The sequence below is a fragment of the Agromyces aerolatus genome (assembly GCF_031432255.1).
Lineage (GTDB): Bacteria > Actinomycetota > Actinomycetes > Actinomycetales > Microbacteriaceae > Agromyces.
The window spans coordinates 1-57671 of record NZ_JAVKGQ010000017.1; the positions used below are offsets into that span (position 1 = coordinate 1).

Here is a 57671-nt window from a genome sequence, read left to right on the forward strand (position 1 = left end):
CGGCTTCCGGGGGGGGGGGGGGGGCGCCGGGGGCGGGCCGGCGCGGCTGGCGCAACCGGCACCGCCGGCACGGCCGAGCGGCCCGGCCACCGGTCGGCTCGAGGCGCACGTCACGGGCCGACGCGGCGGCCTCGACTTCGACCTCGCGGTGTCGCTCGAGCCGGGCGACGTGCTCGCCGTGCTCGGCCCGAACGGCGCCGGCAAGTCGACGCTGCTCGAATGCCTCGCGGGTCTGCTCCTGCCCGCCGGCGGACGCATCGAACTCGACGGCCGCGAGCTCTTCAGCGCCAGCGCGCGTCGCAGCACGCCGCCGGCACGCCGGGGGATCGGGCTGCTCGGGCAGGAGCCGCACCTCTTCCCGCACCTCAGCGCACGCGACAATGTCGCGTTCGGTCCGGCGTTCGGTCGCCACGGTGAACGGATGTCCCGGGCGCGCGCCCGTACCGAAGCCGACGCCTGGCTCGACCGAGTCGGCCTCGAAGGGCTCGGCGATCGGCGTCCCCGGCAGCTCTCGGGAGGCCAGCAGCAGCGCATCGCGATCGCCCGGGCGCTCGCCGCACGCCCCTCGGTGCTGTTGCTCGACGAGCCGCTGGTCTCGCTCGACGTCGAGGTCGCTCCGGAGATCCGCAGGGTGCTGCGCGAGCAGCTGCGCGCGACGGGGACGTCGGCCGTGCTCGTGAGTCACGAGGTGCTCGACGCTGTGGCGCTCGCCGACCGCATCGCCGTCGTCGACCACGGCCACATCGTCGAGACCGGCCCGACCGCGGCCGCACTGCACTCGCCGCGCACGCCCTTTCTCGCGGCGCTCGCCGGCGTGAACCTCGTGGTCGGCGTCGCAGCGGGCGGGCGGGTCGTCGCGGGCGCGCACGCGTTCGCCGGTTCCGCCGCCCCGCTTGCCGATGGCCGGCGCGCCGCCGCGGTGTTCCGTCCGGCGTCGGTCATCGTCGCGACGACCCGTCCCGAGGGGACGAGCCTGCGCAACATCTGGCGTGACCGCATCCTCGCCATCGAGCCCGCTGCGGGCGGGGCCCGTCTCCGATTCGCTGCGCCGGCGCTTACCGCCGACGTCACCGCCGCCGCGCTCGCCGAGCTCGAACTTCGGGAGGGCGACGCCGCCTGGCTCGCCGTGAAGGCCTCCGAGGTTCGCCTGCACGCCCTCGACTGACCCACCACCGCCCGCCGCGGCCACCACCACCGCCCGCACCGCTGCCACCGCTGCCACCGCCCCCACCGCCCGCACCGCCCGCACCGCCCGCACCGCCCGCACCGCCGCGCCCCGTCCACGCCCTGCCGCCCCCCCGTCCACCCGCCACCCCCGCGGAGTGTGTGTTGGAGGGCGAAAAGTGGGTCGGAGGTCGTGCAGGAGCGACCTCCAACACACTTTTCGCCCTCCATCGTGTTCAGCCGGGTGGTTGTGGGGGTTCGGCGCGGTGGTGCTCACCCGCACTGACCACGGCGGCGGAGGCGGTCGTCTTCGCCGCGGATTGTGTGTTGGAGGCCGAAAAGTGGGTTGGAGGTCGTGCAGGAGGGACCTCCAACACACTTTTCGTCCTCCAACGCGCAAACCGTCCTCCGGCGTGTGGCTGCGTCGCTCGGAGGCAAGGCCCCTCCGGTGCACAGGCTCGTGGATAGGATCGGCGCATGTCTGACGACGCGGTCCAGCAGGCGAAGGCGGCGGCGGAGGCGGCGGCAGCCGCGGCCGAAGCGCTGCAGGTGCAGGCGCAGGAGGCCATTCGCAAGGCCGAGGAGGCGGCCGCGCTCGCGCAGGCCGCGATCGATGCGCAGCGTGCTGCCCAGGGTGCGGGCTCGTCCGCGGCTCCGGATGCCTCGGCCACGGGCCACACCGCCGGCGCATCACCGCAGCCCGGTGCACCCGCTGACCCTGAGGCATCACCGCAGTCCGGGGCTTCGACTGTGCCCGGGCCGTCGGCTGCGTCCCCGGCAGCGGCTGCGCCGGAGGCATCGGCTGCGCCAGAGGTCTCGGCTGCGTCCGGGACTCCGGCTGTGTCCGGGGCGTCCGGGACTCCGGCGGCGTCCGAGGCATCCGCCCAACCGGCCGCGACCGCCGGCCCCGAGGCATCCGCTCACCCCGGCGCATCCGCCGTGCCCGAGGCATCCGCTCGCCCCCAGCCCGAGGCATCGGCCCCCGGGCAGGCGACCGTGCCGCTCGACGCGCCCGCACCCGGCGAGGCGACCGCGACGCCCGGGCCGCTCGACCGGGCCGCGGTCGACGCGGTCCGCACCGGCTACCTGTTCGACGGGCCAGCGCTCGAGCTCGGTGCGCTCGTGAACGGCGACGTGCTGCCGGGTGTGCCGGTGCGTATCCCGATCGCGATGACGAACCGGCACGGGCTCGTCGCGGGGGCGACGGGAACGGGGAAGACGCGCACGCTGCAGCTCCTCGCCGAGCAGCTCTCGGCGGCGGGCGTCGCCGTGTTCGCGGCGGACATCAAGGGCGACCTGTCGGGCATCGCCGAACCCGGCGCCGCCAACGAGAAGCTGCTCGCACGCACCGCAGGGATCGGGCAGACGTGGACGCCCGCGAGCTTCCCGGTCGAGTTCTTCTCGCTCGGCGGGCGGGGGCGCGGGGTGCCGATCCGGGCGACCGTCGCCGGGTTCGGGCCCGTGCTGCTCAGCAAGGTCCTCGGGCTGAACGACACGCAGGCCTCGAGCCTCGCGCTCGTGTTCCACTACGCCGAGGACGCGGGGCTCGGGCTGCTCGACCTCGCCGACCTCCGGGCCGTGCTGCAGTACCTCGTGAGCGACGAGGGCAAGGGCGAGCTCGACGGGCTCGGCGGGCTGTCGAAGGCCACCGTCGGCGTGATCCTGCGCGAGCTCGTGGTGTTCGCCGAGGCCGGAGCCGACGTGTTCTTCGGCGAGCCCGAGATCGACACCGCCGAGTTCCTGCGTGCAGCGCCCGACGGGCGCGGCGTCGTGAGCCTCCTCGAGGTGCCGGGCGTCGCCGACCAGCCGGCGCTGTACTCGACGTTCCTCATGTGGCTGCTCGCCGACCTGTTCAACGACCTGCCGGAGGTGGGCGACCTCGACCGTCCCAAGCTCGTGTTCTTCTTCGACGAGGCGCACCTGCTGTTCGCCGACGCGTCGAAGGAGTTCCTCACCCAGGTCGTGCAGACCGTGCGGCTCATCCGCTCGAAGGGCGTCGGCGTGTTCTTCGTCACGCAGACCCCGAAGGATCTGCCCGCCGACGTCCTCGCGCAGCTCGGCTCGCGCGTGCAGCACCAACTGCGGGCGTTCACGCCCGACGACGCCAAGGCGTTGCGCGCGACCGTGTCGACCTATCCGACGTCGCAGTACGACCTCGAGCAGGTGCTCACATCGCTCGGCACCGGCGAGGCGGTCGTCACGGTCATGAACGAGAACGGTGCGCCGAGTCCGGTCGCGTGGACCCGGTTGCGGGCGCCGCAGGGCAGCATGTCGCCGGCCCCGGATGCCTCGATCGACGCCGCCGTCAGGGCTTCGCCGCTGCAGGCGAAGTACGGCACGGCGGTCGACCGGGAGTCGGCGCACGAGCTGCTGACCTCGCGCATGAACGCTGCGGCCGCCGCAGCGCAGGCCGCCGAGGAGGCGGAGGCCCGCGCGAAGGCCGACGCGGAGTACACGAGACAGCAGGACGCCATGCGGAAGCAGGAGGAGCAGGCGGCCAAGAAGGCGCAGGCGGAATACGACCGGATCCTGAAGCGCACCGGCGGGACGTCCCGGTCCCGCTCGGCCGGGTCCAAGCGGTCGACGGCCGCGTCGGGTTCGGTCATCGAGCAGGTGCTCGGCTCGAAGGCGGCGCGCGACATGCTCACGGGCGTCGTCGAGGGCATCTTCGGGACGAGGCGCCGCCGGTGATGCGGCCGGCAGACGGCGTGCGGGGTGTGCCCGGCGGGTCGGTGCCGCCGGGCGCGGGCGGGATCGCATCGGCGCGGGCGTGCGCGTGCGCGCGGGCGCGGGGCGTGGTCGTGTCGGCGGCGGGCGGGGCACGTTCGTGTCGCCGGTGAGCTCGCCGCTCGCGTTGGAGATCCGGCCCTACCGGCCCGCCGACCGCGACCAGGTCGTGGCGATCTGCGTGCTCACCGCGGCGGGCGGGGGAGATGCGACCGGCGTCTACTCGGACGACGCGCTCATGCCCGAGGTCTTCGCGCTGCCATACCTCGCCTACGCGCCCGAGTTGGCGTTCGTCGTCGCCGAACGCGGGCGGGGCGCCGATGGCGGTGCCGACGCCGGTGCCGGCACCGCGGCCGAGGGACGTGTGCTCGGCTACATCCTCGGCGTCGCCGACACGGCCGACTTCATCGACTGGTACGCACGCGAGTGGGCGCCGGGCTTCCGGGCGAGGCATCCGTCACCCGGAGCACCCACCGGCGCGAACCCGGCGTTCACCGAAGCGGAGCTCGTCGCCGCGGGCGGCGACCCGGAGCGTATGCGCATCGCCGAGCTCGATGCGTATCCGGCGCATCTGCACATCGACCTGCTGCCCGAGCTGCAGGGTCAGGGCTGGGGCCGCCGGCTCGTCGCGACGCTCTGCGACGCGCTCGCCGCGCGCGGCGTGCCGCGCGTGCACCTCGGTCTCGACCCGGCGAACCGGGGCGCGCGGGCGTTCTACGAGCGGCTCGGCTTCCGCGAGCTGCCGTCGAGCCGGCCGGATGCTCCGCTGCTGGGGCTCGCGACTCGGTGAGCCGCAGACCGGGGACGACGCCGTCGTCAGTCGTCGGCAGGATTCGGCGAGGTGCGGTGTGTCGCTGCCGTGCGGCGGCGTGTTGCCGGACGCTGCCGACGACTCGCGACGCGTGGCCGGTGATCAGGCCGCGTCGGGCGTCTTGGCCGGTCGCCGTAACAGTCCTTGCTCGAACCAGTACAGGAGCTTGGGGTCGCTCGCGCGCAGCTCGCCCACGGTGACCGGCGTCGGCCGCACGATCTGTTCGACGCCGAGCGAGGCAGCGACGGCGTCCATCGACTCGTCGTCCCAGAACGCCCCGCGCATGCGCAGCAGGCAGCGGCCGTCGCGGCCGACGAGGAACAGCTGCGGCGTGGTCTCATCGCTGGCCCGCCGGTAGGTGTGCAGCCGCACGACCGACACCACGTCGCGCGCGGCGACCGAGTTCGTGCCGCCGAAGAACCCCCGCTCGACCAGCCCGTACGGGCTCACCGAGATCTCGGTGCGGCGGTAGCGGATGATCACGTACACCGCGAGGATCGCCACGATCACGATCGACCAGGCGAGCGCCCACCGGGTGCCCGGGTTGAACTGCTGCTCGGACCAGACCGCGATGCCGATCATCGGCAGCGCGATGAGCGCCGACTGCAACGCGAAACGCCCGAACAGCGAACGTCGGGGCCGAACGGTCAAGACCTTCAGCCCATCCCCGCTGACTCGCTCGCCTTCCGGCCCGTCGCTCCCGACCGCTTCGACGGAGCCCGTCGAGCCCCACCGATCTCCCCGCATTGCCACCCCTGACATCTCTCACATCATGCGGATGCATCGGTGCCCGGCGCTATTCGGCATTAAGGGGGACAGGGGGTGCTGGGCCCCAGATCTGGGGTGGTGGAAGACTGCGGCGTTGCGCGGCGCCGCAGATATGCTCGCTGAAATTGGGTGTCTGTTGTCCGGATACTGAGAGGGAACAATGGAGTTCGAAGACCGGCTTTCCGCGCTCGCGACGAAAGTCAAGAATCAGGCGGCCGCGATCGGGACCGAGGAAGCGACGAAGAACGCCTTCGTCATGCCCTTCATCTCGACGATTCTCGGCTACGACGTGTTCGATCCGCTCGAGGTCGTTCCCGAGTTCACTGCGGATGTCGGGATCAAGAAGGGGGAGAAGGTCGACTACGCGATCATGCGCGACGGCGAGGTGCAGATCCTCATCGAGTGCAAGGCGTCGATCGGCGTGCCCAAGGTCGAGCACGCCTCGCAGCTCTTCCGATACTTCTCGACGACGAATGCGCGGATCGCTGCACTGACGAATGGCGTCGTCTGGCAGTTCTTCACGGACCTGGACGCGCCGAATCGTATGGATGCGAAGCCGTTTCTCGTGCTGGACCTTCTCGACATCGATGAGACTCTGCTTACAGAGGTGCAGAAGCTCAGCAAAGACAGCTTCGACCTCGAGTCGATCATCAATGCAGCCGAGGAGCTGAAGTACGTTGGCGCGCTCAAGCGTGAGATCGCAGCGGAGTTTCGGGCGCCGAGTGATGAGTGGATCAAGTTCTTCGCCACGCGCGTGTACGACGGTGCATATACCCAGCGCGTACGTGAGCAGTTCACCGGCTTGGTGACGAAGGCGTCTCGTCAGTTCTTGACCGAGAGTGTGAACGATCGGCTGAAGACTGCGCTCGGTGCCGGAGCGGGGGTGCGTCCCATGGAGGAAGTCCCGGCGGTGACCAGCGAGCCGGTCGCGGAGAGCGACCTGGACCGAGACACCGAGATCGAGACGACGCTCGAAGAACTCGAGGGGTACCAGATCGTCAAGGCGATCGCGTGCGGTGAGACCAAACCTCAGCGCATCACTCACCGCGACGCGAAGAGCTACTTCGCCGTGCTCCTCGACGACAACAACCGGAAGCCGATCGCCCGCTTGCACTTCAACGGTCGCCAGAAATACCTCGGCCTCCTCGACGCGGAAAAGACCGAGACGAGGCATCCGCTCGACTCGCTCGACGAGATCTACGAGCACGCGGACGCCATTCGTGAAGCGGTGGTGCGATATCGCTAGAGGCGGTGTGAGTTGATCGGCAGCGGGCGAACGCGGATGTGGCCCCGGCCGATCGATACGACCGCGCCATTCTGAAGATCGCCGACCACCGAAGGGAGGTTGGCAACCAGGACCGCTCCCTGGTCGGTTGGCGTCAAATGGTCGGACGACCTGAGGAGCAACAGTGAAGGTGCCGTGCCGCCGCTGAGGGCGAGGAGCGTCGCGAAGTCGCTATCTGCTGAGACGATGGTTGCGCCAGTGTCAACGGCGAATTCTGAGATCTCCACGTCCGAAGCAGTGAGGAGATCGACCGCTCCGACATGCGTCGCATCGAAACCGCCGAGACGGAGCATTTCGGCGACGGTCGGCGAAAGGTTCGCGTCGACCAGTAACTTCATGCGGCAACAAAAGGCAGCTCGCGCGGAACGTTCTCTGCCGCAAACGCGAGAACCGCGAGCACGTCATCGCGCTCGAGATACGGGTAGTCCGCAAGAAGCTGATCAATCGTGCGACCCGCGGCGAGCTGACCGAGTACAGCCGACACGGTGACACGCGTGTTTCGCACGGTGGGAGCGCCCGCCATGCGTGATGGATCAGCCGAGATCCGGTCCGAAATCATGAGGCTAGTGTACGACCCGCGCTACGAGCGGCGACGAGATTGCTCATCCGACAGAGATCCAAGTTCTGTTATATAACTGAAGTGTGAAACAATTTGGGGCGCTGAGCGATCCGATCCGGTTGCGAATGGTGGAGCAGCTCGCGGAGCGGGATGCGACGGCGGGGGAGCTGAGCGCGGTCGCGGGGGAGGAGTACGGGGTGAGTCAGCCGGCGGCGTCGCGGCACCTGCGGGTATTGCGCGAAGCCGGGCTGGTGAGCGCGCGCGTCGACGGGTCGCGCCGCATCTACCGCCTCGAACGCGACGCCGTCGAGGAGATCGGGGAGTGGGCGGATCATCTCCGGGCGCTCTGGGCGACGTCGTTCTCCGCACTCGGCACCGAGATCTCGCGCGGAGCCCGACGCCGGCAGGAGAGCGGGCGTTCGGAGTGACCGGGACGACGAAGGAAACCGCACGATGAACATCGCCAGCCAGATCAACGAGGTTCTGCGGCACGTCGAGTTCGGTGAGTCGGGCAATGTGATCACGCTGCAACAGACGTTTCCGACGAGTGTCGACGACCTCTGGGATGCGTGCACGACCCCAGCGCGTCTGGCCCGATGGTTCGACGGCGAACTCCGCGAAGGCGGTCGCTACCGCATGGCCGACAGCGGCACCGTCGGAACGATCCGGACCTGCGACGCGCCGCGAGAGCTCATCATCACGTGGGAGCACGGAGACGACGTCTCGCTCGTGACCGCCGCGTTCGAGGAGGCGCCCGGCGGCCGGTCGGCCACGCTCACGGTCCGCCACCACGGCGAGGACAACGAGTACTGGCGCGAGTACGGACCCGCCGCCGGTGGGGCGGGCTGGGATGCCGCCTTTCTGGGCCTCGTCATGCTGCTCGACGACCCCGACACGTTGCTCGACGAGGTCGCGACGCTCATGCGTTCGGCCGACGGCGAACGGTTCACGGAACTGGTCGTCAGCGAGTGGTCGCGTGCGCACCAGCGTGCCGGGGCGGCAGCCGATGAGGCTGATGCCGCCGCAGGCCGCGCGGCGGAGCTCGAGCGCGAGATGTGGGCGGCTGACGCCTGAAGGCCAGTGATGCGGGTGAGCCCCTCACTCGGACCGGGAAAGTCCGGGTGAGGGGCTCATTTGGCGGAGGATGGGGGATTCGAACCCCCGAGGGCTTTCACCCAACACGCTTTCCAAGCGTGCGCCATAGGCCACTAGGCGAATCCTCCGGGCGGACAGCACGTGCGCTCGCACGCGATGACCTCAGGACATGCTACCGGACCGCGCCGGTCGTTTCGTGCACGCACACCCGCGCGGGCGCCCTGCCGATTCGGGATGGACCACCGGGGCGGGTACACTTGACGACGGCCCCTCACGTGGCGCCATCCAGGCCAACTCCCCCAGGTCGGAGACGAAGCAAGGGCAACCGGGCTCTGGCGGGTGCGTGAGGGGTCTTCGCATGCCCGGGCCTCCCCTCGGCGGATCGTCGTCACTATTCGCGGGTTGCCGGGCGTCGGAACCCGCGAAACGTGACGGCAACCAACGCTCGTGCCGGCCGACGGCACGGCGCAGCACGCGAGATACTTCAGCGTCGAGGCATCCGCCCCGGGCTTTGCGGGAACTCGCATGGTCGGCCGCCCGCCCGCGAATAGGGTGGAACCCGTGGCGCACAGCATCTACCTCTGCTCCGCCGAGGGGAACACCGGGAAGTCGACCGTCGCACTGGGCGTGCTCGAGACCCTGACCAGGCGCGTGACCCGCGTCGGCGTGTTCCGCCCGGTTGCCCGTTCGACCGAAGAGCGCGACTACGTGCTCGACCTGCTCCTCGCGCATGAGGCGGTCGTGCAGCTCGACTACGAGGAGGCGGTGGGCGTCGGCTACGACGACGTGCACGCCGATCCCGAGGGCGCGCTCGCGACCATCGTGCGCCGGTTCAAGGCGATCGAGGCGCGCTGCGACGCGGTGGTCATCGTCGGCACCGACTACACCGACGTCGGCAGCCCCACCGAGCTCTGGTTCAACGCGCGCATCGCGGCGAACCTCGGCGTGCCCGTGCTGCTCGTCCTCGGCGGCCGCGCACCCGAGGGGCGCGGGCACTCCGAGCAGCTCGGCGACGAGGCCGCACGCACGCCCGACGAGATGGCGCAGCTCACCGAGCTCGCGGTCGACGAGCTCACGCGCGAGCACGCGACACTGCTCGGCATCGTCGCCAACCGCGCCGATCCCGACCGGCTCGACGAGATCGTCGACGCGGTGTCGCACGCGGCCCGCACCGAGGTCGCCATGTCGCGCACCGACACCGCCGACGGCGTGCACGTGTGGGCGATTCCCGAGGACCGCTACCTCGTGGCGCCGTCGATGCGCACGATCATGCACGCGGTCGACGGTGAGCTGCTGTCGGGCGACAGCGAGTTGCTGAACCGCGAGGCGCTCGCCGTCGTGATCGCCGCGATGGCCATGGAGAACGTGCTCGCGCGGCTCATCGAGGGCGCGGTCGTGGTGATCCCCGGCGACCGCAGCGAGGTGCTGCTCGGCGTCCTCACGGCGCACGCGTCGGCGACGTTCCCCTCGATCTCGGGCATCGTGCTCGTCGGCGGGTTCCCGCTGTCCGAGACGGTCGAGCGGCTCATCGAGGGGCTGCGGGCGCAACTGCCGATCATCCGCACGGAGCTCAGCAGCTATGCGACCGCGGTCGCGATCACGCAGGCTCGCGGCCGGCTCGCGGCGGAGTCGCAGCGGAAGCGCGACACCGCGCTCGCGCTGTTCGAGCAGCACATCGACGCGCAGCGGCTGCTCGACCTGCTCGACGTCGCCCGGCCCGACGTGATCACGCCCATCATGTTCGAGTACCAGCTGCTCGAGCGGGCCCGCGGCGCGCGCAAGCACATCGTGCTGCCCGAGGGCTACGACGATCGCATCCTGCGGGCGGCGGCGACGCTGCTCGCGCGCGAGGTCGCCGACCTCACGATCCTCGGCGAGGAGATCGAGATCCGTTCGCGCGCGATCGGCCTCGGCCTCGACATCTCGAAGGCGACCGTCATCTCGAGCTACGACCCGGTGATGTCGTACAAGTTCGCCGAGGAGTACCGCAAGCGCCGCGCGCACAAAGGCGTCACGCTCGAACAGGCGCGCGAGCGCGTGCAGGACGTGTCCTATTTCGGCACGATGATGGTCGAGCTCGGCCTCGCCGACGGCATGGTGTCGGGGGCCGCGCACACGACCGCGCACACGATCCGGCCGTCGTTCGAGATCATCAAGACCCGCCCCGACGTCGACGTGGTCTCGAGCGTGTTCCTGATGGCGCTCGCCGACCGCGTGCTCGTGTACGGCGACTGCGCGATCGTGCCCGACCCGACGGCCGAGCAGCTCGCGGACATCGCGATCTCGTCGGCGCAGACGGCGGCGCAATTCGGCATCGAGCCGCGGATCGCGATGCTGTCGTACTCGACCGGGGAGTCGGGGTCGGGTGCCGACGTCGACAAGGTGCGGACGGCGACCGCGCTCGTGCGCGAGCGTGCGCCGGAGCTCGCGGTGGAGGGACCGATCCAGTACGACGCGGCGGCCGATGCGGCGGTCGCGCGCACCAAGCTTCCGCAGTCGGATGTCGCGGGGCGTGCGACGGTCTTCATCTTCCCCGACCTCAACACCGGCAACAACACGTACAAGGCGGTGCAGCGCTCGGCGGGTGCGGTCGCGATCGGGCCGGTGCTGCAGGGGCTGCGCAAACCGGTGAACGACCTGTCGCGCGGCGCGCTCGTGCAGGACATCGTGAACACGGTCGCGATCACGGCCATCCAGGCGGCCGAGGGTGCGGGCGAGCGCCCATGAGCGTCGTCCTGGTCGTGAACTCGGGTTCGAGCTCGTTCAAGTACCAGCTGATCGAGGTCGACACGTCGCGCACGCTCGCGAGCGGACTGGTCGAACGCATCGGCGCCGCGGGCGGGCGGGCACGGCACGTCGACGGCGAGGGGCGGGCGGATGCCTCGTCCGAGCACTCGGCCGACGGCCCCGGATCGTGGGAGCGCGAGGTCGACGTGCCCGACCATTTCGCGGCGTTCGAGGTCATGCTCGCGGCGTTCGCCGAGCACGGCCCGTCGCTCGAGCGGCATGCGCCGGTCGCCGTCGGGCACCGGGTCGTGCAGGGCGGCGCGAGGTTCTTCGAGCCGACGATCATCACCCCGCTCGTGAAGATCAACATCGATGAGCTGTCGGCGCTCGCGCCGCTGCACAACCCGGCCAACCTCGCGGGCATCGACGCCGCGCAGCGAGCCTTCCCCGATGTGCCGCACGTCGCGGTGTTCGACACGGCGTTCCATCAGACCATGCCGCCCGCGGCATATACCTACGCGATCGATCGGGAGGTCGCCGCGAAGCACCGTATCCGGCGGTATGGGTTCCACGGCACTTCGCATCAGTACGTGTCGCGTGCGGCGGCCGAGTACCTGGGCCGGCCGATCGACGACCTGCGCATGATCGTGCTGCACCTCGGCAACGGCGCGTCCGCGTGCGCGGTGTCGAGTGGCCGCTCGGTCGAGACGAGCATGGGCATGACGCCGCTCGAGGGGCTCGTCATGGGCACGCGCTCGGGCGACCTCGACCCGGCGATCCTGCTGCACCTGCAGCGTCGCGCCGACCTCTCGGTCGGCGACGTCGATCGCCTGCTGAACTCGCGCAGCGGCATCCTCGGTCTCGGCGGTCACGCGGACATGCGCGACCTGATCGAGGCGGCCGAGTCGGGCGATGCGGATGCCGCGCTGGCGCTCGAGGTCTACACGCACCGCGTGCGCGCGTACGTGGGGGCGTATGCGGCGCAGCTCGGCCGGGTCGACGCGATCGTGTTCACGGCCGGTGTCGGCGAGAACGCGGCGCTCGTGCGCGAGTGGTCGCTTGCCGGCCTCGAGGGGTTCGGCGTCGAGCTCGACCCCGAGCTGAACCGGTTGCGCGCGCCGGGCGCGCGTCGCATCTCGACGGATGCCTCCCGCACGGCGGTCCTCGTCATCCCCACCGATGAGGAGCTCGAGATCGCGCGGCAGACGGTCGCGGCGACGACCCCGCCGCCTTCGCCGGCCGGGTAGCGCACGACCGCTGGTCGAGTAGCGCGCGCCCGCTGGTCGAGTAGCGACCGACCGCTGGTCGAGTGGCGGCCGACCGCTGGTCGAGTAGCGAGCGAGGGACGAGCACGTGTATCGAGACCCGGTGACCCGGTCTCGACACGCTCGCCGGCGCGGAGCTCACTCGACCGCCGATGGGCGTGTTCCACTTCGCGGGGCGACGCGGGCGGATACCTCGGGCGGACGCCGCCCCCGTCACCGCACGAGGCGCGCGCAGTCGATGCAGAGCGTCGCGGTCGGCCGGGCCTCGAGGCGCGCGACCATGATGGGCTTGCCGCAGCGTTCGCAAATGCCGTACGTGCCGTCGGCGAGCCGGCCGAGCGCGCGGAGCACCTCGGCGAGCTCGGACTCGGCGTCCGCGAGCACGGCGGTGCGCTGCGACCACTCCTGGGTCATCGTCGGGCCCTCGGGGTCGTGCTCGTCGTCGGCGTTCGCGTCGGATCGTGCGACGCGGACCTCGGCCATGCCCTCACGATGCTCCGCGAGCCGGTCTTCGGCCTCGCGTCGTTCGGCGAGCAGCGCGACCTCGAACTTGGCGATGCGTTCGGGGGTGAATGTCCTGGTCATGGTCGCCTCCTTCGGCTCGGCTGCTGGCGCGGCATCCGTCGCGTTCTCGCATGGTAGCCCTCAGACGGGCGATCGTGTGGGTGGGGGCGTCTACCATGGACGCGTGGTCACCGCCCTGTATCGCCGCTACCGGCCTGAGAACTTCGCCGAGATGATCGGCCAATCGCAGGTCACCGAGCCGCTGATGACGGCACTGCGCACCGACCGGGTGAACCACGCCTACCTGTTCAGTGGCCCGCGCGGTTGCGGCAAGACGACCTCCGCGCGCATCCTCGCGCGCTGCCTCAACTGCGCCGAAGGGCCGACCGACACCCCGTGCGGCACGTGCCCGAGCTGTGTCGAGCTCTCGCGAGGGGGCGGCGGGTCGCTCGACGTCGTCGAGATCGACGCCGCGAGCCACAACGGCGTCGACGACGCGCGTGACCTGCGTGAGCGCGCGGTCTTCGCGCCGGCCCGCGACCGGTACAAGATCTTCATCCTCGACGAGGCGCACATGGTGACGCCGCAGGGCTTCAACGCGCTGCTGAAGCTCGTCGAGGAGCCGCCCGAACACGTGAAGTTCATCTTCGCGACCACCGAGCCCGACAAGGTGCTCGGCACGATCCGTTCGCGCACGCACCACTACCCGTTCAGGCTCGTCCCGCCCGCGCCCATGCTCGAGTACGTGCAGCAGCTGTGCGAAGAAGAGCACATCGAGGTCCAGCCCGGCGTGCTCGCGCTCGTCGTGCGCGCAGGCGGCGGCTCGCCGCGAGACACGCTCTCGCTGCTCGATCAGCTCATCGCGGGGTCCGAGGGCTCGACCATCGACTACGAGCGCGCGGTCGCGCTGCTCGGCTACACGCACGGCGCCCTGCTCGACGAGGTCGTCGACGCGATCGGGGCCGGCGATGCGGCGGGTGCGTTCGCGTCCGCCGACCGCGTCGTGCAGACCGGGCAAGACCCGCGGCGATTCGTCGAAGACCTGCTCGAGCGGCTGCGCGACCTCATCGTGGTCGCCGCCTCATCGCCCGAGGCCGCGGCCGCCGTGCTGCGCGGCGTGCCCGAAGACGAACTGGCCCGCATGGCGGCGCAGGCGCAGGCGTTCGGCCAGGCCGAGCTCTCGCGCGTGGCCGACCTCGTCAACCAGACCCTGACCGAGATGACCGGTGCGACGTCGCCGCGGCTGCACCTCGAGCTCATGCTCGCGCGCGTGCTCGTGCCGAGCGCCGACGCGACCGAACGGGGCGCGCTCGCGCGCGTCGAGCGGCTCGAGCGCCGGGTCGGGGTCGACGGAGCGCTGCCCGGTGCGGGCGGCGCGGGCACTCGTGCGGAACAGGGTGCGGGTGCGGGTGCGAGTGGTGCGGGCGGCGCGGGCGCTCGTACGGAACCTGGCGCGGGTGGTGCGGGCGGCGCGGGCGCGGGCGGTGCTCGCGCGGGCGGTGGCGGTGCGGGTGCAGGCGGTGCTCGCGCGGGCGGAGTGACATACGGTGGCGGCGATGCGGGTGCGGGTGGAGCGGTGCGCGGCAGAGCCGGCGTCGCTTCGGCTGGCAGCGTGGGCGGCGCCAGCGCGGGCGCAGGCGACGCGGGCGCAGGCGACGCGGGCGCTGATGCAGGTGGCGCGGGCGCCGGTGCAGGTGGCGCGGGCATGGCGGCCGGGGTCGACTCCGAGGCGCGCAGTGCGGCAGGTGCGACCGCAGGCTCTGCGGCGCGTGACGCTGCCGCATCGTGGGCGGCCGAGACGGCCTCGCGTGAGGCGAGCGCGGGTGCGGGGGCAGGCGGCGACCGGGCGAGCGATGGCCGGCCGGGTGCCGCGACCGGCGCGTCGGCGGCTGGCGCCGCTGGCTCCGAGGCGGCAGCGGCTCCGAAGCCGGTCGGGCCGGTCACCCTGCAGCAGGTGCGCGACGCCTGGCCCGAGGTGCTCGCGGCGCTGCAGCGTACTAAGCGCAGTGCGTGGATGGTGGCGTTCACCGCACAGGTCCGCGACTATCGCGAGGACGACATCCTGGTGCTCGGCTTCCCGAGCGAGCAAGATGTGGCGGGCTTCCGCGGCGGTGCCCCCGGGCAATCCGTGAGCGAGCTGCTGCGCAACTCGATCGCCGAGGTGCTCGGCGTCCGCGTGAAGTTCATCGCGCGGGCCGAGGGTCCGGGCAACCGCGGCGGCGGCGACGGCGGCGGCAACTCCGGCGGCCCGGTCGACCGCGCGCCCGGTGGGCCCAGCGACGGCGCGCCCGGCGAGTCGGCGCGGCCGGCCGAACCCGGGCAGCCCGGCGAGCCGGCGTTATCCGGCCGATCCACCCCATCCGACGCCGCGCCGACGACGGCTGCCACTCAGGCCTCCGCCGCGGGAGCCGTGCAGGTGTCGGCCGATGGGGCTGGTGGTGCGGGGGCCGTGCAGGTGTCGGCCGATGGGACTGGTGGTGCCGGAGCCGCGCAGGTGTCGGCCGGTGGGGCGAGCGGGGCGGGAGCAGTTCAGGGCTCGGCCGGCCGGGACGGTGGTGCGGGAGCCGCAGCGTCGTCAGGCGGCGGCGCCGGCGGGTCCGGCCGCCCCGGCTCCGCGCAGCGGAGCACCGGTCAGGATTCTCAGGGCTCGGCTTCCGTCGGCGCGCCGGCAGCTTCGCCGGCGGGTCCGGTCGACTCATGGGCGACCGTGGCGATTCCGACGGACCCGGCGGCGAGCGGTGACCCCGAGGCATCCGTCAGCGCGACGCGCACCGCCACCGCGACCGCACCCAGGCCTCAGACGGCGACCACACCGCAGGACGACGCCGCTCCCGCGGGCGAGGGCACACGCCCGACTGGGCACGACGACTATGTGCCCAACGATGCGGATGCGCCGCCCGAAGACTTCGAGCCGCCGTTCGACCCGGGCCCTGAGCCCGACGCCGGGTTCCGCCCGGGGCGCAACGGCGAGCCGGCAGCGAGTCCCGGTGGAGCGGCGCCGTCCGCCGCGAACTCAGCTCTCGCCGGTGCGCCGGCGGTCGGCTCGTCGGCACCCGCCGGGTCAGCGACCACGGCATCCACGCGCGCCCCGGAGGCGACCACCCGCGCACCGCGGCCGCTGCCGCAGCGCAAGGGTGACGGCATTCAGCGGTATGGCGAGGCGGTCGTGCGCGAGGTGCTCGGCGCGACGTTCCTCGAAGAGATCGAAGCCCCCGGCTTCGGAGAGCGTGGCTAGAACGTGTACGAAGGCATCGTCCAAGAGCTGATCGACGAGCTCGGGCGGCTTCCGGGCATCGGCCCGAAGTCCGCGCAGCGCATCGCGTTCCACATCGTGCAGACCGAGCACTTCGATGTGAGCCGGCTCGCCGAGATCCTCGCAGAGGTGCGCGACAAGGTGCGGTTCTGCGAGATCTGCGGCAACGTCTCCGAAGAGCACACCTGCGCGATCTGCCGTGACCCCCGCCGCGACAGCACACTCATCTGCGTCGTCGAAGAGGCCAAGGACGTCGTCGCGATCGAACGCACGCGCGAGTTCCGGGGGCTCTACCACGTGCTCGGCGGCGCGATCAGCCCCATCGACGGGGTCGGGCCCGACGAGCTCCGGATCCGCCAGCTCATGCAACGACTCGCCGACGGCACCGTGAGCGAGGTCATCATCGCCACCGACCCGAACCTCGAAGGCGAGGCCACCGCCACCTACCTCAGCCGCCTCCTCACCACGCTCGAGATCAAGGTCACCCGGCTCGCCTCAGGGCTCCCCGTCGGCGGCGACCTCGAGTACGCCGACGAGGTCACCCTCGGCCGCGCCTTCGAAGGCCGCCGCACCGTCGGCTGACCGCCGTCCGCGCCGCGGCTGATCGCTGTTCGCTCTCCCGTCGGCTGACGCCGACCTGCGAGTCAGACCCCGGCCGTCATCCCATCGTGACCGCAACGTGAGCGGGTCGCTGACGCAGATGAGTGGACGCCAGGAGGACTCGACTGCGCCCCGCTCCTTTCGAGGGTGGCGCTCTCGCGAGCAATGGGCTCCGCGCCTGGCTGCGGATTCCCAGCTCAGGAAGACGCGGGGTGCGACCGGCGGGTTGGGGGCCGACACGCCGGAGGCGCGTTCGCGCGTCCTGAGCAGGGGCGCCAGAGGTGGTTGACGCGGCGTGCCGCGGCCGGTGGAATGGCCGAATGGCAGCCAGCGCAGGAGCGGAGTGGGTCGCGGCATACGTACGGGCCTGGGAGACGAACGATCCGGCCGACATCGGGGCGCTGTTCACCGATGACGCCGTCTACGAATACCGGCCGGACGATCCCGAGGCGGTGCGCGGGCGGGATGCGATCGTCGCGTCGTGGCTCGAGTCGAAGGACGAGGCCGGCACGTGGGCGTTCGACTGGCGGCTCCTCGTCGACACCCCCGACCTCGTGATCATCACCGGCCGCACCGAGTACCCGGCGGAGAAGGACTACGACAACCTCTGGGTCATCCGGCTCGCGCCCGACGGTCGCGCCTCCCGCTTCACCGAGTGGTACATGACGCGCCCGCGCACCTGACCGCTCCATCCATCGCTCCTCGGCCAGGTGCGGAGTGCACTCGGTGATCAGCGCAGCAACTCGACGAGCACGACCCAGGCCATGAGCAGGGCGGCGATGATCGACAGGATCGAGCCTATGGCGGCCGCGATGAGCCCCGCCTCGCCTTGGCCGGACACGACGAGCACCCCGCCGAGCAAGAAGGCCGCGATCGGGAACACCCCGGCGGCGCTCTGTCCGAACCGGTAGCTCGTCGGCACCCCCGGCTGCCGGAACACCAGCGGCACCACATGCCACTGGAACACCCCCGCCGCAAGCGCCGCCACGATGATCTCGATGCCGTACACGACGAGCGGCTGGCCGGGGATGAGCCCGAGTGCGCACACCGTGATCGCGAGCACGAGCGCCGCGATCGATGCCGCGAGCCGCGCCGGCATGGTCTTCGACTTCATGATCGTGCCGATGTTCACCGACATGGCGACGATCAGCAGACCCGCGAGCGCCGCGGTCGCGCCGACCATCGCGACGTTGAACTCGCTCCAGGTGTCCAGCAGCTCCGACATGGCCGCATGCTATCGGCACTGTGCTCGGTATCGCGCCACGTGTGACCTACCGCGCCACGGACGACGGTCGGTGCTGGCGCGGGAGGTCACAGACGGCGCGGGCGGCGGAAGGGGGTGCGGGCGGCGGGAAGTGGCGCGGGCAGGGTGGGCAGCGGAAGGACCTCCGGAGTGCCGCGGGGCGGGAGGGGTGTCGCACGCTCGCGTGTGGAATCGGCTTCGCTCGCGCCACGTGTGACCTACCGCGCCACGGACGACGGTCGGCGCTGGCGCGGTAGGTCACGCATGGCGCTGGTGGCGGGAGGTGGCGCGGGTGGCGGGAGGTGGCGCGGGTGGCGGGAGGTGGCGCGGGTGGCGGCTGGTGGCGCGGGTGGCGGGAGGTGGCGCGGGTGGCGGCTGGTGGCGCTGGTGGCGCGGGGACGGGGCGGCGGGGGAGGGCGGCACACGTCCCGCGCGAGGCATCCGTGTCACATGGCGAGGGCCGCATACGCGGCGCCGTATGATGATCTTTCCGGCGCCCGCCGGCCCCAGGTCGAGGCGCACACACCCCGCGCACAGACCCCCTGGGAGACCACGTGAGCTTGATCGTGCAGAAGTTCGGCGGATCATCCGTCGCCGACGCGGAGAGCATCAAGCGGGTCGCCAAGCGCATCGTCGAGACCCGCAAAGCGGGCAACGACGTGGTCGTCGCGGTCTCCGCGATGGGTGACACGACCGACGAACTGGTCGATCTCGCGAACGAGGTCACGCCGATCCAGGCGCCGCGCGAGCTCGACATGCTGCTGTCCGCGGGCGAGCGCATCTCGATGGCGTTGCTCGCCATGGCGATCAAGAGCATGGGTCACGACGCGCGCAGCTTCACCGGCAGCCAGGCGGGCATGATCACGGATGCCACGCACGGCGCCGCGCGCATCGTCGACGTCACGCCCGTGCGCTTGCGTGAGGCGCTCGACGAGGGCGCGATCGTGATCGTCGCCGGGTTCCAGGGCTTCAGCCGCGAGTCGCGCGACATCACGACGCTCGGCCGCGGCGGCAGCGACACGACGGCCGTCGCGCTCGCCGCGGCGCTCGAGGCCGACGTGTGCGAGATCTACACCGACGTCGACGGCGTGTTCACGTCTGACCCGCGCATCGTGAAGCGGGCGCACAAGCTCGACCGGGTCACGAGCGAGGAGATGCTCGAGCTCGCGGCGTCGGGCGCCAAAGTCCTCCATATCCGCGCGGTCGAGTACGCACGCCGGCACGGCGTGACGCTGCACGTGCGATCGTCGTTCAACAATGCGGAGGGGACGATCGTCTACGACCCCTCGCGCCTCCCCGAAGGAGCAGCAGTGGAAGAGTCCGTCATCGCCGGTGTCGCCGTCGATCTCTCCGAGGCGAAGATCACGGTCGTCGGCGTGCCCGACAAGCCGGGCGTCGCGGCGAAGATCTTCAAGATCGTCGCGGGCACGAACGCCAACGTCGACATGATCGTGCAGAACGTGTCGGCCGCGTCGACCGGTCGCACCGACATCTCGTTCACGCTGCCGAAGGCCGAGGGTGAGAAGGCGTTGACCGCGCTTGCCGGCGCGCAGGAGGCGGTCGGATTCGCGTCGCTGCAGTACGACGACCAGATCGGCAAGCTGTCGCTCGTCGGCAACGCGATGCGCTCGGCGAGCGGCGTCTCGGCGAAGCTGTTCGAGGCGCTCAGCGATGCGGGCATCAACATCGAGATGATCTCGACGAGCGAGATCCGCATCTCGGTCGTGACGCGTGCCGACAGCGTGCACGAGGCGGCGCGCGTCGTGCACACGGCGTTCGAGCTCGACGGCGATGACGACGCGGTCGTGTACGCGGGGACCGGCCGGTAGCGCCGGTTCTCCATCAATTCCTGCCAGAAACGGATGTCTCGCCGGGATCCATGCCGTTTCCAGGCGTCGTCCTCCAGACTGGATCTCGGCCCCACCGCACCGCCGCCCTGCGCGGCCCGTGCCTCGAACGAAGGAACACCATGGCCCACGGAGTGAACATCGGCGTCGTCGGCGCGACCGGACAGGTCGGCAAGGTCGTGCGCAAGCTGCTCGAGGAGCGCGACTTCCCGGTCGCGTCGATCCGCTACTTCGCGTCGGCGCGTTCGGCGGGCACGACCCTGCCCTGGAAGGGTGAGGAGATCGTCGTCGAAGACGCCGCGACGGCCGACCCCACGGGTCTCGACCTCGCGATCTTCTCGGCGGGCGGTTCGACGTCGAAGGCGCAGGCGCCCCGCTTCGCCGCGGCCGGCGTCACGGTCATCGACAACTCCTCCGCGTGGCGCATGGACCCCGAGGTCCCGCTCGTCGTCAGCGAGGTGAACCCGCACGCGATCGACGACGCCAAGAAGGGCATCATCGCGAACCCGAACTGCACGACGATGGCGGCCATGCCGGTGCTGAAGGTGCTCGACCGCGAGGCGGGCCTCGAGCGGCTCATCGTCTCGACGTACCAGGCGGTGTCGGGCGCCGGCCTCGCCGGCGGCGAGGAGCTGTACGAGCAGGCCAAGGCCGCGCTCGAGCAGGACACCCTGGGCCTCGTGCACGACGGTTCAGCCGTCACGATGCCCGAGCCCGAGAAGTTCCCGCGGCCGATCGCGTTCGACGTGATCCCGCTCGCGGGCTCGATCGTCGACGACGGCGACCTCGAGACCGACGAAGAGAAGAAGCTCCGCAACGAGAGCCGCAAGATCCTCGAGCTGCCGGGCCTGCGGGTCGCCGGCACGTGCGTGCGGGTGCCGGTCTTCACGGGGCATTCGCTGTCGATCAACGTCGAGTTCGCGAACCCGATCACGCCCGAGCGCGCGATCGAGGTGCTGACGGATGCTCCGGGCGTGCAGCTTGCGGACATCCCGACGCCGCTCGAGGCGGCGGGGCAGGACCCGAGCTACGTGGGGCGTATCCGTCAGGACCAGTCGGCGGCCGACGGCAAGGGCCTCGTGCTGTTCATCTCGAACGACAACCTGCGCAAGGGTGCCGCGCTGAACGCGGTGCAGATCGCCGAGCTCGTCGCGGCGAAGCTTCCGGCGCGCGTCTAGTCCCCGCCGATCGAGGAGCGAGCGCCAGCGAGCCGTGGTCTCCGCTGGTCGAGTAGCGAGCCCCAGCGAGCGTATCGAGACCGGGCGGGCCGAGCTGTGCGCGTGAGCACCGGGTCTCGATACGCGGGCTCGTTCCTCGCTCGCTACTCGACCAGCGGGTGGGCGGGTGCCCAGTAGGCTCGGGGCATGGGGGACTCGGGGGAGCCGCGCCGTGCGCGTGTGACGTTCGACCGGTCCGTCATCCTCTCGCAGCTGCTGTTCGGCGTCGTCTTCGTCGTCGTCATCTTCACGCTGCAGGTCTTCGCGCCCGAGCTCGTGACGTCGCCGATCGTGCTCGCGGGCATCACGGGCGCGTTCATCCTCACCGGGGTCACGATCATCGTGCCCTGGCATCGGATGCCGCGTGCCGCGGTCATGCTCGTGCCCACGCTCGACATCGTGATGATCGGACTCGTGCGGATCGGCGAGCCTACGAGCGGGATCGGTCTGCTCTGGGTGTTCCCGACGATCTGGCTCTCGAGCTACTTCGGCTTGCGGGGCGCGACCCTCGCGGTCGCGCTGTCGGGGAGCTTCATCTGGATCTCCGAGATCCTGTCGGGACGCGTCTTCACCCCGGAGAGCCTGCCGAGCATCATCGTGCTGCCGATCGCGCTCGTGTTCGTCGCGACGAGCTCATTGCTCACGAGCCGGCGCGCGAGCGCGCAGCGGGCGCTCATGCGCACGCAGGCCCGCCAGCTCGAACGTGCGCTGCGGCGGGCGAAGCGGCATGAGGCGCTGCTGGCCGAGGTGCTCGACGCGGTCGAGTTCGGTGTCGTGCGGCTCGATCGCGATGGCCGGGGCGCGGTCATGAACCGCGCGTACGCGAGGCTCTACGACCTGAACCTGGCGGACATCGACGCCGCGCGCTCCGGCGTGCAGCTCGCGGAGGACCGGGCGACGCAGTTGACCGGCCCCGACCTCCCGTTCAACCGGGCGATCGCGGGTGAGGAGTTCGAGAACGTGATCACCTGGACGGCCGACGGCGGTGGTGAGCTGCGCGCGGTCGCGGTGACCGCGCGGTGTCTCTACGACGAGATGAACGAGGCCGACGGCAGCGTCATCGTCGCGCGGGACGTGACCGCCGAGCTGCGCGCCGTCCGGGCCCGCGACGACCTCGTGGCCTCGGTGTCGCACGAGCTGCGCACGCCGATGACGTCGGTGCTCGGCTACGTCGACCTGTCCCTCGACGACCCGTCGCTGTCCGACGGCATCCGCCGCAACCTGCAGATCATGGAGCGGAACGGCGAGCGCATGCTCGAGCTGATCTCGTCGATCCTGCAGGGCGCGAAGCAGGCCGACCAGCCGGCGCCACTCGTGCTCGCCGACGCGGATCTGGGGGCGATCGTGGTCGACTCGGTCGAGGCGCTGCGTCCGCGATCCGACGAGCGGGGCATCGCGGTGCAGATCACCACGGCCGAGAGCGTCACGGCGCGCGCCGACGGCTTCCGCATCCGCCAGGTCGTCGACAACCTGCTGTCGAACGCGATCAAGTACAACCGCGACGGCGGCGACGTCACGATCGGGGTGACCGCGGTCGACGGCACCGCGTGGCTCGTGGTCAGCGACACGGGCATCGGCATCCCCGAGTCCGAGGTCTCCAAGGTGTTCGACCGGTTCTACCGTTCGGACGCCGTGCGGCAGGGCACGGTGCACGGCAGCGGACTCGGGCTGGGCATCGCCCGCGAGTACATTTTGCGCCACGGCGGCGACATCGATATCAGCAGTGAGGAAGGCAACGGGACGACGGTGTTCGTCACGCTGCCGCTCGAGGGGCCTGGGGCGTAGATGAACATCGACCTGTACTCCATCCAGCTCGCGACCAGCGCGGTGGTCATCGTGGCCGGGGTGATGTTCATCCTCGACACGTTCCTCCGGCGGCCCGACCTGGCCGGCCGGGTGTGGTCGGCGTCGTTCATGGCGGGCATTCTCGCGTCGTTCTCGTACGCGATCTGGATCGCGCTGCCGGACGGCTGGTGGGCGGTCGCGGCGGGGAACGCCGCGCTGGTGCTGAGCGGAGCCCTGCTCTGGACGGGTGCTCGCGTGTACAACGGCCGCCGCGATCTCGCGTGGATCTCGATCGTGGGTGCCGCGGCCGCGGCGGTCGCGGTGCTCGCCGAAGGCCCGGACGGTGGCGCGTGGGCCGGCGGTCCGCTCATGTTCGCGCTCGTGACCGGGTTCGCGGTGATGGGCGCCATCGAGTCGATGCGCGCACCCATGCGCCTGAACTGGACCGCCCGCGGGCTGACGGCGATGTTCGTCGTCGTCGCCCTGTTCTATGCGGCGCGGTTCGGCGTGTTCGTCGTGTCGGGGCCCGACAGCATGGTGTTCCAGGTCTTCCTCGGCACCGAAGCCTCGGCGTTCGTGATCATCGCGCTCGTGATCGTCACGGTCGTGAGCATGGTGATCCTGCAGTCCGAGCGCGTGCCGCGCCTGCTGGAGGCCGTGCCGGGCGCCGATGCCCTCACGGTCGAGGGCGTGCTGACGCCCGCCATGTTCCGGACCGTGGTCGAGGACTGGCTCGAGCGGGCGAACTTCCACGACGACCAGCTCGTGTTCGCGAGCGTCTGTCTCGACGAACGCGAGTTCATCGACACCGCGTTCGGGCGTTCGGCGGGCAACGAGCTGGTGGCGGAGTTCACGGCCGGCGTGCGCCGGTACAGCACGTCGAACGCGGCGATCGGCGCGGCGGGCCCGGGTGAGCTGTTCATCGTGGCTCCGTTCACCCACATGGAGGAGGCGCGGCGCAACGGCGTGGCGATCCAGTCCGGGCTTCGGGATCGTCCGATCGAGCAGGCGTCCGGGCTGCGCATCTCGGCGAGCATCGGGCTCGCGGGCACCGACGCGTACGGCTACGACTTCGACACGCTCATCGCCGCGGCCGCCGACGCTGCGGCCGCCGCGCGAGAGCGCGGCGGCGACGCGGTCGTGCTGGCGGGCTGATCGTCGGTTGGTCGAGCGGCGCAGGTGGTCTCAATACGCTCGCTGGCGCTCGCGACTCGACCAGCGGGGAGGTCGTTGGTCGAGTAGCGAGCGACGAAGGAGCACGCGTATCGAGACCCGGCGGGAGGTCGTTGGTCGAGTAGCGAGCGACGAAGGAGCACGCGTATCGAGACCCCGGCGGGTCAGTCCTCGTCGGCGGGCTCCGCGTCGGTGGGCTGGGGCGCGATCGCGATCGTAAGGGTGTCGACCGCGGTCTGCTTCGCGTAGTCGGCCGACGTCGGCGTCGCCTGCTGCAGCAGCTCGTACCGCATGCTCACCTCGATGCTCGCCGCGGCGGGGTCGAGCGCCGGCAGCGTGAACGTCTGGCTGTACGTGTACGGGTCGAGGATGAGGTAGCCGGGCGCGACGGTGCTCTGATCCGCGATCGGGTCGGGCCCGGGCAGCACCTCGCCGTCCGCGTCGCGGACGACGGTCTCCGCCGTGACGCGCGAGAGGTACAGCTTCTGCCCGTCGGCGGGCTCCACGGTGCCGCGGATGGAGAAGCTCAGCGGCTTGGAGGCGTTCGCGGTCCAGAGATCCATGGTGAGCGTGGACCAGTAGTCGATCGTGAGCGTGATCGCGCCGATCGGCACCGTACGCGTGGCCGAGCCGGCTGCGAGATCGTTCTGCACCGGCGCGGGTGGGGTCGTCGTCGGCGGTGCGCTCGAGGTCGCCGGTGCCTCGGTCGCGCCCGAGAGCCACGGCGGAGTCTCGGAGGAGCAGCCGGCAAGGCCGGCCACGGCGACCGCGACCGCCATCGCGAGGGTCATGCGGCGGGCGGCAGGGCGCGAGCGCACGGGGTGATCCTTTCGGTTCGTGAATCTTGAGCTGATCTTGAGCTGACGCTATCGCATTCCAAGGCGGCCCCCGCGGTCGCGTCGGAAGACTCGACTCGTCGCCGGGACGATGCACCCAGCGGATGAGTACCAGAGTCAAGGAGACCGTGATGACCGACCTCGCAGCCCGCCCCTCCGTCGCCCCGCGGACGGGTATCCAGGCTCGGTCGCGTCATGAACCCGCACGGTCCGTGTTGCCGCTTCCGGAACCCGAAACGGAAGCGTACGCAGATGACTTTGTCGCGGTCGTGGATACCCTCTCCGAGCACCGCGCCACGATTGGGTGCATCGTCCCGGCTTACAACGAGGAGGCCTCGATCGCCGAGGTTCTCGAGTCGCTGCTCGGGCAGACCCGGCTGCCCGACGTGGTGCACGTCGTCGTGAACAACACGACCGACCGCACCGTCGAGGTCGCGGCCCGCTACGCGGGCCTGCACACGCGGGTCGAGGAGGACGGCACCGAGCAGTTCACCGAGGTGTTCGTGCACGACATCGGCAAGAACCCCGACAAGAAGGTCGGCGCGCTGAACTACGGGTACACGCTCATCGAGACCATGGACTACCTGCTCGGCGTCGACGGCGACACGGTGGCCGACCCGCGCGCGATCGAGTTCCTCGAGGCGGAGATCACCTCCGACAGCCGCATCGGCGGCATCTCGGCGATCTACTCGATCGACGACCGGCCGTTCAAGGGGCTCGTCGCACCGTTCCTGATCGCGGGTCAGCGCGCCCAGTTCGCCGCGTTCAACATGCAGAACATGCTCCGCGGCCGCAACATGGCAGTGCTCGGCGGCCAGTACTCGATCTTCGCCACGAAGGCGCTCCGCGACGCCATGCAGGCGAACCACCAGACGACCCCGTGGGTCAAGGACAGCGAGGTCGAGGACTCGCTGCTGTCGCTGCAGATCAAGAGCGCCGGATATCTCACGAAGATCAGTGCGCGTGCGCGCGCCGACGTCGGCGGCATGACCACGATGCGCGGCCTCGACGCGCAGCAGGTGAAGTGGAACTACGGCGCGATCGAGCTCATGTGGCCGGGTCAGCGCGGCGACACCAAGGGTCAGCCGTTCCACCCGAACCTGCGTCTGCGCTGGCTCGAGAACCTGTCGATGGTCACCAACGCGGTGTCGCGGGTCATGTTCATCGCGCTGCTCGCCGCATCGCTCTCGATCGGCGCGTTCGTGTTCAGCCCGATCTGGCTGATCCCGCCGCTCGTCGCGGTGCTGCTGAACCTGCGCATCGCGCTGTCGATGCAGAACCGCAAGGCGCGTGACATCTGGTTCGCGGTGCTGCTGTTCCCGGCCGAGATCTACATGTGGATCCGGCTCGGGCACTTCGTGCGCGCGTGGAGCAAGTTCGCGAGCCGCAAGCAGGTCGACAACTGGGCCGAGCAGGCCAAGGCCGAGCGCGGCTCGGGCCACGCCTACCTCACGCCGCTGCTGGTCGTGCTCGGCGTCATCGTCGCGATGGTCGCGATCTGGACCCAGCTCAGCCCGGTCGTGCAGTCGTCGATCCTGTGGGTGGGCTGGCCCGTGCTCGGCATCATCACGGTCATCCAGACGCTCACCATGTTCGGCAGCCTCGCGCGCCGCCACCACGGTTACAAGGTCTGACTCGCCGTCGGTCGAGTGGCGAGCGACGAAGGAGTGAGCGTATCGAGACCTCTTGTCCCGGTCTCGATACGCTCGCTGGCGCTCGCTACTCGACCAACGAGGGGGTCACTCGTCGGCGGTGAGGCGGTAGCCGACGCCGCGGACGGTCTCGATGATGCGCGGGTTGGTGGCGGACTCGCCGAGCTTGCGGCGCAGGTTCGCGAGGTGCACCTCGACGGCGCGCTTGTCGGCCTCGCTCACGTAGTACGACGTGACGTAGCTCTCGCCGCGGAGCGCGAGCGCCAGGTCGGCCTTGCTGCGCACCCGGCGCCGCGTGGTGAGCAGCAGGTTGAGCAGCTCGAACTCGCTGCGCGTGAGCTCGAGCCCCGTCTCGTCGAGGGTCACGAGGTGCATCTCCGGGTGCAGGCGCAGCCCGCGGTGCTCCAGCCAGCCGTCTTCCTCGTCGGCGTGCGCCGACTCGGCCGGTGCGGGAACAGCTCCCGACCCGGGATCGGTTGCGGGCGAGACCGCGGGCGCGCCGGGAGGCGCCGCGGCCCCGTCCCGTGCCGCGGGCGTCGGCGACAGGTCCGCTGCGGGCGCGGCAGCGCCCGGCGCCGTGACGGTCACGGTGACGGATGCCTCGGGCAGCACCACGCCCTCGGCCGGCGTGACCGTGGTCGGCGGGGTGCCGGCGATCGGCGCCGTCTGCGAGGCATCCGCCCGCCGCTCGGACGCGAGCCGTTCGCGCTCGAACCGGCGGCGCATCGCGTCGACCCGCGCGCGCAGCTCGCGTGGCCGGAACGGCTTCACCATGTAGTCGTCGGCACCCGACTCGAGGCCCATGAGGGTGTCGATCTCGTCGCCGCGCGCCGTGAGCATGATGAGGTACGTGTCGCTGATCGCGCGGATGCGTTTCGCGGCCTCGAACCCGTCGATGCCCGGCATGCTCACGTCGAGCGTGGTGAGTCCGGGGTTGTACGTGCGCACGCGCTCGACGCCGTCGACGCCGTTGCCCGCGCTGTGCGTCTCGAACCCCGCCTGTTCGAGCACCTCGACCAGGAGCCGGCGGATGTCCGGATCGTCTTCGATGATGACCGCGACGCGGTAATCGGTGCTTCCCATTCGTTCCCCCGATGGTGTCGTGCCACGTGCTGTGGTGAGGTGGTGCGCGGTGCCGGTTCGCGGCCGGACGGTGATGCGGGCGATGAGCGTCAACTCGTGCCGGTCAGTTCGATCGCGCGTTCCGGCCACCACTCGCCGGCGGGCGGCCCGCCGTTGCAGAGGCCGTCGCTCTCGCCCGGCGGCTTGACCCAGAGCACGGCGTCGACGACGGGATCGTCGACGGCCGTGGGCGTCTCGCCGATGGCCCGGCCCGGCGGGTTGCACCACTCGCCGTCGGCGGGTGCCCCGTTGCCGTTGCGCGACGTGTCGATGATCGCGTGCGTGCCGCCGCCGAGCTCGGCCGACACCTCCGCCGCGTAGGCGGTCTCGGCTTCCGTCGGCTGCGTGTTCGACACGTTCGTGGCGAAGCCGCGGACCGCGTCCACCCCGGCCGCGTGCAGCAGTGCGGCCATCTCGTCCGCCGGCAGCCAGTTCGAGTGGCCGCCGTCGAGATACACGAGCGCGTGGCTCGCATCGAGCCGGTGGAGCGCGGCCCGCACCAGCTGCACCCGCGCACCCGGGTCGTCGCACTCGGGCGACAGCGCGAGCGCGTCGGGCTCGAGCACCACGATCGCCGGAGTGTTGCCGATCGCGTCGCCGATCTCGCCGACCCAGTCGAGATACTCGACGGGCTCGAGGCCGCCCGCCGACTGACCGCCGCAGTCGCGGTCGGTGATGCCGTAGACGACGAAGACGGGCAATGCGCTCTTCGACTCGATGACGATCGATCGCACCGTCGCGCCGACCTCCCCGGCCGGGTCGCGCTCGGGCGTGAGCCAGATGCCCGTCGGCTGTGCCGCGAGCACGGTCGCCGCCTCGCGCTCGGCCTCGGACGTGGTGGTCTCGGCCGCGATCGAGGCGGATGAGTCGGGGTCGACGTAGAGCGCACGGCCGCCGAACACGTGGTCGGTGCTGTGCGCGACGGCGTACCAGGCGGCCGCACCGACCGCGGCCGCGACGGCGATGATCGCGATGAGCAGGATGACGCCCGCGAAGCGGCGCGCGGGTGGGGCCGGGGTGCGGCCGGGGTGCGGCGTCGCGACCGGAGCCGTGAACGGGCCCGTCGCGGGGTGCGGTTCGGTCATCGTGCGGGCCGACGGGCGACGGACGGTGCGCGTGGAGGCATCCGATGCCGGCGTGGCACGCGGTGCGCGTGAGGCATCGGGTGCCGGCGAGGCATCCGCACCCGCCGTGGGGACCGGACCGCTCGCGGGGTCGCCGACCCGGCGCACGTAGCGCGCGTCATCGCGCTCGTGCCGCACGCGCGACCCATCGTTCGGCGTCACCTCATCGGTCACGTCGAGCGGCTCCCTCCCCGAGTGCCAGAACCCCCGTCCGCTCATCCTAGAGCTTGCTAGGAAAACGCTCGCCGGCCGGCGCGGCGCGGGTGTGACCGCCGGCGCGGGCGGCCGCGGTCAAGTGGAGTCCTCAGGTCGTCATAGACTGGCGGTCGTGCATTCTGACGAAACCGTCGACGTCGTGCTCATCGGCGGGGGCATCATGAGCGCCACGCTCGGCTCCCTGATCTCGCGACTCCAGCCCGACTGGACGATTCGCGTCTACGAGCGCCTGGGGGAGGTCGCCCAGGAGTCGAGCAACCCCTGGAACAACGCCGGCACCGGCCACGCCGCGCTCTGCGAGCTGAACTACATGCCCGAGGCCAAGGACGGCTCGGTCGACCCCGCCAAGGCGATCAGCATCAACGAGCAGTTCCAGATCAGCAGGCAGTACTGGGCGCACCTCGTCGCACAGGGGGACCTGCCCGAGCCGTCGACGTTCATCAACTCCACGCCGCACATGACGTTCGTCAAGGGCGCGCCGAACGTGAAGTACCTGCGCCGCCGGTACGCCGCACTGAAAGACCAGCCGCTGTTCGCGGGCATGGAGTACACCGAGGACCTCGACCGGATCGCCGAGTGGACGCCGCTCCTCGCGAAGAAGCGCAACCCGCGCGCGCGGGTCGCCGCGACCCGCATCGAGTCGGGCACCGACGTCGACTTCGGCTCGCTCACGCGCTCCCTCTTCGACGACCTCGAGCAGCGCGGCGCCCAGATCAACACCGACACCCAGGTCACCTGGCTCGACCGGCAGAAAGACGGCAGCTGGAAGCTGAAGCTCCGCCGGCTCGTCGGCAACACGCCCGACGAGGTGCGCGCACGCTTCGTGTTCGTCGGTGCCGGCGGTGGCGCGCTCGCGCTGCTGCAGCACGCCGGCATCCCCGAGATCGAAGGCTTCGGCGGATTCCCGATCTCCGGCCAGTTCCTGCGCACCACGAACCCCAAGGTCGTCGCGCAGCACAAGGCGAAGGTGTACGGCAAGGCCGCCGTCGGCGCGCCGCCCATGTCGGTGCCGCACCTCGACACCCGCATCGTCGACGGCGAGACCGCCCTGCTGTTCGGCCCGTACGCGGGCTTCACGCCCAAGTTCCTCAAGAGCTCGACCTGGTTCGACCTGCCGTTCTCGGTACGCCTGCACAACATCGGGCCGATGCTGCAGGTCGGGCTGAAGAACTTCGACCTCGTGAAGTACCTCGTGGGTGAGCTGCTCGCGTCGCGCGACAAGAAGATGGCGGCCCTGCGGCAGTTCATGCCGACCGCGAAGAAGGAAGACTGGGAGCTCATCACGGCCGGCCAGCGCGTGCAGGTCATGAAGAAAGACCCCGAGAAGGGCGGCGTGCTGCAGTTCGGCACCGAGGTCATCACGGGCGCCGACGGATCGATCGCCGGGCTGCTCGGCGCATCGCCCGGCGCGTCGACGGCGGCGCCCATCATGCTCGAGCTGCTGAAGCGCTGCTTCCCCGACCGCATGCCCGAGTGGGAGCCTGCGATCCGCGAGATGATCCCGAGCTACGGCCGCACGCTCAACGGCGACCCGGCCGCCGCGGCCGAGTCGCTCGCCGCGACCGCGAAGGTGCTGAAGCTCACGGCGTAGGCGCGCGCGCTTCGCGCTTCGCGCGACCAGCCCAACCCCAGGGTCGAGTGTTACCGATCTGTGTCGGCTGATACCGATCCTCGGTCACGTTCGACCCGGTTCGGTATCACTCGACGCGCGTCGTGGGCGGGGCGGGAGGGGCGGGAGGGCGGGGCGGGCGGGTAGGGGTCGCGGTCGGCGCGACGATCTGGTAGTCTCGCTTCCGCTATGAAGTGAGAACCTCCCATCGTCCCGCGCCTGAGGCGCCGTTGACTCCGGGTGTGCTCCTTCGCTGAATCGCGACAGTGTCTCGCGCGCACCCATCTGACGACGGCGAATGCCCGGCGGGATCCAACCTTCCCGCTCCCGGGGTGCGCGTCGCCCGCGTGCTCGTCGTCCGGTGCACCGTCGCGCCGACGCGCGTCGCGCGCCCCCGGGAGCCCTTCGCGAAATGGGGTTCCCCATGGCTGTACGTTCATCGACCTCTCCCTATCTCCGGGCTGACGGGCTCTCCGTCGCCTACGGCGAACGCACCGTGTTCGCCGACCTCTCCCTGTCCGTCTCGCCGGGCGACCGCATCGGCCTCATCGGCGAGAACGGCGCCGGCAAGTCGACGCTGCTGCGCACGCTCGCGCATCCCGCTGGTCGAGTAGCGAGCGACGAAGGAGCACGCGTATCGAGACCCGTTGGCGGAGCGCGGAGTCCAGCTGGCACGGGTCTCGATACGCTCGCCGGCGCTCGCGACTCGACCGGCGAAGCCGTCGTCGACGGCGCCGTCTCGCGCCCGGCGCGCATCGGCCTGCTGCTGCAGGAGGTGCCGTTCGCGGACGACGATCTCGTCGGCGACATCCTCGAGGATGCGCTCGCCGAGGTGCGCGCGATCGAGCGCGAGCTCGACGCGGCCGCCGCGGCGCTCGCGGTCGACGCCGGCGACGAACGGGCTGCCCCCGAGGCATCCGCCCGCTATGCGACCGCGCTCGACGCGGCCGAACGCGCCGAGGTCTGGTCAGCCGACGCGCGACGCGATGAGCTCGTGCAGGGGCTCGGCGTGGGCGACCTGACGCTCGACCGTCGCATCGGCGAGGTGTCGGGTGGGCAGCGCAGCCGGTTCGCGCTCGCGGCCCTGCTGCTGCGGGCGCCGGACGCGCTGCTGCTCGACGAGCCCACGAACCATCTCGACGACGCCGCCGCGGCGTTCCTCGAGGAGCGGCTCCGCGCGTGGCGCGGGCCGGTGCTGTTCGCGAGCCACGACCGGGCGTTCCTCGATCGGGTCGCAACGGGCCTGCTCGATCTCGACCCGGGTCGGCAGGGTGCGCTCGCGCTCGCCGGGTCTGGTGCGGGGGCTGCGGGTGACGCGGGGCTCGCGGCCGCCGGTGGGCAGGTGTTCGGCGGCACGTTCTCCGAGTTCCTCGACGTGAAACGCGCCGAGCGCGAACGCTGGCAGCAGCAGTACGAGTCCGAGCAGGACGAGCTGCGCCGGCTGCACGTCTCCGTCGCCGAGACCGCACGGAACGTGTCGCACCACGCACCCATGCGCGACCGGAACAAGATGTCCTACGGCAATATCGGCAACCGCGTCGAGTCGCAGGTCAGCCGCCGGGTGCGCAACGCGCAGCTGCGGCTCGACACGCTCGAGCGCGAGCAGGTGCGGAAGCCTCCCGCGCCGCTCGCGTTCGCGGGCATCCCGTCGGGGTCGCACGCGCTCGCCGAGGACGCGGGCCTGCTGATCCAGCTGACGGATGCCTCGGTCGGCGACCGCCTGCGGCTCGACACGTTGCAGCTCGCGCCGACGGCGCGGCTGCTCGTGACGGGCGCGAACGGGGCCGGCAAGTCGACGCTGCTCGGTCTGCTCGCCGGGCGCGTCGCGCCCGACGGCGGCGTCGTGCACCGGCGGCGTGGGCTGCGCGTCGGGCTGCTCGAGCAGGATGTGCGGTTCACCGATCCGGATGCCTCGCCGCGCACGCTGTACGAGCGCACCCTGGGGGAGCGGCGCGCCGAACAGGTGCCGCTCTCGGGGCTCGGGCTGCTCGCGCGGCGCGACCTCGACCGGGCCGTCGGGGCGCTTTCCGTGGGGCAGCAGCGCCGCTTCGCGCTCGCGCTCGTGATCGCGCGGCCGCCGCACGTGTTCCTCCTCGACGAGCCGACGAACCACCTGTCGCTCGCGCTCGCCACCGAGCTCGAGGACGCGCTCGGCGCCTACCCCGGCGCCGTCGTCATCGCGAGCCACGACCGCTGGCTCCGCCACCGCTGGTCGGAGCCGGAGCTGCGCCTCGAGGCGGGCCGCGCGCTCGCCGCGGAGCCGTCGTCCGGGTGAGGGCGCGTGCCCGGAGCATTCCTTCGCTGCTCGGGCCTCCCGTGGGTTTCCCTGCTCAGGAACATCGGCGCGGCGCGCCGCGCCGGCGGCGGTGACACGCCGTCGGCGCGGCCATCGTTCCTGAGCTGGGTAACGGATGCCTCGGTCGAGGCGAGCGCGAGGGGGCGGTTGCGGGGGAGTCGAACATATGTTCGAATGAGGGGGTGCGGTGGAGTGGACAGGAGCTCGGGGTCGAGCAGGCGGGAACGCTGCCCGGGCTGGCGCGGCTGAACAACCTCGTGCGGTCGGTGCAGACGCCCGAGTTCGCCGGGGTGACGTTCCATGAGGTGCTGGCGAAGTCCGCGCTCAACCACGTTCCCGGCGCGTCGGCGATGCCCTTCGCGTGGACGATCAACCCGTATCGTGGCTGTCTGCACGCCTGTACGTACTGCTTCGCCCGACCCACGCACGAGTACCTCGACCTCGACGCGGGTGACGACTTCGACCGGCAGATCATCGTGAAGGTCAATGTCGTCGACGTGCTGCGCAAAGAGGTCGCCAAGGCGTCATGGCGGCGGGATCACGTCGCACTCGGCACGAACACCGACCCGTATCAGCGGGCCGAAGGCCGGTACGAGCTCATGCCCGGCATCATCGACGCGCTCGCCTCGTCGGGCACCCCGCTCAGCATCCTCACCAAAGGCACGCTGCTGCGCCGCGACCTGCCCCTGCTGCAGCGTGCGGCCGAGCACGTGCCCGTCGACCTCGCCATGTCGATCGCGGTGTACGACCACGAACTGCAGCAGTCCGTCGAACCCGGCACGCCGAGCACGAAAGCGCGGCTCGCGACGGTCACCGCCGTGCGCGACGCGGGGTTCGACTGCGGCGTGTTCATGATGCCGGTGCTGCCGTATCTCACCGACACACGCGCACACCTCGACGAGGCGGTACGGCAGGCGAAGGCCGCGGGCGCGACGAGCGTGACCTGGTCGGCCCTTCACCTCCGCGGCTCGGTCAAGCCATGGTTCATGCAGTGGCTCGAGCGCGAGCATCCCGATCTCGTGCCGAAATACCGGTCCATGTACTACGGCCGCAATGCTTACGCACCGAAGGCGTACCGGGCGTGGCTCGGCGAGCGCATGCGACCGCTGCTGCGCGCGCACGGGCTGGCCACGCGGGCGGCGGACCCGACGACCGGGGGTGTGCGGTCGAGTGCGTTCCGGTTCGGGGCGAGCGCCGGTGGGGCATCCGGGAAGGTGGGGGAGGCGAGGGCGCGCGTGGTCGCGCCGGAGTTCGCGCCGCCGCCGGACCCTGCGGCGCTGTTCTGAACGCGGCGGGGTCTCGATACGATCGCGACACGTGCGGGGCGTCGTGGCGGGACGCGCGGCGCGCGGGTGCGATAATCCCGTGGACCCCTTCCCCCGGAGGACGCATGGCCGTTGGGCTGCCCGAGCAGCTTGCTCGCGACGCCCTCCGGCGTGCGCTGCAACGCGCCGCGCACGCGGCGGCGTTCGTGTGCCTCGCGACCGCGCTCCTGATCAGCGTCGTCAGCGCGGTCGTCGTCGGCCGCACCGACTCCTGGTGGGCGGTCGGCGCGCTCGCCGCCATGACGCTCTCGCTCGTGCTCGTCGCCGTGCGGCCGACACTCGCCAGCACGCTCCTCTCCCTGCTGGTCGGCGGCGTCACGGTCTACGTCACGACCCTCATCGTGATGTCGGGCGATTCGCCGTTCGACACGTCGAACAACCTCGTGCTCGCGCTGCCGCGCGTCGCGCTCGTGCTCGTCGGCGGCGTGGGTGCCACGACGGTGCTCGCGATCACGTGGGCGGTGCTCGGGTTCGCGGTGGGCGAGGTGGCCGCGCTCGCCGCATCGGGCCACCTCGGCACGGACTGGGCGGCGAACACCGCGGCCGCGTTCGCGGCCGCCGTCATCGTGGCCATCGTGTGCATCGATCGCGCGGGCCGGCGGTCGGGCGGCGAACGGGCCGGCGCCGGCAGCGAGCTGCAGCTGGCCGACCGGCGGGCGCGCGAGCTCGCCATGCACGCCGACCGTGAGCTTCGCGCGACGGCGCGACTGCACGACACCGCGCTCACGCACCTCGTCGCGATCGCGTCGGCCGGGTCGGGGCCCGTCGAGGATCGGCTGCGCGCCGCGATCCGGCAAGATCTCGCCCGTATCGCGGGTCCCGACTGGGCGATCGATCAGCCCGAGGCATCCGCCGCCGGCCCGCGACTCGACCGGTCGATGACCGCAGCCGAGCACGCCGGGCTCGAGGTGCACCTGATCGGCGACACGTCCGCGCTCGGCCTGGTCACGCGCGAACGCGCCGAGGCGCTCGACGACGCGGTCGCGCAGTGCCTCGTCAACGTGAGCCGGCACGCCGGCGTCGACGTCGCCGAGGTCGCGATCGGTGTCGGCGACGGCGAGCTCACGATCGCCGTCATGGACGCGGGCGTCGGGTTCGACACCGAGTCCGTGCCGGGTGACCGCATCGGGTTGAAGACGTCGATCCGCGGCCGCATCGAGCGGGTCGGGGGCGCGGTCCGGCTCTGGTCGACCAGGGGTGTGGGCACCACGATCGTGTTGAGCGTCCCGACGGACCACGAGGCATGAGGCGACGGCCGCTCCACCTGTCCCCGCAGGTGGTCGATCCGATCGGCGGGCTCGTCGACGCGCCGATCGTGGCGGTCGGCGCCGCGATCACGTCGCTGATCGCGTTCACCCTGACCGCGGCGCACTGGGACGAGGTGGGCAACACCGTCGCCGCGGCGCTGGGCGTGCTGCTCGTGGTCGCCGCGGCGATCGTGCTGTTCGCGGCGACCCTGCCGTCGCGGGCGCCGTTCACGCCCGAGCGGCTCGGGCTCATCGTGGCTCTCGCGGTCGCCGCCGCGGTCGCGGAGTACGTGTCGACCGCGGGCACGAACCGGTTCCTCTACGACGACTACGGCGCCGTGGTCGTGGGGCTGCTCATCCTGTCGCTCGCGCCGTTCTGCACCTGGGTGCCGCTGGTGGTGGCCGGGCTGCTGTCGACCGCGGTCAGCACGATCCTCGTGCTGGGGGCCGCGCCCACGACCGAGACCGACGCCCCGGTCATCTCGCTCGTCGCGGTGAACGCGGCCATCATCCTGTCGCTGACCGCGGCCGCCGCCGTGTACTCGGCGACGGTCGTGCGCGAGGTGCTCGCGTGGCAACGGCAGACGAACCAGGAGCTGCTGCGCCGCGACGCGACGCAACCTGACGCGTTCGGCAGCCAGTCGCCGTCGCGGGTCCAGGTGCTGCGCAGCGAGGTCCTGCCGTTCCTCGCGCGGGTGACGACCGCCGACCACCTCTCGAGGGCCGACGCCGACCGGGCGCGCGAGCTCGCCGAGGCGCTCCGCGGTGCGCTGCGCGCGGGCGTCGAGGCGACCTGGCTCGACGAGCTCGTCGAGTCGGTGCGGCGCACGCACGGCACGCCCGTGAGCGTCGCCGACCGAGCCGGCGACGCGCGCCGGCTCGACGACCATCAGCGTGCCGCGGTGACCGCGCTGCTCACCTGGATCGGCGACCGCAGTCGCGCCACGGGCGTGCACGTCGCGGTGGAGCGGGCCGCCGACGCGCCGCGCGGCCGGATCACGGTCGCGGCGGACCGCCACGAGGACTGGCGTCCGCGTCGTCGCGAGCTCCACCGGTTCGTCGCGGTGGCGCGGATCGTGGGGTTGCGCGCACGCGCGCTCGCGACGGGGGAGAATGTCACGGTGGAGTTCGACTATGCGATCGATTGAGCCGCGCTGATGGCGAAGCTGTACTTCCGCTACGGCGCGATGAACTCGGGCAAGTCGACGGCGCTGCTGCAGGCCGCGTTCAACTACGAGGAGCGCGGGCATCACGTGCTGCTCGCCAAGCCGTCGGTCGACACGAAGGGCGACCGCGAGATCGTGTCGCGCCTCGGTGTCGCGCGCGAGGTCGACTTCACGATCGCACCCGATGAGCCCGTGCTCGAGACGTTCCAGCGTCACCGCACACGTGTGATCGAGGCATCCGGCCGGGACGTGAGCAGCCTGCTCGTCGACGAGGCGCAGTTCCTGAGCGAACGGCAGGTCGACGACCTGCTGCGCATCGCGCTGCTCGACGACGTGCCCGTGCTCGCGTACGGCATCCGCACCGACTTCCTGACCGTGGCGTTCCCGGGCAGCCGGCGCCTGCTCGAGGTCGCGCACAGCCTCGAGGAGCTGAAGACGATCTGCCGCTGCGGCCGCAAGGCGATCTTCAACGCGCGCAAGATCGACGGCGTGTTCGTCTTCGACGGCGACCAGGTCGCCATCGACGAGTCGGTCGAGGTCGACGAGGGCGCGGTGCACGAGGTGACCTACGAGTCGCTCTGCGGGGTCTGCTACCTGCAGGAATCGGGCGGGGTGCTGAACGGGCGCCGGTGACGGATGCCTCGGGCGCGGGTGGTCCGCCCGGGTGCGTTGGTGATCGCGGCCAATGCGGCTGGCGGCCATCGGCCGCAGTTCTGTCGCGGTCGGCTGCCGTCTCGCGGTCGGCCGCGGTTCTGTCGCGGTCGGCTGCCGTTCTGTCGCGGTCGGCTTCCTTGCTCAGGAACGGCGGCGCGAAGCGCCGTGCCGACGGCGGCGACACGCCGCCGCGGCGGTCGTCGTTCCTGAGTTGGGATGGCTGAGGGGCGGTGGATGACCTGGGTGAGCGGATGCCTCGGGCGGGCGCATGTTCGCGGTGGGGGGTTCCACCTACGGCCTGTCCCCAATTGGGGGGACATTCTCCGAAAATAGTGAGAATCCGCTCCGCCCGTCGGTAGCGTGGCGGGGATCGTGCGCCGACCCGGCGAGCGACCTCCCCTCATCACCCGGCGCGTGAGTCCGACGCCCGGAGAAGGAGACCCCTACGCTTATGACGGCTTCCAGCCCTCGAACTTCTGCGCGTTCACGGCGCCTGATCGGCATCGGAGCCGCAGCGCTCCTCGCCGTTCCGGCGTCGCTGGTCCTGGCCACGCCCGCTCACGCGGCCGAGCCCGGCTCAGCGACCTTCGATTCCGCCTCGGTCTCCGAGTGGACGGTTCCGGCTGGTGTCCGCGAGGTCGTCGTGACCGCGCTGGGCGGCTCGGGCGGCAACGCCTCGGGCCAGCACGGCGGCGCGGGTGGCTTCGGCGCCTCGGTCGAGAGCGTGCTCACCGTCGAGCCCGGTGACGTGCTCGACATCTGGGCCGGCCAGGCCGGCGCGAACGCCGGTAGCGGCCGCACCGAGAACGGTGCCGGCGGCACGGGCTTCGTCGCGGGCGGCAACGGTGCCCGCAGCGGCGACCTCGCGCGTCCGGGTGCCGGCGGCGGCGGCGCGAGCGCCGTGGCCGTCAACGACGAGACCCTCGTCATCGCCGGTGGCGGTGGCGGTGGCGGCGGCCGTGGCGCCGACGACAGCTTCATCTTCGGCGACGCGTGCTACGGCGGCGCGGGCGGCAACGCCGGCGCTGACGGCGCGGCGGGGTACACCACGGGCGCCCGCGGTTGCACCATCCAGAACGGCGGCGCCGCTGGAAGCGACGCCTTCGGCGCCGGCGGCAACGCGACCAACGTGCCCGACACGACCTTCCCGAACGCCGCGGTCGGCGGCGCGGGCGGCGGCGGCGCGGGCGCCGGCAACGCCGGTCCGCAGAACCTCGGACCCTTCCTCGCCCGGAACGGCGGCGGCGGTGGCGGCGGCGGTGGCGCGAGCCTCGGCGACGTGATCGGTGTCGCGGCGGCGGCCGGCAACGGCTCGGTCGTGCTCGAGTGGGAGGTCGCCTACACGACCGCTATCGAGCTCGGCACCTCGCCCGAGCCCAGCGTCATCGGCGAGACCGTCGAGTTCACGGCCCTGGTCGCGAACACCGAGACGGATGCCACGCCGGTCGGCGACCTCACGTTCGACTTCGGCAACGAGGAGATCGTGACCGTGCCGCTCGAGGCCACCGAGGAGCCCGGCGTCGCATCGGCCACGGTCGAGCGCGCGTCGATCACGCTCGGCGTGCAGGACTTCTCGGCGTGGTACACGCCCACCGAGGGTTCGCCGTTCGCCGGCACCGAGGCCGGTGGCCAGTTCGACGTGGAGCGTGGCGACACGCTGACCGTCCTCGACGTGCAGCCGGTCGACCCGGCGTACTTCGACACCCTGCGCGCCACCGCGACCGTCTCGGTCGTCGACCCGGCCGTCTCGGTGCTCGACGGGTACGTCGCGTTCTTCAACGGCGAGGAGCTCGTCGAGATCGTCGCCGTCGACCCCGCGACGGGTGAGGCTGCGGTCGAGTTCCCGGCGACCGCGGTCGGCGAGGTCGAGGTCTGGGCGTTCTACGGTGACGACAGCTTCCTCAACGCGAGCGAGGACGTCGTGCTCTACGACGCGCACGCTGCCGCGACGACGACCGAGCTCAAGGCTTCCGCGAAGGAGGTCGCGCACGGCGGCAAGGTGAAGTTCGAGGCCGCGGTGACGTCCAGCGTCGTCGCGCCGGTCGAGGAGCTGCCGCAGACCGGTGACGTCGAGGTCCAGGCCGCCGTCGCACCGGTCGAGCCGGCCGGTGTGGTGCGCTTCACCGTCGGCGAGAAGGTCCTCGGCGAGGTCGTGCTGAGCGCGAACGGCACCGCGGCCCTCGAGACCGCTGCGCTGCCCACGGGTGAGCACGAGATCGTCGCGCACTTCGTCAGCTCGGTTCCCGAGCTCGCCTCGTCGCACTCGGAGGCCGTCAAGGTCACCGTCGCCGCGGCGAAGGGTTCGGGTTCCGGTTCCGGCACGGGCCTCGCGTCGACGGGTGTCGACGCCGGCCTGCTCGGTGGCGGGGCGCTGCTCGCCCTGCTGCTGATCGGTCTGGGTGCGGCCGTCGTGATCCGACGCCGCCAGACGGCCTAACCCCCGAACCGCATCACGCCTTCCCCGGGCGTGACGCGATCCGCCCGGCGGAGCCTGTGCCTGGCTCCGCCGGGCACTTTCATGCCCGGGCGCGGTCGGCGGTCGAGGTGCTTCCCCGCGGTGTACTGCCGGAGTGTTTCCTTGTTCAGGAATGCCGGCGCGGCGCGCCACGCGGGCGGCGGCGACACGCCGTGGGTGTGGACGTGATTCCTGAGCAGGGAAGGTGTGGCCGGCGGGTTTGGGTTGACGAGTAGGCGGATGCCCCGGGGTTCGTGTTGCTCGCGCGCGGCCGGTCAGCGCGCCGGTTCGCGCGCGGTGGTCTCGGAGTGTTTCCTTGTTCAGGAGCAGCGGCGCGGCGCGGCGCGCCGGCGGTTGCGACGCGCCGTGGGTGTGGACGTGATTCCTGAGCAGGGAAAGCGTGGGCGGGTCGTGGGCGGACGCGGGTCGCGGGTCGCGGGTGGGCGGATGCCTCGGAAGCAGAAGCGGCGGTCGAGCACCACTACGCGACGGGTGACGGCGGCGCGGGGGCGGGCTACATGACGAGGAGCAGGATGAGCATGGCGTTGTAGACGATGTGCGCGACGATGGCGCCGCCGATGCGGCCGGTGAGCACCACGATCACCGCGGCGGCGAGGCCGAACGCGAAGGTCGACAGCCCGGTGACGAGCGCGAGCGTCGGGCTGGGCGACTCGAGCGTGTGCAGCAGCGCGAACAGGGCCGAGCTGGCGAGCACCGCGATGATCGTCGAGGTGGCACGGCTCGCGCCCGAGGCATCCGTCGCGTCTCGCAGTGTGGGCAGGGTGAGGCCGCGGAAGAAGCACTCCTCGATGACCGGCCCGAGCAGCACGGGTGCGAGCAGCAGCGTGAACCAGGCCATGGTCGGGTCGATCTCGAGCTGCAGCCCGGTGCCAGACATGCGGCCGAGCACCACGAGCTCGATGACCGCGGACACGCCGCGCATCATGAATCCGGCGCCGACGCCCCAGAGCAGGTCGATCGGGCGGATCCACGGCCGGGCGAACAGCGGTGCCCCACCCGAACGGCGCGCTCCGCGCGCGGCGACAACCACGGCGACGCCGAGCGGCACCCACACGACGAGATACGCGCCGACCGCTTGCAGCCACGCCGGCACGATCACCGTGCGCACGAGCGCCGACCAGGCGAGCATCGCGACGACCGCGATCACGACCGCGGCAGCGGGCGCGAGCAGCGTGACACGAGATTGCGGCCGTGTGAACGAATCCTGGTTCGCCCCAGTTCGGGGGATAGGCTTTCCGTGGGGCATGGTCCCGAGCGTAGCGGTGGGGGTAAACACCCAGTTTTCTTCTGGGTTGCGCCGGCATCGGGGAGATTTAGGGGTGGCATGAACGACAGGGCCTGGTCGCGCCCAGAACCGGAAGTCAACAGATTGACTCCGGTTCTGTGGCACGATAAATGCGGCGAAGGTGCCGCGATTTCGGGAGCGGCGCACCTCGCCGTTTCCATGCGGGTGAGGGTGGGGTTCCGTGGAGCTGCGTGACTACGTGCGGGTGCTGCGTCAGCACTGGGTGCTGATCGTCGCGCTCACGCTCCTCGGCGTCGCGGCCGCGGCCGGCTACTCGATCATGCAGACGCCGCAGTACAGCTCGTCGGCGAAGGTGTTCGTGTCGACCTCGGGCGGAGCATCCGTCAGCGAGTTGCAGCAGGGCAACACGTTCACGCAGCAGCGCGTGAAGACCTACGCCGATCTGGTGACGACGCCGATCGTGCTGCTGCCCGTGATCAACGAGCTCAGCCTCGACACCACCGGCGAGGCGCTCGCCCGCCAGATCTCGGCGTCGGCGCCGCTCGACACGACCCTGATCCAGATCACCGCGACCGACGACGACCCTGCGCTGGCCGCGGCGCTCGCGACCGCGGTGTCGCAGAGCCTCACGCAGGTGGTCGGCTCGATCGAGTCGACCAACGCGGCCGCGCAGGCCGAGGGCGAAGAGACGGATGCCTCGCCGGCGCAGAGCCCGGTCAGGCTGACGCTCGTGCAGCACGCGGCCGTGCCGCAGTCGCCGGTGAGCCCGAACGTGCCGCTGAACATCGCGCTCGGCGCGCTCGTGGGCCTCGCGCTCGGCGTGGGCATCGCGGTGCTGCGGGCCACGCTCGACACGCGCATCCGCAATGAGCGCGACGTCGAGATGGTCACCGAGACGCCCATCATCGGCGGCATCGTGTTCGACCCGAAGGCGAAGGAGCGGCCGCTCATCGTGCACGCCGACCCGCATTCGCCGCGGGCTGAGTCGTTCCGCACGCTGCGCACGAACCTGCAGTTCCTCGAGCCGGGCCGCGGCGACCGCGCGTTCGTCGTGACCAGCTCGATCGAGTCGGAGGGCAAGTCCACGACGGCTGCGAACCTCGCGATCGCGCTGGCCGACTCGGGTGCGCGGGTGCTGCTCGTCGACGCCGACCTGCGCCGGCCGAAGGTCGCGAGCTACCTCGGCATCGAGGGTGCCGTGGGTCTCACCGACCTGCTCATCGGCCGCGCCGACCTCGCCGACGTGATCCAGCGCTGGGGCCGCAATCAGCTGTACGTGCTGCCCGCGGGCCGCATCCCGCCGAACCCGAGCGAGCTGCTCGGTTCGACGCAGATGGTGAAGGTGATCCAGGAGCTCCAGGAGACGTTCGACGTCGTGCTCTTCGACGCTCCGCCGCTGCTCCCGGTGACGGATGCCGCGGTGCTGGCGCGCAGCGTCGGCGGCGCGATCGTCGTGGTCGCCGCCGGCCGGGCGCACAAGCAGCACCTGCGCGGCGCGCTCGCGGCGCTCGAGAACGTCGACGCGCCCGTCTCGGGCGTCGTGCTCACTATGCTGCCCACGAAGGGCCCCGACGCGTACGGCTACGGCCGCTACGGGTACGGCTACGGGTATGGGTACGCGGCGCAGCCCGATGAGGAGGCGGTCCGCACGTGACCCTGCGCGTCCTCGTCGTCTGCACCGGCAACATCGCCCGGTCTCCGCTCGCGGAGAGGCTGCTTCGCGCACGCTTCGCCGCCGCGGGGGTCGATGCGGTCGTGTCGAGTGCGGGCACGGGGGCGCTCGTGGGCGAGTCGATGACGCCCGAGGCCGCTGCGCTGGCTGAGCGGTACGGGGCGGATCCGTCCGGGCATGTGGCGCGGCAGGTGTCGCCGGCCGTGCTCGAGGACGTCGATCTGGTGCTCACCGCGACGCGTGCGCATCGCGCCGAGGTGGCGTCGACGCTGCCGAAGGCGGCGCGGAAGTCGTATACCCTGCGGGAGTTCGCGCGGATCGTGGAGTTCCTCGGCACTGACGAGGCATCCGAATTCTTTGTGTCCAATGGGGAAGCGCCTTCCGCGACTGTGCCTGCTGGGACTGTGCCCGCCGGGGAGGCGCCCACCTCCCTGCTCGAGACCGCGTCCATGGCGCGCGGTTTCGCCCCACCACCCGAAGAACCCGAATCTGACAATGTCGTCGACCCGTACCGTCGTCCGGCCGAGGTGTATGACGAGGCGGGCGCGCTGATTGATGCCGCGACCGCGTCCATCGTCGCCGCGTTCGCCGCCGCGGAACGAGCCGGTCGTGGCGCCGCGTAGGCCGCAAGGGCCGAAGCGGCCCAACCGCACGGCCCCGTGGATGCTCATCGGCATCGCGCTGTTCGTCATCGCCGACGTGCTGCTCGTGTGGGCGGCGATCACGTCGGCGCGGACGCCGCCGCCGCCGAGCTCGGCCGTCGGCACCGTCGACGTGCAGATCTCGCCGTCGGCGTCGCCGACGCCGTCTGAGGCGCCGCCGCAGGACCTCGAGGTCGCCCGGCCCGTCGCGCTGCTCGCGGCCTACGACTCGCTGACCGCGTATCGCGCGATCACGGGGGAGTGCCCGGTCGCGCCGCCCGAGATCGAGGTCACGACCGACGGCGGCGTCAGCTGGACGCCGTTTGGTGTGACGGATGCCTCGTCGATCGAGGCCATCACGCCCGAGGGCGCGAACACGCTCAGTGTGATCGCGCGTGATGCGGATGGGTGCGAGGCGAGCGTGCACCGGAGCTTCGTGCAGGGCGCGGGGTGGGCGGAGGCGCCTGAGCTCGACGGGCGTTGGCGGATTGAAGCCGGTGTCGTGATCGCGCCGGGGCCGGTGACCGCGACGCCGTGTGCTGAACCGGTGCAGGTTGCCGGGGTGTCGCCGGCGCGGGCCGTGGTGCTGTGCGCGGATGCGGTGGTGCATGTGACGGATGATGCCGGGGGGACTTGGGTTTCGTCGGAGCCGATCTCGGGGGTTTCGGCGATCGCGGCGCGGGATGACGCGGTGCTCGTGGTGATCGAGCGGCAGGGGGAGTGCGAGGGGCTGCAGGTTGCGGGGCTCAGTGCCGGGGGCGCGGGCGAGGCTGGGGCCGAGGCCGGGCTGGTGCTTGGGGCGCCGGGGGCGTGCATCACGACGGAGCCGACGGATGGGCACAGTGCGCTCGCGGTGTCGAACGACGGCTCGATGGTGTGGCTGTGGTCGAACGGGGTCGTGGCGCGGTCGGTCGACGGGGGTGCGTCGTGGTGACGGCGGAGGTGCGTGGCACACGTTCGACCCGTGAGGCGGTCGGGCGGGGCTCGACGCGCGAGTGGTCGCGCCGCCTCGCCGCCCGGGTGCGGTTGACGGACGCACTCGTGCTCGTCTGGGTCGTGTTCGGCACGCAGATCGGTTGGGTGCGGCTCGATACGTCGGTCATGGGCTTCAGCGGCTCGCGCGGGGACATCGAGATCAGCTACACGTTGGTGTCGCTCGCCATCGTGGTGGCGTGGATGATCGCGCTGAACCTCTTTGACACGCGTTCGCCGCGCGTGCTCGGCGTGGGCACGCAGGAGTACAAAGGAATCGCGGATTCGGCGCTGCGCCTCTTCGGGCTCGTGGCGATCGTGGCGTTCTTGTTCAAGATCGACATCGCGCGCGGATACATATTAATTGCCTTCCCGCTGGGTGTGGCGACGTTGATGTTCTCGCGATGGATGTGGCGCCAGTGGCTCGGCGTCAAGCGCGAGCAGGGCGAGTTCTCGTCGCGCGTGCTGCTCGTCGGCTCACCGGAGTCGGCTACGGTGATCGCGCGCGAGCTCTGGCGTCACAAGGAAGCCGGGTACCAGGTGGTCGGCGCCTGCGTGACGCGAGGATCGTCGCTCCTGACGCATCTGCCGAACACGAACGTTCCGGTCTTCGCCGGCGTGGATGATGCACTCAGCACCATGCGCGAGCTCGGGGGCGACACCGTCATCATCACCTCGAGCGATGAAATGGACCCTGAGCGCGTGAAGCGCCTCAGCTGGGGTCTCACGCCGGGTGCGGAGCACCTCGTGGTCGCGCCCAGTCTCATCGACATCGGCGGTCCCCGTATTCGCACGCGCCCCGTCGCGAGCCTCCCGCTCATTCACGTGGAAACCCCGAAGTTCGAGGGGCGGAAGCTGCTCGCCAAGCGCGTCTTCGACCTGTTGGCGTCCGCGGTGCTGATCCTGCTGCTCTCGCCGGTGCTTATCGTGGTCGCGCTGATTGTGAAGCTCACCTCGCCGGGCCCGATCCTGTTTCAGCAGGAGCGTGTGGGTATCAAGGGGAAGCCATTCAAGATGCTCAAATACCGCAGCATGGTCGTGGACGCGGAGGCCCGTCTCGAGGCGCTAGAAGCCCAGCGCGACGCCGGCAACAAGGTCATGTTCAAGATGAAGGATGACCCCCGCGTCACGCCAATTGGACGAGTGTTGCGCCGCTACAGCTTGGACGAGCTCCCTCAGTTGTTCAACGTGTTACTCGGCTCCATGAGCCTCGTTGGTCCACGTCCGCCGCTGCTGCGTGAGGTCGATGCTTACGACAAGCACGTCAACCGGCGTTTCCTCGTGAAGCCTGGAATAACGGGACTCTGGCAGGTTAGCGGGCGATCTTCGCTCGCCTGGGAGGAGACTGTGCGGCTCGATCTGTACTACGTCGAGAACTGGTCATTGACGGGGGACATTGTGATTCTGTGGAGGACTGTTCGAGCGGTTCTTGAATCGCGGGGAGCGTACTAGATGCCGTCGGTTGCGATTGTCGGTACCCGCGGTTACCCGAGCTATTACGGCGGTTTTGAGACGGCAGTGAGAAAGCTCGCTCCGTATCTCGTCGAGCAGGGATGGGACGTGACCGTGTACGGACGGCCTGGCGCAACCCGCAGCGACGATCCGTCTCGGGATCCTCGTGTTCACGCAATCGAGACGCGCGGCGTCGAATCAAAATCGCTCAGCACGCTCTCGTATGGCCTCACTGCCACAGGACAAACGTTGCGCCGTCGGCCCGACGTCGCCCTGGTGATGAATGTGGCGAACGGTTATTTCTTGCCGTTGCTTCAGATGCGCGGCATCCCTTCCTTGGTCAACGTTGATGGCATTGAGTGGGATAGAGCGAAATGGGGTCGACTCGCTAAGGCGACCTTTCGCGGCGGCGCAAAGATGACCGCAAGATTTGCGACGGAACTCGTTGTCGATGCCCGAGCGATCGGTGAGCGTTGGCAGGCTGAGTTTGGGCGGGACGGCATATTCATCCCGTATGGCGGCGACCCCTCGGACGATCTCCCCGTTGAGCCGGGGCTCACTCGGGGCGCGTACGCGCTCGTAGTCGCTCGGTTCGTTCCTGAGAACACTATCCCGGAGTTCTTCGATGCGGTGGATGCGCTCGGTAACGAAACGGACGTCGTGATCGTCGGATCGAGCGGATACGGCGGGGAATTAGACGAGCGCGCCCGCCAGCTCGCGCTGACGCATCCGCGTGTGACCTGGCTTGGACACGTTCACGATGACACGCGTCTGCGCTCCCTTTGGCAACATGCAGGCGCATACTTTCACGGCCACAGCGTGGGCGGCACGAATCCGGCGCTAGTTCAGGCGATGGCGGTCGGAGCCCCGATCGTCGCGCGCGACACCATCTATAACCGGGAAGTCCTCGCGAGTGGCGGGCTATTCGTGAAACCTGGGGCTCGCGAAATCGCAAACGGGATACGCACCTTGATCGCCGACGAAACGTTGCGTTTGACGCTTTCTGCCGATGCCCGCGAGCGAGCAGCGCAATACTATTCATGGCCAAGCGTGTGCGCTGCGTATGAGGAGGCTCTGCGGGCCTGCGCGGATGGCGAACGTTCGCCATCCGCCGCGGACGCGTCCGCCTCCGGCGGGGCGAATCCAAGATGACGCGTTCGGACGTGCCGCGGCCGGCATACGGTGATCCGCTTGCGCGGACCGGAAGCTACTCAGTCGTCGTGCTGTACTACCGTTTCGGGCCGGACATTCGCAGGACCCTCGACGCCATCCTCGCGCAATCGGTACTGCCGCTCGAGGTAGTCGTTGTCGATAATGCTTCAGCAGATGGCGTCCTCGCGGAAGTTTCCTTCGAATATCCGCAGGTCACGTTTGTCGATTCGACGGACAACCTGGGTTATGCCGGCGGCATGCGACTCGGCTGGACGGCGCTAACGACTGACGCTGACTGGGTCCTCTTCCAGACGCACGAAGTCCGCATGGCGGCCGACTGCGCAGCGATGCTCATGAGGGCAGGCACGAGTGATGAGCAAATCGTCCAGCTCGGCCCGGCGACGTTCACAGACGATCCGCCCGTTCCCTGGTCGTTTGGTGGAAGGTTTCGCGTGGACGGACGCGTCGCTCATTACACCGCTCCCCGCGCTGACGTGCCGTATGCAGTGGAGTGGATCGATGGCTGCTGCCACCTAGTTCGGGCTGATTGCGTATCGCGGCATTTGTTTGATCAGCGCTACTTCCTTTACTGGGAAGATGTAGACATCTCGGCGCAGCTGTCCCGAAAAGGCTTAGTGGCGTGTGTTCCATCCGCCGCTGCGTGGCAATCCACATCGATGGCGCCCACTTATTTCGACACGCGCAATCGCCTGCTTTTCTGGAGAAAGTTCGGTCGCTGGGATCTTGTGTTGTTGGGCGTTGCGGATCCTATTGCACGAATGCTTCTCTGCGACATCTGGCGAGCCTCGTCGAGGTCGGTGCTCCGCGACCGCCTACGAGGTCTCCGAGACGGGGTCGGTCGTCGAGCACCGACGATCGTCGGGCCGCGTGCTGACGCCCCACGAGAAGGGAAGCGTTAATGCTGAGCGAGCCGGCGATGGGTGTGGTGCTGCTAGTCAATCCGCTAGGCGCAGCGCTGCGGCACTACTGCAAGGTGCTCGGAGAGGCTCTTCGCACCCAGGGCTTGGAAGTGGAGGAGGTCAGCGTCCTCGAGCCTTCTGCTTCCGGGGCAGGGCGGCTTCGCTGGGCGATCGACTACATTCGGATGCTCTGGTGTGCTGTCCGAAAGCATCGATGCTCAGAGGTCGTGGTTCTTTGGCCGGTGTTCGGAATGTTCGATCTGTTGATTCTGCGCCTGATGAGATTCGGCGCGACCTCCCTCATCGTTCACGACCCGATTCCAATGGTGCGGAGCGTTGGGTACGGGCGATTTGCGTGGAAATTGGCTGGCAGCGCCGGGCGAGCGACTGTTCTCGTGCATAGTGAGGCCGCTTTCCGCGATGTCCAGGAAAGCAGTTCGGGGCAGATTCGAGTCGCGATGCTCCCTCATCCGGTCTCGGTGGGAAGACCGGATACGGCCGACCGTCCAGCTCGCCCGGCTGGGCTCGTGGTGCGCGTACTGGGTCAATATAAGCCGACGCGGGATATCGAGGCCCTGGAACAGATCGCAAGCGATCTCGCGGGCGATGCGCGCCTCGAAATCGTTGGGCGAGGGTGGCCCGATCTCGTTGGCTGGCACGTCGACTCGAGATTCGTTCCGGAGAACGAGCTGAACGAACTCATTTGTTCGAGTTCAGTAGTCGTGATTCCTTATAGGCGTTTCTACCAGAGCGGGATCGCCTTGCGGTGCCTTGAGCTGGAGGTTCCCTTTGTCGGGGAAAGCGGCACAAGTCTGAGAAGCTTGCTTCCGGCTGACACTGGCTTACTTGTCCGAGATGGGGAGTGGCGCGCCGCGATCGATGCAGCGGCGGCGATGTCTGATGCGGAGCTTCGTGATTTTCGAGAGCGCTACTTGGAGGATGCCCATGCGGCGTACGCAACGTATTTCGGCCGGCGAGCGTCTAACCGAGCGAAGGTGTGAGGGGGCATCTTGGTGCGTTGGGCCCAGGCCTCAGACTTGAAGCGCGGCCAGGAGAGTTACGGGCAGGCGACGGCCAGGGGATGGAGATCCGAACGTATGAGCCAGATGGCAACCCAGGATGGAATCGCCCTGGAGTCTCTGCGGGCCGCGACTAGGGCCGCCTTGCGTGAAGCAATTGGTCCAGCCCACGAGGTTGTGTTGCTCGACCTACCGACCCACATGAACGTGGGTGACACGATGATCCTGCGCGGGGAACTCGAGCATCTGCGACGACTTGGTATCCGACCGAGCTACCTTGCCGATCGATGGCGCTATCGCCCCGAGGACATGCGAGCGCTCGCGCGCGACGCTCCAATTTTGCTTCACGGTGGCGGAAATTTCGGAGATGTGTGGCCGGAGTTTCAAGCCTTCCGAGAGGAGATCGTTGATAGACATCAGAGCACAAGAATTATTCAGCTGTCTCAAAGCGTCTATTTCTCCTCCGCATCGGCAGCTCAGCGGGCCGATCGCATACTTGGCAGTCACCCGAATTTCCTACTAATGGTCCGCGACTGGGACTCGTTCGAGCGCGCAAAGCGGCTCCTTCCAAGCGTGAGAGCGCAGTTCGTTCCCGACATGGCCTTCGGTCTCCAGCTCGAAGTCACGGGGCCAGATCGGAACGGACCGATCACCTTGCTTGCACGCGAAGATCATGAGAGCACGGGCTCGCTCAAGAAGGCCGCGCTGGAAGCGCTTCCCGAACAACCCCGGACGATCGACTGGGGACTGAATGGAGTGCCGAGACTCGAATGGTCCCTGCGGAAGATCCCTGCAGCGGTGAGCAAGCGCGTCGCCTCGGCTCGTGGGCGTCAACTCATGTATCCGATAGTGGCATCTCAGTATGCATCGATGTTTGACCTCAATATGAAGAGTGGCGTCGACATCGTGCGCAGCGCCCGTCTATTACTAACCGACCGGCTGCACGCGCACGTGCTTGCTTGCCTGCTTGGTGTTCCTCACATTGTCACCGACAACTCGAACGGCAAGGTAGGGGCCATCTATAGGGCTTACACATCTGAATTCACGTCGGCGACGTTCGCGAAAGACGTGGATGATCTAGGTATTGCGATCCAGAAAGCGCTCCGTGACTGAACTGCGTGTACATCTGCACCGTTCGTTGGATGTTCCGGCTTGGCGCGCTGAACATGCGCGCGGAGAGCGTCCAGATGCCACGCCTTACGGTCTGCACAAGCTGGCGGAACTCGGCTACGACGTGCTCTTCGCACCGCAGCGTCGGAGTACGCCGGCGGAGCTGATGATGGCGGCGGCATCACGAGCGCCTGGGGGGTCGCCCGAGCGAATCGCATTGAGTTGGGACGAATTCACAGCGGTGCATATGGCAGGACAGGAACGCGGCTCGAGGCGCGCCACCGGTGTGATCTGGGCGGTCGACATGCTCGCCTCGAAAGACGTTCGTATCCGAGCACGTCTCGCCTACCTTCGGAGAGTGCTCCGTGGCTTTGACCTTGTGTGGTGCTTGAGTGAAGCGCAGGTGGCCCCGCTTCGGGCGTGGCTCGGCGCAGAGGGTCCAATGGTCAGGGCACTCCGCTTCGGAGTCGACACTGATTTCTTTTCGAAAGCGCCGCTGGACTCGTCCGCTACCGTGTTGAGTGTCGGAAACGACAGGGATCGAGACACGGTGACGCTGGTCCGTGGACTCGAGCTGCTCAAGGCTCACGTCCCGGAACTCGAAGTGAGAATCCAAACGCGGCACGAGGTCGAATTGCCTAGTGACTTCGTGCGCCTGCCGTGGATGTCGCATACAGAACTTCGCGCAGAAATTGAGCGCGCCACCGTGATGGTGCTCGCGACACGACCGAACCTTCACGTCTCCGGGATGACGGCGAGCCTTGAGGCGATGTCCGTGGGTCGGCCGGTCGTTCTCACCAACACTCCGGGCGCCGATCAGTATGTGGTCCCCGGGCTCCACGGTGAGCTAGCGACGGTAACCGACCCGCAGTCGCTATTCGCATCGGTCCTGCATGTCTTGAATTCGGATCCGGTCGCCTACGGTGACAGAGCGCGGTCGGCAGTCGAAACAGGCATGACGAGCACCCACATGGTCCGACAGCTTGGAGACTTCTTGAGTGATGCGATCCAATATGCGTAGTGCCAGGATGGGGAACGGGCAGGCCGTATCGGAGGAGCCGCGTGAGCCGCCCCATTATCGCGAGGGCGTCTCATTCGGCGGTGCACCCGCCCGTCGGGGTGCAGGGCGTGAGCGTCCGATACCGGCTCACTCCGGTGCGATGAGCGGCGGCTGGCGCTTGATCACGGTGGGTCTAGTTGGGATGGCCACGTTGGCCGCCACGGTCTTGCTCGGCCCGTTTGTTGCCTTGGTCGCGGTCGCCATCGCCGCAGTGATCTTGGCTATCGCGCTGCGCCCTCAAATGTCGGTGTATCTCGTGATCCTTATCGGCCTGACGGCATACCCGGCGTTCGTGCCGTACCAGGTGACTCTCGGCAGCTTCACTATCTTCGTGTACGAACCGGTGCTGTTCATAGCAGCGGTCTGGAGCTTTGTTCTTCTGAGAGGTCGGAAGGGCATCGTCGGACGAACTTGCGTCTTACTTGGCTTGGTTGCCATTTGGGGCGCCGCAGGAATCGCAGTGGGTAACCCAGTGATTGAGGTGATCGGTGATGCCCGAGGTCTCGTCAACGTTGCCCTCTTCGCGATGGTCGCCGCAAGCATTTTCGGAACCATTTACGAGCGCACGTCTCTGAAGGTCCTGCTCGCAAGTCTCTGGGTATCGGCGGTTGTGACGCTTCTGTCATCCCTCGTGGGGTTTCCGGTCGCGGGACGAAGAGAGGACGCGAGCCTTGTTCTTGTTGACGGCGGAGCGACGGCCTCAGGTGCGACTCGGCTATTGACCGCCGCTACAGAGATCTCGGTTCTCGTGCTTTGCGTCGCGATTGCGCTCGCGATCACCGGAAAAGTGAGGCTCAACCGCCTTGTGCCGTACATCATCCCCGCGACAATCATCACTGCGCTCGGATTCTCTCGGAATAGCGTGCTCGCCATCGGAGTTGCAGTCATCCTCGCTTTTCTCGTCGCCCGTACTTCGATCCGATCGGTCGCCAAGATAATTGGCGCGGTGCTAGCGATAACGCTCCTATTTATTCTCGGCGCCGCCGCCGGTGCGCCAGGCGCAGCTTATGTCTCAGACCAGGTAACGGCTTTCACCGGCCGCGTGCTTAACGGACTCAGCTCGTCCACAGTTGCTTCCGATTCTTCCGCCCTCGCTCGACAGAGTGAGAACGCCTACGCGGGAGCTGCATTCGCAGAGTCGCCGATCGTAGGGCACGGGCTCGGCTATGCGTATCGTCCAGCCGTCGGCGAGGCGGGGACATTTTCAGCGACGAAGGGTCAGTACTACGCCCACAACTTCTGGTTATGGACGCTCGTCAAGTCCGGAGTCTTGGGTTTGATGGCAATTCTCATCTGCTTTCTTGCGCCCGTTCTGGTCGCCCTGCGTACAAGTGACTTGATCGCGAAAGCTCTCGCGGCCGCCATGATTGGCCTGCTGGTATCGATGTTCTTTGCCCCGTTCGTGAATGACCCGGGCAACGGCGGAAGCCTCGCGGTTGGTGCACTCCTCGGAGCGACATGGGGCAGCATCGCGGCGGTGCGTTCGCACTCCCGCGTGCTGACCGACGCGGTGTAACAACCGGTTCGTGACAGTCACTAAGGCTCAGTGCTAGGTGATAGTGGCCGAAATCGGTCTGCACGCACTCGGGAGTCATGGAGCGGCGGAGGGTACAGCTGGCCGAGCCGTCCGCGTCGGCGTTGGTTTGTAAGGGTGATGCGATGTTCCACGACAACAACCACTCGGTCCTGCGGATCCGCAAAATCCGCTGGCGTGAGTTTGGCTTTCTCGAGCGGAACTAGGCCCTTGACCCGGACGATCAAGATGTCTTCGGTGTGCTGATCCGAGCTAAGGCGAAGCATCTGCATATTGAGTACGAGGTCATCCCTCTTGTCTCCTGAGGAGCTCTTGGACTTCTTTCGACGACTCCAAGATGAATTCCGCGACTGGGAGGGCGAGCGCACTGGGCGCTCTCTCAATAACGAGCTAGCCGTGCAGTTCGTCATGCTGGCCACATCAAGCTGCGTTGCTAGTCGCCGACCGCGAAGAGTGAGTTGTCGTGGACGTTGGCGACCACTACGTCACATAAAGCGGGAGAGGAGATGGGCCATTGGGCCGAACCATTCTCTGTGTCCTCGATCGCTCCGGGGCTAGGCCGCTTCGCCGGGCCCGGTTTACACCTTGCCGCCGCGGTCGACGACGAGCACGGTCACCCGCGCCGTCGCACTAGAGCTCGCGCGAGAAACGAGAGATCTGCACGAATGGGGCGGATCAGGAGAAGAACGCCGATCACGACTGCGGAGGACGGGATCGATAGAAGCAGCTGGACGAATGCTGGCAGATCGGCTGAAACGATCGCTGTCGCCCAGGCTGCCGCCGCGACGACGCTCGATACGAGCAGCACGCGGAACGAAATCGTCCAGTACTCTCTCGTCGCGAAACCTGTCCTGCTGAGGATGAACGCATTTAGGGGCCATGCCAGAACGGTGCCAGCTGTGAAGGCGAGAGCGACACCACTTATCCCGCCCGTTAGGCCGGCGATCATCGCGGCGATAATCAGCGATCGCGAAAAGATCATGTAGCGAAGTTGGGCTCGCACGAGGCCTCGAGCTTGATACACCCATGTGAGCACTCGGTTGAGTCCGAGGATGGCGCCTCCGACAGAAAGGATCGAGAGCACCGATGCCGCCTCGCCCCATCCTGGCCCAAGGAGCACAGCGACAATTTGATCCGGCATTGCTACCACCAGCGCGCATGCGAGCGCGAGCGGGTATCCGAGCAGCACTGAGGTTTGTCGAACTGCTCGGTTGAACGCCTCGTCATCGTCCTGGAGCCTGGAAAGTGTCGCGTGGGCGACGGACGTGAGAGGGCCGAGGATTTGAAACGTCGGCACCATATATAGCTGATAAGCCCGCGTATAGATTCCGAGAGCCGTCGCTCCGAGCGCCGGTCCGATGATCACGGACTGCGCATTGTTGCCCGCGTACGCAACTAGCTGTACGAGCGTAAAGTCTCGGCCGAATCGCAAGAGGTTTCCCATCTCTTGATTTCTTCGCGGCATAGACGGGATCCACCCGGCAGCCACCAACCGCCCTGCGCAAAGGACGATCGCCTGCGTGATCAACTGCCACACGAGCGCCCAGTAGCCGAACCCTGCGAGCGCGGCAAGCACTGCGACCAAGACGCCCGAGACGAACGAGACCAAATCCGTGAACGTCAACGTCGCAAACCGCAGACTTCGCGTGAGTTCCGCCTGCGATTGGGTCTGTAATCCGTTCAGGAGGTAGACGATCGCTAACGATGATGCGATTCCGGTCAGTTCTGGTGAACCGTATAAGTCTGCGAGGGCAGGCGCCGCGGCGATACAAATTAATGCAAAGGATGCTCCAACGCCCAGGTTGACCCAAAAGAGATTCGACTTCTGAAACTGCGAGATGGTCCGCGCCTGAACAGCCGCCGCCGATAATCCGAGGTCACGAATGATGTCGCCGACGCCAACAAACGCGGTTACCATCGCGAGTAGACCGAAGTCGGCAGGGTCTAGCAGACGGCTAAGCAGTGCGACACTGACCAGTGAGAGCGTGAGGCGAGCGGCCTGGCCTACGAGGGTGATTCGACCGCCGGACCGGCCCGCCGCTGAGACTGATACCACTACGAGGCCCTTAGATCCGAGCGGAAGTAGTGGTTGGCTGGGCGGTCACGCGCGTCGCCCGCGAGCGGCGTCGGCAGCCCAACGGAGCGGTGGGATTGCGCGCACTGCTTTCCTTAGCCTGTTATGTGCTACGACTACTCGTGAAAAACGTGCGGCCGCGACGTTGCGGTTCTGCCGCGCTGCTCGCAGAATACTCTCCCACTCGGCAATACCGCGTGGTCCAGTGATGACCGTCATCGGGTTCTTCTGCACTTCGGTGAAGCAGCTTGGTTCCACTCCGCTCGCGCGCAGATTCCAATAGGTTCTTAGGCACTTTTCGCAGCGCCCGCAGTTTCGATCATGAAGCTCGCCCTGCCAACAGACGCGCAGATGCTTGACCAGTTCTGGTACTTGTTGAAGCACGAGCGCCTTTTCCGTTCGCGAGGATCCAGCGCCGTCGTGGACTTCAGTTTGCAGGCCCGAAGAGAGCAAGTGGTCGGTGAGGGGCGAAGATCCCCAAGGGAGCCGCAATTCGTCATAGGGTTTGCCGCTTCCGATGAGGCCGATGCCGTATTCGGGTGCGACCAAGTGCAGGGCAGCGGCGATTCCGAGGGCGTGCGCATCCTCCCACTTTTGATCCAGCTCGCGGAAGTTCGACGAGGCGGAGAGGACCGGTCGATCAAATCGAGCCGCCACTTCCCGCGCTCGCTGAATCGCCCGTTCAAATTGCTCTGGCTCGCTCAGTGGGATATCGAATCCCTGAACCATGAGGACTGCGCGTATGTCTTGCGATTGCCAGCCGGCGTTGCCTAGCGAGTGTCTGGCAAGCGTGAACATTGCATCAAGGCCGCCGGAAAAGGCTGCGATAGCCCTGGTCGATTGAGGAGAACGATTGACGACTTCGTCTGCACTGAAGATCACGTGATGATAGGCATCGGGCCGCCACCGCAACCAAACTGCCTGCCATTCTTCGAGATTTCGCAGGAGCTCGTGAGTCACTCGTCCATGAATGTGAACTCGGCCGCCCTTGTGCATCCAATGCATCGTTGAGCTGATCACGTATATGTCTGCGAACTCAGCACTAACCGCGCGATCCCGGTCCTCGCCATCACTCCCATCGCCGTGAAGCTCGAACCAGATCTCGGTACGGCGCTCCTGGTCTTCGAGGACTGCTCTGCGTCGGCCGCGATGGGCCATGGATTCGTCAGGGTAGATGTGGCCCGTGATCTCAACAAGCTGCGTGCGAGATTCGCGCATGTCTCTCTTTCGGTGAGCAGGCCGAGGTCGAACTCCGCGACTGATCAGGACACTGTACTCCGCCACTCTACTGGGACCGGCATAAGTCGTCGTTTCGCCCGGGTGAACTCCTAAGGCGCTCTCGTGGCATCGCTCGAGACCCGATGAGCGTCCTGTCGCAGCGAACACGCGCGCCTGACGAGCGATCGTTCAGCCTTGACTAACCTGGGGCGATGACTGTCTCCCCGAACGCGCGTGGCCGATCGCGTCGGATCGCTAAGCCCGCATCCGTTCGACGTTGGTGGATCTGGGGCAGTGTCAGCGTCGTGCTGGCGCTCGTGATCGGCTTCGCGGCCTGGATCGGCGTTCGAGGGCTTCAAGCGAAGGAGGAACTCGAAGCGGCGATCCCGCTTGCGCGTACGACCCAGCAGGCGATCATCGATGGCGATACCCACACGGCGACCCGGATGGCGTCAGAGCTCGCCGAAGGTGCGAGCAGAGCCGCCTCGTTGACCGGCGACCCCGTGTGGCGCGCCGCTGAGGTACTGCCGTGGGCTGGGCCGAACCTTCACGCGATGCGTGTCATCGCTGCATCCGTGGAGCACGTTGCGCTCGGTGCGGTTACGCCGCTCGCTCGGGCGGCGGATCAACTGGATCTTGCTGCGTTCCGCCCGCAGGGCGGTCGTATCGATCTCGCACCGCTCGTCGCACTGCAAGATCCGGTGCGCGATGCTGTCGACGCAATATCAGATGCGCAAAGCGTCCTTCACGAGTCCAAGACTGCGGACGGAGAGCTGATCGGGCCGCTCGCGGAGGCGCGCGAACAGCTCAGTGCGATGCTCGACGAAACGTCAGGCGTTGTCGACGCTCTGGATCGCGCAGTTCAACTCGTTCCGATGATGTTGGGACAAAACGGGGGTCGCGACATCCTCTTGCTGTTCCAGAACAATGCAGAGCTGCGCTCGACGGGCGGAATTCCGGGTGCGCTCGCGATGCTGCATACGGACGGTGGAAGCTTTCAGCTCACGCAACAGGCGAACTCGTCGGATTTTCCGCGCTTCGATCCGCCGGTCGTCGAGCTGCCTCCAGAGACTCGGGCGCTCTGGGGAGAGAACACCGCTCGATACGTCCAAGATGTGACATTCACCCCGCAATTCCCGATCGGTGCGTCTGTGGCTCGCGAGATGTGGGCCAATCAGTTCGGCTCTGCACCGGCGTCGGTTGTGGCGATCGATCCGGTAGTGCTCAGTTACCTGCTGCGGGCGACGGGGCCGATCGATCTGCCCACCGGTGATCAACTCACCGCCGACAATGCAGTGCAGCTGCTTCTCGAGGATGTCTATGAGCGATACGAAGACCCGGCAGAACAAGATCTGTTCTTCGCCGCCGCGGCGGCCGCCGTGCTTAATGCCGTGAGCAGCGGGAGCGCCGAGCCGCGTGCGCTCATCGACGCGCTCATCGAGGCCGGTTCAGAGCGTCGAATCCTCATCTGGAACGCGGACCCCGCGGAGCAGGACATACTCGCCGGCACGACGTTGGCGGGCGAGCTACCAGCGTCGCAAGATGGCGAGCAGGCATTCGGCGTGTACCTGAACGACATGACCATGTCGAAGATGGACAGCTATCTCGATGTACAGATCGCATCGGGAGTCGAGGTATGCCGGACCGACGGACTGCCACAGTATGAGGTCGAAGTGACGCTCACGAACACCGCACCGGGCGACGCCGCGACAAGCCTTCCCGCCTACGTACTCGGCGGCGGCGGCCAGTACGAGCCTGGCGTCATCGCCACGTCCGTCCACGTCTACTCGGCTCCGGGGACATTCAATCTCGGCGTGCGACAGGGCGGTGAGCCGGCGGCATACCATCCGTCGTC

At 69.1% G+C, this 57671-nt stretch carries 45 protein-coding genes, 1 tRNA gene and 1 other RNA gene (1 of these 47 running past the window's edge); 35 read left to right on the forward strand and 12 right to left on the reverse strand.

What is annotated here, in order from left to right; genetic code table 11:
• Positions 1-148: 148 nt before the first annotated feature.
• The 3 genes from RH864_RS16490 to RH864_RS16500 all read left to right on the forward strand — a co-directional run bounded on the left by RH864_RS16490 (position 149) and on the right by RH864_RS16500 (position 4681).
• Positions 149-1165, forward strand: a complete 1017-nt coding sequence (locus RH864_RS16490) for a sulfate/molybdate ABC transporter ATP-binding protein (RefSeq protein ID WP_310518667.1) — start codon at positions 149-151, stop codon at positions 1163-1165.
• 476 nt (positions 1166-1641) lie between these two features.
• Positions 1642-3855, forward strand: a complete 2214-nt coding sequence (locus RH864_RS16495; RefSeq protein ID WP_310518668.1) for a helicase HerA-like domain-containing protein — start codon at positions 1642-1644, stop codon at positions 3853-3855.
• A gap of 79 nt (positions 3856-3934) precedes the next feature.
• Positions 3935-4681, forward strand: coding sequence for a GNAT family N-acetyltransferase (locus RH864_RS16500; RefSeq protein WP_310518669.1), 747 nt, complete (start codon positions 3935-3937; stop codon positions 4679-4681).
• Positions 4682-4804: 123 nt separating this feature from the next.
• Here the strand turns inward: RH864_RS16500 and RH864_RS16505 are convergent, their stop codons facing one another.
• The gene (locus RH864_RS16505; protein ID WP_310518670.1) at positions 4805-5353 is read right to left on the reverse strand and encodes a hypothetical protein; all 549 of its coding nucleotides are present in this window, start codon (positions 5351-5353) and stop codon (positions 4805-4807) included.
• A gap of 277 nt (positions 5354-5630) precedes the next feature.
• On the opposite strand from RH864_RS16505, the gene RH864_RS16510 reads away from it, so the two are divergent.
• A complete protein-coding gene (locus RH864_RS16510; protein WP_310518671.1) occupies positions 5631-6716 on the forward strand; it encodes a type I restriction endonuclease in 1086 nt (361 codons plus the stop codon).
• Here the strand turns inward: RH864_RS16510 and RH864_RS16515 are convergent.
• Complete coding sequence (locus tag RH864_RS16515) at positions 6713-7093, reverse strand: DUF5615 family PIN-like protein (protein WP_310518672.1); 381 nt, start codon at positions 7091-7093, stop codon at positions 6713-6715. The two genes, RH864_RS16510 and RH864_RS16515, sit on opposite strands and share 4 nt — an antisense overlap.
• Positions 7090-7314: a DUF433 domain-containing protein gene (locus tag RH864_RS16520; RefSeq protein WP_310518673.1), complete on the reverse strand. Its 225-nt coding sequence runs from the start codon at positions 7312-7314 to the stop codon at positions 7090-7092. The genes RH864_RS16515 and RH864_RS16520 overlap by 4 nt, the downstream gene beginning before the upstream one ends.
• 83 nt (positions 7315-7397) lie before the next feature.
• On the opposite strand from RH864_RS16520, the gene RH864_RS16525 reads away from it, so the two are divergent.
• Together RH864_RS16525 and RH864_RS16530 are read left to right on the forward strand one after the other, a co-directional pair.
• Positions 7398-7742, forward strand: a complete 345-nt coding sequence (locus tag RH864_RS16525) for an ArsR/SmtB family transcription factor (RefSeq protein WP_310518674.1) — start codon at positions 7398-7400, stop codon at positions 7740-7742.
• Positions 7743-7767: 25 nt separating this feature from the next.
• Positions 7768-8388 (forward strand): SRPBCC domain-containing protein, encoded by a 621-nt coding sequence (locus RH864_RS16530; RefSeq protein ID WP_310518675.1) that lies wholly within the window; start codon positions 7768-7770, stop codon positions 8386-8388.
• A 61-nt stretch (positions 8389-8449) separates the two neighbouring features.
• Here RH864_RS16530 and RH864_RS16535 read toward each other — a convergent pair.
• Positions 8450-8537: transfer RNA gene (locus tag RH864_RS16535), tRNA-Ser, on the reverse strand.
• 134 nt (positions 8538-8671) lie between these two features.
• Here RH864_RS16535 and ffs point away from each other — a divergent pair.
• The 3 genes from ffs (at position 8672) to RH864_RS16550 (ending at position 12383) form a co-directional block, all read left to right on the forward strand.
• An RNA gene (ffs, locus tag RH864_RS16540) (signal recognition particle sRNA small type) lies at positions 8672-8768 on the forward strand.
• A gap of 202 nt (positions 8769-8970) precedes the next feature.
• Complete coding sequence (gene pta, locus RH864_RS16545; RefSeq protein ID WP_310518676.1) at positions 8971-11136, forward strand: phosphate acetyltransferase; 2166 nt, start codon at positions 8971-8973, stop codon at positions 11134-11136.
• Positions 11133-12383 (forward strand): acetate/propionate family kinase, encoded by a 1251-nt coding sequence (locus tag RH864_RS16550; protein WP_310518677.1) that lies wholly within the window; start codon positions 11133-11135, stop codon positions 12381-12383. Before pta ends, RH864_RS16550 begins: the two co-directional genes overlap by 4 nt.
• A gap of 231 nt (positions 12384-12614) precedes the next feature.
• Here the strand turns inward: RH864_RS16550 and RH864_RS16555 are convergent, their stop codons facing one another.
• On the reverse strand, positions 12615-12986 hold the full coding sequence (locus RH864_RS16555) for a TraR/DksA family transcriptional regulator (RefSeq protein WP_310518678.1): 372 nt from the start codon (positions 12984-12986) through the stop codon (positions 12615-12617).
• A gap of 103 nt (positions 12987-13089) precedes the next feature.
• Between RH864_RS16555 and RH864_RS16560 the strand changes: the two genes are divergently transcribed.
• The 3 genes from RH864_RS16560 (at position 13090) to RH864_RS16570 (ending at position 17441) form a co-directional block, all read left to right on the forward strand.
• Positions 13090-16140, forward strand: coding sequence for a DNA polymerase III subunit gamma and tau (locus RH864_RS16560; RefSeq protein ID WP_310518679.1), 3051 nt, complete (start codon positions 13090-13092; stop codon positions 16138-16140).
• Positions 16141-16143: 3 nt separating this feature from the next.
• Positions 16144-16740, forward strand: a complete 597-nt coding sequence (gene recR, locus RH864_RS16565) for a recombination mediator RecR (protein WP_310518680.1) — start codon at positions 16144-16146, stop codon at positions 16738-16740.
• Between the two features lie 338 nt (positions 16741-17078).
• Positions 17079-17441 (forward strand): nuclear transport factor 2 family protein, encoded by a 363-nt coding sequence (locus RH864_RS16570; RefSeq protein WP_310518681.1) that lies wholly within the window; start codon positions 17079-17081, stop codon positions 17439-17441.
• Positions 17442-17488: 47 nt separating this feature from the next.
• Here the strand turns inward: RH864_RS16570 and RH864_RS16575 are convergent, their stop codons facing one another.
• Positions 17489-17983, reverse strand: a complete 495-nt coding sequence (locus RH864_RS16575) for a hypothetical protein (protein WP_310518682.1) — start codon at positions 17981-17983, stop codon at positions 17489-17491.
• A 572-nt stretch (positions 17984-18555) separates the two neighbouring features.
• Here RH864_RS16575 and RH864_RS16580 point away from each other — a divergent pair.
• From RH864_RS16580 to RH864_RS16595, 4 genes are all read left to right on the forward strand, one after another.
• Positions 18556-19830 (forward strand): aspartate kinase, encoded by a 1275-nt coding sequence (locus tag RH864_RS16580; RefSeq protein ID WP_310518683.1) that lies wholly within the window; start codon positions 18556-18558, stop codon positions 19828-19830.
• Between the two features lie 140 nt (positions 19831-19970).
• Complete coding sequence (locus tag RH864_RS16585; RefSeq protein WP_310518684.1) at positions 19971-21026, forward strand: aspartate-semialdehyde dehydrogenase; 1056 nt, start codon at positions 19971-19973, stop codon at positions 21024-21026.
• Positions 21027-21212: 186 nt separating this feature from the next.
• Positions 21213-22850 (forward strand): sensor histidine kinase, encoded by a 1638-nt coding sequence (locus tag RH864_RS16590; RefSeq protein WP_310518685.1) that lies wholly within the window; start codon positions 21213-21215, stop codon positions 22848-22850.
• Entirely contained in the window at positions 22851-24005 is a 1155-nt protein-coding gene (locus tag RH864_RS16595; RefSeq protein ID WP_310518686.1) for a GGDEF domain-containing protein, read from the forward strand. It abuts the gene before it with no gap.
• A 182-nt stretch (positions 24006-24187) separates the two neighbouring features.
• Here the strand turns inward: RH864_RS16595 and RH864_RS16600 are convergent, their stop codons facing one another.
• Positions 24188-24841, reverse strand: coding sequence for a hypothetical protein (locus tag RH864_RS16600; protein ID WP_310518687.1), 654 nt, complete (start codon positions 24839-24841; stop codon positions 24188-24190).
• A 287-nt stretch (positions 24842-25128) separates the two neighbouring features.
• Between RH864_RS16600 and RH864_RS16605 the strand changes: the two genes are divergently transcribed.
• Positions 25129-26493, forward strand: coding sequence for a glycosyltransferase family 2 protein (locus RH864_RS16605; RefSeq protein ID WP_310518688.1), 1365 nt, complete (start codon positions 25129-25131; stop codon positions 26491-26493).
• Between the two features lie 105 nt (positions 26494-26598).
• Here RH864_RS16605 and RH864_RS16610 read toward each other — a convergent pair whose 3' ends face one another.
• Positions 26599-27594, reverse strand: coding sequence for a response regulator transcription factor (locus RH864_RS16610; RefSeq protein WP_310518689.1), 996 nt, complete (start codon positions 27592-27594; stop codon positions 26599-26601).
• Positions 27595-27683: 89 nt separating this feature from the next.
• On the reverse strand, positions 27684-28931 hold the full coding sequence (locus RH864_RS16615) for a glycoside hydrolase family 6 protein (RefSeq protein ID WP_310518690.1): 1248 nt from the start codon (positions 28929-28931) through the stop codon (positions 27684-27686).
• A gap of 154 nt (positions 28932-29085) precedes the next feature.
• Between RH864_RS16615 and RH864_RS16620 the strand changes: the two genes are divergently transcribed.
• The 7 genes from RH864_RS16620 to RH864_RS16650 all read left to right on the forward strand — a co-directional run bounded on the left by RH864_RS16620 (position 29086) and on the right by RH864_RS16650 (position 39707).
• Positions 29086-30564, forward strand: coding sequence for a malate:quinone oxidoreductase (locus RH864_RS16620; protein ID WP_310518691.1), 1479 nt, complete (start codon positions 29086-29088; stop codon positions 30562-30564).
• 442 nt (positions 30565-31006) lie between these two features.
• Positions 31007-32857 carry an ABC-F family ATP-binding cassette domain-containing protein gene (locus RH864_RS16625; protein ID WP_310518692.1) on the forward strand — a complete coding sequence of 617 codons (1851 nt, stop codon included), beginning with the start codon at positions 31007-31009 and terminating at the stop codon, positions 32855-32857.
• Positions 32858-33060: 203 nt separating this feature from the next.
• The gene (locus tag RH864_RS16630) at positions 33061-34164 is read left to right on the forward strand and encodes an Rv2578c family radical SAM protein (protein WP_310518693.1); all 1104 of its coding nucleotides are present in this window, start codon (positions 33061-33063) and stop codon (positions 34162-34164) included.
• 104 nt (positions 34165-34268) lie between these two features.
• Positions 34269-35450 (forward strand): sensor histidine kinase, encoded by a 1182-nt coding sequence (locus RH864_RS16635; protein WP_310518694.1) that lies wholly within the window; start codon positions 34269-34271, stop codon positions 35448-35450.
• On the forward strand, positions 35447-36598 hold the full coding sequence (locus RH864_RS16640; protein ID WP_310518695.1) for a hypothetical protein: 1152 nt from the start codon (positions 35447-35449) through the stop codon (positions 36596-36598). Before RH864_RS16635 ends, RH864_RS16640 begins: the two co-directional genes overlap by 4 nt.
• Before the next feature lie 9 nt (positions 36599-36607).
• Complete coding sequence (locus tag RH864_RS16645; RefSeq protein ID WP_310518696.1) at positions 36608-37249, forward strand: thymidine kinase; 642 nt, start codon at positions 36608-36610, stop codon at positions 37247-37249.
• A 472-nt stretch (positions 37250-37721) separates the two neighbouring features.
• A complete protein-coding gene (locus RH864_RS16650; RefSeq protein WP_310518697.1) occupies positions 37722-39707 on the forward strand; it encodes an Ig-like domain-containing protein in 1986 nt (661 codons plus the stop codon).
• 532 nt (positions 39708-40239) lie between these two features.
• On the opposite strand, the gene RH864_RS16655 is transcribed toward RH864_RS16650, so the two are convergent.
• Positions 40240-40992, reverse strand: a complete 753-nt coding sequence (locus tag RH864_RS16655; protein WP_310518698.1) for a CPBP family intramembrane glutamic endopeptidase — start codon at positions 40990-40992, stop codon at positions 40240-40242.
• Positions 40993-41212: 220 nt separating this feature from the next.
• On the opposite strand from RH864_RS16655, the gene RH864_RS16660 reads away from it, so the two are divergent.
• The 10 genes from RH864_RS16660 to RH864_RS16705 all read left to right on the forward strand — a co-directional run bounded on the left by RH864_RS16660 (position 41213) and on the right by RH864_RS16705 (position 52506).
• Complete coding sequence (locus tag RH864_RS16660; protein ID WP_310518699.1) at positions 41213-42646, forward strand: polysaccharide biosynthesis tyrosine autokinase; 1434 nt, start codon at positions 41213-41215, stop codon at positions 42644-42646.
• Entirely contained in the window at positions 42643-43287 is a 645-nt protein-coding gene (locus RH864_RS16665) for an arsenate reductase/protein-tyrosine-phosphatase family protein (RefSeq protein ID WP_310518700.1), read from the forward strand. Before RH864_RS16660 ends, RH864_RS16665 begins: the two co-directional genes overlap by 4 nt.
• Positions 43274-44239, forward strand: a complete 966-nt coding sequence (locus tag RH864_RS16670) for a hypothetical protein (protein WP_310518701.1) — start codon at positions 43274-43276, stop codon at positions 44237-44239. The genes RH864_RS16665 and RH864_RS16670 overlap by 14 nt, the downstream gene beginning before the upstream one ends.
• The gene (locus tag RH864_RS16675) at positions 44233-45729 is read left to right on the forward strand and encodes a sugar transferase (RefSeq protein ID WP_310518702.1); all 1497 of its coding nucleotides are present in this window, start codon (positions 44233-44235) and stop codon (positions 45727-45729) included. Before RH864_RS16670 ends, RH864_RS16675 begins: the two co-directional genes overlap by 7 nt.
• The gene (locus RH864_RS16680; protein ID WP_310518703.1) at positions 45730-46881 is read left to right on the forward strand and encodes a glycosyltransferase; all 1152 of its coding nucleotides are present in this window, start codon (positions 45730-45732) and stop codon (positions 46879-46881) included.
• Positions 46878-47801 (forward strand): glycosyltransferase family 2 protein, encoded by a 924-nt coding sequence (locus tag RH864_RS16685; RefSeq protein ID WP_310518704.1) that lies wholly within the window; start codon positions 46878-46880, stop codon positions 47799-47801. Before RH864_RS16680 ends, RH864_RS16685 begins: the two co-directional genes overlap by 4 nt.
• On the forward strand, positions 47801-48802 hold the full coding sequence (locus RH864_RS16690) for a hypothetical protein (RefSeq protein ID WP_310518705.1): 1002 nt from the start codon (positions 47801-47803) through the stop codon (positions 48800-48802). Before RH864_RS16685 ends, RH864_RS16690 begins: the two co-directional genes overlap by 1 nt.
• Positions 48803-48907: 105 nt before the next feature.
• Entirely contained in the window at positions 48908-49933 is a 1026-nt protein-coding gene (locus RH864_RS16695) for a polysaccharide pyruvyl transferase family protein (RefSeq protein ID WP_310518706.1), read from the forward strand.
• Complete coding sequence (locus tag RH864_RS16700) at positions 49926-50951, forward strand: glycosyltransferase family 4 protein (RefSeq protein WP_310518707.1); 1026 nt, start codon at positions 49926-49928, stop codon at positions 50949-50951. The genes RH864_RS16695 and RH864_RS16700 overlap by 8 nt, the downstream gene beginning before the upstream one ends.
• 190 nt (positions 50952-51141) lie before the next feature.
• Entirely contained in the window at positions 51142-52506 is a 1365-nt protein-coding gene (locus RH864_RS16705; protein ID WP_310518708.1) for an O-antigen ligase family protein, read from the forward strand.
• A 631-nt stretch (positions 52507-53137) separates the two neighbouring features.
• On the opposite strand, the gene RH864_RS16710 is transcribed toward RH864_RS16705, so the two are convergent.
• Together RH864_RS16710 and RH864_RS16715 are read right to left on the reverse strand one after the other, a co-directional pair.
• The gene (locus RH864_RS16710) at positions 53138-54580 is read right to left on the reverse strand and encodes a lipopolysaccharide biosynthesis protein (RefSeq protein ID WP_310518709.1); all 1443 of its coding nucleotides are present in this window, start codon (positions 54578-54580) and stop codon (positions 53138-53140) included.
• Between the two features lie 45 nt (positions 54581-54625).
• On the reverse strand, positions 54626-55816 hold the full coding sequence (locus tag RH864_RS16715) for a hypothetical protein (RefSeq protein WP_310518710.1): 1191 nt from the start codon (positions 55814-55816) through the stop codon (positions 54626-54628).
• A 212-nt stretch (positions 55817-56028) separates the two neighbouring features.
• On the opposite strand from RH864_RS16715, the gene RH864_RS16720 reads away from it, so the two are divergent.
• Positions 56029-57671 carry the 5' portion of a DUF4012 domain-containing protein gene (locus RH864_RS16720; RefSeq protein WP_310518711.1) on the forward strand. It continues 184 nt past the right edge of the window, so the window shows 1643 of its 1827 coding nt (coding positions 1-1643); its start codon is at positions 56029-56031; its stop codon lies beyond the right edge, outside the window.

What these genes read in the sequence shown, in the direction of transcription:
- RH864_RS16510 (WP_310518671.1), top strand. Translation starts at nt 5,631, where the DNA reads ATGGAGTTCGAAGACCGGCTTTCCGCGCTCGCGACGAAAGTCAAGAAT.
- RH864_RS16695 (WP_310518706.1), top strand. Translation starts at nt 48,908, where the DNA reads ATGGCAACCCAGGATGGAATCGCCCTGGAGTCTCTGCGGGCCGCGACT.
- RH864_RS16645 (WP_310518696.1), top strand. Translation starts at nt 36,608, where the DNA reads ATGGCGAAGCTGTACTTCCGCTACGGCGCGATGAACTCGGGCAAGTCG.
- RH864_RS16655 (WP_310518698.1), bottom strand. Translation starts at nt 40,992, where the DNA reads ATGCCCCACGGAAAGCCTATCCCCCGAACTGGGGCGAACCAGGATTCG.
- RH864_RS16550 (WP_310518677.1), top strand. Translation starts at nt 11,133, where the DNA reads ATGAGCGTCGTCCTGGTCGTGAACTCGGGTTCGAGCTCGTTCAAGTAC.
- RH864_RS16570 (WP_310518681.1), top strand. Translation starts at nt 17,079, where the DNA reads ATGGCAGCCAGCGCAGGAGCGGAGTGGGTCGCGGCATACGTACGGGCC.
- RH864_RS16625 (WP_310518692.1), top strand. Translation starts at nt 31,007, where the DNA reads ATGGCTGTACGTTCATCGACCTCTCCCTATCTCCGGGCTGACGGGCTC.
- RH864_RS16555 (WP_310518678.1), bottom strand. Translation starts at nt 12,986, where the DNA reads ATGACCAGGACATTCACCCCCGAACGCATCGCCAAGTTCGAGGTCGCG.
- RH864_RS16495 (WP_310518668.1), top strand. Translation starts at nt 1,642, where the DNA reads ATGTCTGACGACGCGGTCCAGCAGGCGAAGGCGGCGGCGGAGGCGGCG.
- RH864_RS16610 (WP_310518689.1), bottom strand. Translation starts at nt 27,594, where the DNA reads ATGGGAAGCACCGATTACCGCGTCGCGGTCATCATCGAAGACGATCCG.
- RH864_RS16530 (WP_310518675.1), top strand. Translation starts at nt 7,768, where the DNA reads ATGAACATCGCCAGCCAGATCAACGAGGTTCTGCGGCACGTCGAGTTC.
- RH864_RS16680 (WP_310518703.1), top strand. Translation starts at nt 45,730, where the DNA reads ATGCCGTCGGTTGCGATTGTCGGTACCCGCGGTTACCCGAGCTATTAC.
- RH864_RS16635 (WP_310518694.1), top strand. Translation starts at nt 34,269, where the DNA reads ATGGCCGTTGGGCTGCCCGAGCAGCTTGCTCGCGACGCCCTCCGGCGT.
- RH864_RS16515 (WP_310518672.1), bottom strand. Translation starts at nt 7,093, where the DNA reads ATGAAGTTACTGGTCGACGCGAACCTTTCGCCGACCGTCGCCGAAATG.
- RH864_RS16575 (WP_310518682.1), bottom strand. Translation starts at nt 17,983, where the DNA reads ATGTCGGAGCTGCTGGACACCTGGAGCGAGTTCAACGTCGCGATGGTC.
- RH864_RS16640 (WP_310518695.1), top strand. Translation starts at nt 35,447, where the DNA reads ATGAGGCGACGGCCGCTCCACCTGTCCCCGCAGGTGGTCGATCCGATC.
- RH864_RS16690 (WP_310518705.1), top strand. Translation starts at nt 47,801, where the DNA reads ATGCTGAGCGAGCCGGCGATGGGTGTGGTGCTGCTAGTCAATCCGCTA.
- RH864_RS16715 (WP_310518710.1), bottom strand. Translation starts at nt 55,816, where the DNA reads ATGCGCGAATCTCGCACGCAGCTTGTTGAGATCACGGGCCACATCTAC.
- RH864_RS16595 (WP_310518686.1), top strand. Translation starts at nt 22,851, where the DNA reads ATGAACATCGACCTGTACTCCATCCAGCTCGCGACCAGCGCGGTGGTC.
- RH864_RS16685 (WP_310518704.1), top strand. Translation starts at nt 46,878, where the DNA reads ATGACGCGTTCGGACGTGCCGCGGCCGGCATACGGTGATCCGCTTGCG.
- RH864_RS16590 (WP_310518685.1), top strand. Translation starts at nt 21,213, where the DNA reads ATGGGGGACTCGGGGGAGCCGCGCCGTGCGCGTGTGACGTTCGACCGG.
- RH864_RS16585 (WP_310518684.1), top strand. Translation starts at nt 19,971, where the DNA reads ATGGCCCACGGAGTGAACATCGGCGTCGTCGGCGCGACCGGACAGGTC.
- RH864_RS16650 (WP_310518697.1), top strand. Translation starts at nt 37,722, where the DNA reads ATGACGGCTTCCAGCCCTCGAACTTCTGCGCGTTCACGGCGCCTGATC.
- RH864_RS16520 (WP_310518673.1), bottom strand. Translation starts at nt 7,314, where the DNA reads ATGATTTCGGACCGGATCTCGGCTGATCCATCACGCATGGCGGGCGCT.